The organism is Geodermatophilus sp. SYSU D00691, assembly GCF_054050275.1.
This window is the reverse complement of the sequence record NZ_JBJGYZ010000003.1, coordinates 1-56,386: the sequence shown is the minus strand read 5'-3', so window position 1 is coordinate 56,386 and position 56,386 is coordinate 1. Positions and strand designations below refer to the sequence as shown.

General features: G+C 75.6%; 55 protein-coding genes (1 of these 55 cut by a window edge). 31 read left to right on the top strand and 24 right to left on the bottom strand.

All coding sequences use genetic code 11. From position 1 onward, the window contains the following. Positions 1–114, top strand: partial view of a phosphoserine transaminase gene (serC, locus tag ACI797_RS02925; RefSeq protein ID WP_456857021.1) — the end only. The gene continues 1,002 nt to the left of window position 1, outside the view; the window shows 114 of its 1,116 coding nt (coding positions 1,003–1,116); its start codon lies off the left edge, out of view; its stop codon occupies positions 112–114. A 48-nt stretch (positions 115–162) separates the two neighbouring features. Here the strand turns inward: serC and ACI797_RS02920 are convergent, their stop codons facing one another. Beyond that, complete coding sequence (locus tag ACI797_RS02920) at positions 163–1,629, bottom strand: circularly permuted type 2 ATP-grasp protein (protein ID WP_456857020.1); 1,467 nt, start codon at positions 1,627–1,629, stop codon at positions 163–165. Then, entirely contained in the window at positions 1,626–3,515 is a 1,890-nt protein-coding gene (locus tag ACI797_RS02915) for an alpha/beta fold hydrolase (protein ID WP_456857019.1), read from the bottom strand. Before ACI797_RS02915 ends, ACI797_RS02920 begins: the two co-directional genes overlap by 4 nt. A gap of 262 nt (positions 3,516–3,777) precedes the next feature. Between ACI797_RS02915 and sepH the strand changes: the two genes are divergently transcribed. The 5 genes from sepH (at position 3,778) to ACI797_RS02890 (ending at position 9,649) form a co-directional block, all read left to right on the top strand. Beyond that, entirely contained in the window at positions 3,778–4,668 is an 891-nt protein-coding gene (sepH, locus tag ACI797_RS02910) for a septation protein SepH (protein ID WP_456857018.1), read from the top strand. A gap of 142 nt (positions 4,669–4,810) precedes the next feature. Next, positions 4,811–6,595: an ABC transporter ATP-binding protein gene (locus tag ACI797_RS02905; RefSeq protein WP_456857017.1), complete on the top strand. Its 1,785-nt coding sequence runs from the start codon at positions 4,811–4,813 to the stop codon at positions 6,593–6,595. Continuing rightward, the gene (locus tag ACI797_RS02900) at positions 6,592–8,406 is read left to right on the top strand and encodes an ABC transporter ATP-binding protein (protein ID WP_456857016.1); all 1,815 of its coding nucleotides are present in this window, start codon (positions 6,592–6,594) and stop codon (positions 8,404–8,406) included. The genes ACI797_RS02905 and ACI797_RS02900 overlap by 4 nt, the downstream gene beginning before the upstream one ends. Before the next feature lie 59 nt (positions 8,407–8,465). Then, a complete protein-coding gene (locus ACI797_RS02895; RefSeq protein ID WP_456857015.1) occupies positions 8,466–8,939 on the top strand; it encodes a general stress protein in 474 nt (157 codons plus the stop codon). Positions 8,940–9,121: 182 nt separating this feature from the next. Further along, complete coding sequence (locus tag ACI797_RS02890; RefSeq protein WP_456857014.1) at positions 9,122–9,649, top strand: hypothetical protein; 528 nt, start codon at positions 9,122–9,124, stop codon at positions 9,647–9,649. 57 nt (positions 9,650–9,706) lie between these two features. Here the strand turns inward: ACI797_RS02890 and ACI797_RS02885 are convergent, their stop codons facing one another. Both ACI797_RS02885 and ACI797_RS02880 read right to left on the bottom strand, forming a co-directional pair. After that, on the bottom strand, positions 9,707–10,516 hold the full coding sequence (locus ACI797_RS02885) for an MBL fold metallo-hydrolase (protein WP_456857013.1): 810 nt from the start codon (positions 10,514–10,516) through the stop codon (positions 9,707–9,709). Further along, positions 10,513–11,340 (bottom strand): alpha/beta hydrolase, encoded by an 828-nt coding sequence (locus ACI797_RS02880; RefSeq protein WP_456857012.1) that lies wholly within the window; start codon positions 11,338–11,340, stop codon positions 10,513–10,515. The genes ACI797_RS02885 and ACI797_RS02880 overlap by 4 nt, the downstream gene beginning before the upstream one ends. A gap of 190 nt (positions 11,341–11,530) precedes the next feature. Between ACI797_RS02880 and ACI797_RS02875 the strand changes: the two genes are divergently transcribed. Continuing rightward, entirely contained in the window at positions 11,531–12,484 is a 954-nt protein-coding gene (locus tag ACI797_RS02875) for a helix-turn-helix domain-containing protein (protein ID WP_456541649.1), read from the top strand. 97 nt (positions 12,485–12,581) lie between these two features. On the opposite strand, the gene ACI797_RS02870 is transcribed toward ACI797_RS02875, so the two are convergent. Next, on the bottom strand, positions 12,582–13,382 hold the full coding sequence (locus ACI797_RS02870; RefSeq protein WP_456857011.1) for a TrmH family RNA methyltransferase: 801 nt from the start codon (positions 13,380–13,382) through the stop codon (positions 12,582–12,584). A gap of 114 nt (positions 13,383–13,496) precedes the next feature. Between ACI797_RS02870 and ACI797_RS02865 the strand changes: the two genes are divergently transcribed. The 6 genes from ACI797_RS02865 to ACI797_RS02840 are packed head-to-tail and all read left to right on the top strand — an operon-like array spanning position 13,497 to position 19,738. After that, entirely contained in the window at positions 13,497–14,219 is a 723-nt protein-coding gene (locus tag ACI797_RS02865; RefSeq protein ID WP_456857010.1) for an ABC transporter ATP-binding protein, read from the top strand. After that, entirely contained in the window at positions 14,216–15,013 is a 798-nt protein-coding gene (locus ACI797_RS02860; RefSeq protein WP_456857009.1) for an ABC transporter permease, read from the top strand. The genes ACI797_RS02865 and ACI797_RS02860 overlap by 4 nt, the downstream gene beginning before the upstream one ends. Then, positions 14,929–15,666, top strand: coding sequence for a TetR/AcrR family transcriptional regulator (locus ACI797_RS02855; RefSeq protein WP_456857008.1), 738 nt, complete (start codon positions 14,929–14,931; stop codon positions 15,664–15,666). The genes ACI797_RS02860 and ACI797_RS02855 overlap by 85 nt, the downstream gene beginning before the upstream one ends. Before the next feature lie 12 nt (positions 15,667–15,678). Next, positions 15,679–16,434 carry an ABC transporter ATP-binding protein gene (locus tag ACI797_RS02850; protein ID WP_456857007.1) on the top strand — a complete coding sequence of 252 codons (756 nt, stop codon included), beginning with the start codon at positions 15,679–15,681 and terminating at the stop codon, positions 16,432–16,434. Then, complete coding sequence (locus ACI797_RS02845) at positions 16,431–17,096, top strand: ABC transporter ATP-binding protein (RefSeq protein WP_456857006.1); 666 nt, start codon at positions 16,431–16,433, stop codon at positions 17,094–17,096. The genes ACI797_RS02850 and ACI797_RS02845 overlap by 4 nt, the downstream gene beginning before the upstream one ends. Continuing rightward, positions 17,093–19,738: a hypothetical protein gene (locus tag ACI797_RS02840; RefSeq protein WP_456857005.1), complete on the top strand. Its 2,646-nt coding sequence runs from the start codon at positions 17,093–17,095 to the stop codon at positions 19,736–19,738. Before ACI797_RS02845 ends, ACI797_RS02840 begins: the two co-directional genes overlap by 4 nt. Before the next feature lie 8 nt (positions 19,739–19,746). Here ACI797_RS02840 and ACI797_RS02835 read toward each other — a convergent pair whose 3' ends face one another. After that, entirely contained in the window at positions 19,747–20,556 is an 810-nt protein-coding gene (locus tag ACI797_RS02835; RefSeq protein WP_456857004.1) for a thioesterase family protein, read from the bottom strand. 27 nt (positions 20,557–20,583) lie between these two features. Between ACI797_RS02835 and ACI797_RS02830 the strand changes: the two genes are divergently transcribed. Beyond that, positions 20,584–21,552: an aldo/keto reductase gene (locus ACI797_RS02830; protein WP_456857003.1), complete on the top strand. Its 969-nt coding sequence runs from the start codon at positions 20,584–20,586 to the stop codon at positions 21,550–21,552. Between the two features lie 28 nt (positions 21,553–21,580). Here the strand turns inward: ACI797_RS02830 and thpR are convergent, their stop codons facing one another. Continuing rightward, complete coding sequence (gene thpR, locus ACI797_RS02825; protein ID WP_456857173.1) at positions 21,581–22,144, bottom strand: RNA 2',3'-cyclic phosphodiesterase; 564 nt, start codon at positions 22,142–22,144, stop codon at positions 21,581–21,583. Next, positions 22,141–22,563, bottom strand: coding sequence for a hypothetical protein (locus ACI797_RS02820; protein WP_456857176.1), 423 nt, complete (start codon positions 22,561–22,563; stop codon positions 22,141–22,143). Before ACI797_RS02820 ends, thpR begins: the two co-directional genes overlap by 4 nt. Before the next feature lie 104 nt (positions 22,564–22,667). On the opposite strand from ACI797_RS02820, the gene ACI797_RS02815 reads away from it, so the two are divergent. After that, the gene (locus ACI797_RS02815) at positions 22,668–23,465 is read left to right on the top strand and encodes a VOC family protein (RefSeq protein WP_456857002.1); all 798 of its coding nucleotides are present in this window, start codon (positions 22,668–22,670) and stop codon (positions 23,463–23,465) included. Positions 23,466–23,469: 4 nt separating this feature from the next. Here the strand turns inward: ACI797_RS02815 and ACI797_RS02810 are convergent, their stop codons facing one another. From ACI797_RS02810 to ACI797_RS02800, 3 genes are read right to left on the bottom strand one after another with little or no spacing between them, the layout of a single operon-like run. After that, positions 23,470–24,789, bottom strand: a complete 1,320-nt coding sequence (locus ACI797_RS02810; RefSeq protein ID WP_456857001.1) for an MFS transporter — start codon at positions 24,787–24,789, stop codon at positions 23,470–23,472. A gap of 41 nt (positions 24,790–24,830) precedes the next feature. After that, positions 24,831–25,265: a MarR family winged helix-turn-helix transcriptional regulator gene (locus ACI797_RS02805; RefSeq protein ID WP_456541636.1), complete on the bottom strand. Its 435-nt coding sequence runs from the start codon at positions 25,263–25,265 to the stop codon at positions 24,831–24,833. Between the two features lie 15 nt (positions 25,266–25,280). Then, positions 25,281–26,843: an NCS2 family permease gene (locus tag ACI797_RS02800; RefSeq protein ID WP_456857000.1), complete on the bottom strand. Its 1,563-nt coding sequence runs from the start codon at positions 26,841–26,843 to the stop codon at positions 25,281–25,283. Positions 26,844–26,939: 96 nt separating this feature from the next. Between ACI797_RS02800 and ACI797_RS02795 the strand changes: the two genes are divergently transcribed. After that, the gene (locus ACI797_RS02795) at positions 26,940–27,161 is read left to right on the top strand and encodes a DUF2530 domain-containing protein (RefSeq protein ID WP_456856999.1); all 222 of its coding nucleotides are present in this window, start codon (positions 26,940–26,942) and stop codon (positions 27,159–27,161) included. 60 nt (positions 27,162–27,221) lie between these two features. On the opposite strand, the gene ACI797_RS02790 is transcribed toward ACI797_RS02795, so the two are convergent. Further along, on the bottom strand, positions 27,222–28,016 hold the full coding sequence (locus tag ACI797_RS02790) for a DUF3027 domain-containing protein (RefSeq protein WP_456856998.1): 795 nt from the start codon (positions 28,014–28,016) through the stop codon (positions 27,222–27,224). 105 nt (positions 28,017–28,121) lie between these two features. On the opposite strand from ACI797_RS02790, the gene ACI797_RS02785 reads away from it, so the two are divergent. Together ACI797_RS02785 and ACI797_RS02780 are read left to right on the top strand one after the other, a co-directional pair. Further along, positions 28,122–29,846: an MFS transporter gene (locus ACI797_RS02785; RefSeq protein ID WP_456856997.1), complete on the top strand. Its 1,725-nt coding sequence runs from the start codon at positions 28,122–28,124 to the stop codon at positions 29,844–29,846. After that, positions 29,837–30,325: a DUF2771 family protein gene (locus tag ACI797_RS02780; protein WP_456856996.1), complete on the top strand. Its 489-nt coding sequence runs from the start codon at positions 29,837–29,839 to the stop codon at positions 30,323–30,325. The genes ACI797_RS02785 and ACI797_RS02780 overlap by 10 nt, the downstream gene beginning before the upstream one ends. A 7-nt stretch (positions 30,326–30,332) precedes the next feature. Here the strand turns inward: ACI797_RS02780 and ACI797_RS02775 are convergent, their stop codons facing one another. The 3 genes from ACI797_RS02775 to ACI797_RS02765 all read right to left on the bottom strand — a co-directional run bounded on the left by ACI797_RS02775 (position 30,333) and on the right by ACI797_RS02765 (position 31,960). Next, complete coding sequence (locus tag ACI797_RS02775) at positions 30,333–30,728, bottom strand: cold-shock protein (RefSeq protein ID WP_456541630.1); 396 nt, start codon at positions 30,726–30,728, stop codon at positions 30,333–30,335. A gap of 140 nt (positions 30,729–30,868) precedes the next feature. Then, positions 30,869–31,276: a hypothetical protein gene (locus ACI797_RS02770; RefSeq protein WP_456856995.1), complete on the bottom strand. Its 408-nt coding sequence runs from the start codon at positions 31,274–31,276 to the stop codon at positions 30,869–30,871. A gap of 117 nt (positions 31,277–31,393) precedes the next feature. Beyond that, the gene (locus ACI797_RS02765; RefSeq protein WP_456856994.1) at positions 31,394–31,960 is read right to left on the bottom strand and encodes a hypothetical protein; all 567 of its coding nucleotides are present in this window, start codon (positions 31,958–31,960) and stop codon (positions 31,394–31,396) included. Between the two features lie 74 nt (positions 31,961–32,034). Between ACI797_RS02765 and ACI797_RS02760 the strand changes: the two genes are divergently transcribed. Together ACI797_RS02760 and ACI797_RS02755 are read left to right on the top strand one after the other, a co-directional pair. Then, positions 32,035–32,802 carry an endonuclease/exonuclease/phosphatase family protein gene (locus ACI797_RS02760; RefSeq protein WP_456856993.1) on the top strand — a complete coding sequence of 256 codons (768 nt, stop codon included), beginning with the start codon at positions 32,035–32,037 and terminating at the stop codon, positions 32,800–32,802. Between the two features lie 45 nt (positions 32,803–32,847). Further along, entirely contained in the window at positions 32,848–33,162 is a 315-nt protein-coding gene (locus ACI797_RS02755) for a hypothetical protein (RefSeq protein WP_456856992.1), read from the top strand. 51 nt (positions 33,163–33,213) lie between these two features. Here ACI797_RS02755 and ACI797_RS02750 read toward each other — a convergent pair whose 3' ends face one another. Then, positions 33,214–34,869: an AMP-binding protein gene (locus ACI797_RS02750; protein WP_456856991.1), complete on the bottom strand. Its 1,656-nt coding sequence runs from the start codon at positions 34,867–34,869 to the stop codon at positions 33,214–33,216. Positions 34,870–34,879: 10 nt separating this feature from the next. Then, positions 34,880–35,092: a hypothetical protein gene (locus ACI797_RS02745; RefSeq protein ID WP_456541624.1), complete on the bottom strand. Its 213-nt coding sequence runs from the start codon at positions 35,090–35,092 to the stop codon at positions 34,880–34,882. Between the two features lie 171 nt (positions 35,093–35,263). Here ACI797_RS02745 and ACI797_RS02740 point away from each other — a divergent pair, with 171 nt between their 5' ends. The 5 genes from ACI797_RS02740 to ACI797_RS02720 all read left to right on the top strand — a co-directional run bounded on the left by ACI797_RS02740 (position 35,264) and on the right by ACI797_RS02720 (position 41,899). After that, positions 35,264–37,522 carry a helicase-associated domain-containing protein gene (locus ACI797_RS02740; protein WP_456856990.1) on the top strand — a complete coding sequence of 753 codons (2,259 nt, stop codon included), beginning with the start codon at positions 35,264–35,266 and terminating at the stop codon, positions 37,520–37,522. Between the two features lie 104 nt (positions 37,523–37,626). Next, positions 37,627–38,184: a dihydrofolate reductase family protein gene (locus tag ACI797_RS02735; protein ID WP_456856989.1), complete on the top strand. Its 558-nt coding sequence runs from the start codon at positions 37,627–37,629 to the stop codon at positions 38,182–38,184. A gap of 328 nt (positions 38,185–38,512) precedes the next feature. Then, positions 38,513–39,694 carry an epoxide hydrolase family protein gene (locus tag ACI797_RS02730; RefSeq protein ID WP_456856988.1) on the top strand — a complete coding sequence of 394 codons (1,182 nt, stop codon included), beginning with the start codon at positions 38,513–38,515 and terminating at the stop codon, positions 39,692–39,694. A gap of 58 nt (positions 39,695–39,752) precedes the next feature. Beyond that, positions 39,753–40,121: a nuclear transport factor 2 family protein gene (locus tag ACI797_RS02725; RefSeq protein ID WP_456856987.1), complete on the top strand. Its 369-nt coding sequence runs from the start codon at positions 39,753–39,755 to the stop codon at positions 40,119–40,121. A 104-nt stretch (positions 40,122–40,225) separates the two neighbouring features. Beyond that, a complete protein-coding gene (locus ACI797_RS02720; protein ID WP_456856986.1) occupies positions 40,226–41,899 on the top strand; it encodes a DNA repair helicase XPB in 1,674 nt (557 codons plus the stop codon). 46 nt (positions 41,900–41,945) lie between these two features. On the opposite strand, the gene ACI797_RS02715 is transcribed toward ACI797_RS02720, so the two are convergent. Beyond that, on the bottom strand, positions 41,946–43,142 hold the full coding sequence (locus ACI797_RS02715; RefSeq protein ID WP_456856985.1) for an aminotransferase-like domain-containing protein: 1,197 nt from the start codon (positions 43,140–43,142) through the stop codon (positions 41,946–41,948). A 351-nt stretch (positions 43,143–43,493) separates the two neighbouring features. Between ACI797_RS02715 and ACI797_RS02710 the strand changes: the two genes are divergently transcribed. Then, positions 43,494–45,290: a DEAD/DEAH box helicase gene (locus ACI797_RS02710; RefSeq protein WP_456856984.1), complete on the top strand. Its 1,797-nt coding sequence runs from the start codon at positions 43,494–43,496 to the stop codon at positions 45,288–45,290. 132 nt (positions 45,291–45,422) lie between these two features. On the opposite strand, the gene ACI797_RS02705 is transcribed toward ACI797_RS02710, so the two are convergent. The 3 genes from ACI797_RS02705 to ACI797_RS02695 form a co-directional block, all read right to left on the bottom strand. Beyond that, complete coding sequence (locus ACI797_RS02705; RefSeq protein WP_456856983.1) at positions 45,423–48,407, bottom strand: helix-turn-helix transcriptional regulator; 2,985 nt, start codon at positions 48,405–48,407, stop codon at positions 45,423–45,425. A 62-nt stretch (positions 48,408–48,469) separates the two neighbouring features. Beyond that, complete coding sequence (locus tag ACI797_RS02700) at positions 48,470–48,598, bottom strand: hypothetical protein (protein WP_456541616.1); 129 nt, start codon at positions 48,596–48,598, stop codon at positions 48,470–48,472. 359 nt (positions 48,599–48,957) lie between these two features. Beyond that, on the bottom strand, positions 48,958–50,262 hold the full coding sequence (locus ACI797_RS02695) for an MFS transporter (RefSeq protein ID WP_456856982.1): 1,305 nt from the start codon (positions 50,260–50,262) through the stop codon (positions 48,958–48,960). A gap of 233 nt (positions 50,263–50,495) precedes the next feature. Between ACI797_RS02695 and ACI797_RS02690 the strand changes: the two genes are divergently transcribed. Continuing rightward, positions 50,496–50,729, top strand: coding sequence for a DUF6458 family protein (locus ACI797_RS02690; protein ID WP_456541614.1), 234 nt, complete (start codon positions 50,496–50,498; stop codon positions 50,727–50,729). Positions 50,730–51,012: 283 nt separating this feature from the next. Here ACI797_RS02690 and ACI797_RS02685 read toward each other — a convergent pair whose 3' ends face one another. Continuing rightward, positions 51,013–51,840 (bottom strand): LURP-one-related/scramblase family protein, encoded by an 828-nt coding sequence (locus ACI797_RS02685; RefSeq protein WP_456856981.1) that lies wholly within the window; start codon positions 51,838–51,840, stop codon positions 51,013–51,015. Between the two features lie 60 nt (positions 51,841–51,900). On the opposite strand from ACI797_RS02685, the gene ACI797_RS02680 reads away from it, so the two are divergent. Further along, entirely contained in the window at positions 51,901–53,172 is a 1,272-nt protein-coding gene (locus ACI797_RS02680; protein WP_456856980.1) for an ArgE/DapE family deacylase, read from the top strand. Beyond that, the gene (locus tag ACI797_RS02675) at positions 53,169–53,825 is read left to right on the top strand and encodes an HD domain-containing protein (RefSeq protein ID WP_456856979.1); all 657 of its coding nucleotides are present in this window, start codon (positions 53,169–53,171) and stop codon (positions 53,823–53,825) included. Before ACI797_RS02680 ends, ACI797_RS02675 begins: the two co-directional genes overlap by 4 nt. Here the strand turns inward: ACI797_RS02675 and ACI797_RS02670 are convergent. After that, the gene (locus tag ACI797_RS02670) at positions 53,764–54,042 is read right to left on the bottom strand and encodes a DUF4031 domain-containing protein (protein WP_456856978.1); all 279 of its coding nucleotides are present in this window, start codon (positions 54,040–54,042) and stop codon (positions 53,764–53,766) included. The two genes, ACI797_RS02675 and ACI797_RS02670, sit on opposite strands and share 62 nt — an antisense overlap. Positions 54,043–54,075: 33 nt before the next feature. Between ACI797_RS02670 and ACI797_RS02665 the strand changes: the two genes are divergently transcribed. Then, on the top strand, positions 54,076–55,071 hold the full coding sequence (locus ACI797_RS02665) for a Gfo/Idh/MocA family protein (protein WP_456856977.1): 996 nt from the start codon (positions 54,076–54,078) through the stop codon (positions 55,069–55,071). Between the two features lie 3 nt (positions 55,072–55,074). On the opposite strand, the gene ACI797_RS02660 is transcribed toward ACI797_RS02665, so the two are convergent. Beyond that, the gene (locus ACI797_RS02660) at positions 55,075–55,866 is read right to left on the bottom strand and encodes a DUF72 domain-containing protein (protein WP_456856976.1); all 792 of its coding nucleotides are present in this window, start codon (positions 55,864–55,866) and stop codon (positions 55,075–55,077) included. Here ACI797_RS02660 and ACI797_RS02655 point away from each other — a divergent pair. Further along, entirely contained in the window at positions 55,853–56,266 is a 414-nt protein-coding gene (locus tag ACI797_RS02655; RefSeq protein WP_456856975.1) for a VOC family protein, read from the top strand. The genes ACI797_RS02660 and ACI797_RS02655 overlap by 14 nt on opposite strands. Positions 56,267–56,386: the final 120 nt, after the last annotated feature.

The window sequence follows — 56,386 nt, the reverse complement described above, 5'->3', positions numbered from 1 at the left end:
CCCTACCGCAAGCTCGGCCGCAACCAGCTGCGCGTGGGCATGTTCCCCGCCGTCGACCCCGACGACGTCAGCGCGCTGACCGCCTGCATCGACCACGTCGTCGAGCGCCTCTGAGTGCTTTGTCGCTATCAAGCACGCGTGCTCGATAGCGACAAAGCACGTTCAGGGCAGCAGCCAGGTGTCCTTGGTGCCGGCGCCGCGGGAGAGGTCGGTCACCCGTGAGGTCTCCGACGGCGCCACCCGCGTGAGCGGCGCGGGCAGCACCTGCACGCCCGACCGCCCGGCCACCGAGAACACCCGCAGGTCCACCCGCCGCGGCACCAGGGCGCCGTCGCTCAGCGTGGGCACCGTGGAGAGCTCCACGGGTTCGGCGGCCACGAACCGGTGCGGCGCGGCCGCGACCTCGGCGTGCAGCTGGGCCAGCTCGGCGGCCGTGCACTCCGGCCCGACCACCGGCCGGCCGCCGCCGAAGGGGTCGACCGGGGTGACCACCAGCTCGTGCAGCCGGTCGCGCACCTCGCCCCACTGCCCGCCGTCGGCGAGCACCCACGTGCGCACCGACTCGAGCAGCGGCTCCTCCCCCAGGTAGAAGCGGATCAGCTGCGGCACGGCGGCGAAGGTCGCCGGGTCGTCGGCCAGCCCGTTGCCCGGCACGTTGGCCAGCGCGAGCGTGCCGGTGCGCACGCCCTCGGCCAGCAGCGCCCCGAGCTGCGCGCCGCCGGGCGTGCGGTGCGCCGGCAGCTCGGCGTCGTCGAAGCGCCGGTACAGCACGTCGACCGGCCGCCGGTCGCCGTCGAGGGCCACCTCCACCCCGCCGTCGGTCCGCGGCCACAGGTCGCCGGCGCGCACCAGCGGGGCGCCGAGCGCGTCGGCGAGCAGCCGGTGCTCGAACCAGGCAGGATCGGTCTCCCCCACGGTGAGGACGGCGATCCGCGGCGTCCGCGCGCAGGCCGGCGGCGCGGCGTCGGCCAAGGCCCGGCGCAGCACCGGGACGGCGTCGCGCGGGTCGGTCAGCCCGCCGGGGAGCAGCTCCGGCGCCGCCGCGCGCACGACGTCGCGCTCGGCCAGCGCGTAGCCCAGCCCGGTGGGGACCCGCAGGTTGTCCGCCCGCACCACCCAGCGGCCGTCCTCGGCGCGCAGCACGTCGGTGCCGGCCACCGTGGCGCGCGGCTGACCGGCCCAGGCCAGCCCCACCGCGTCGGGGTCGCGGCCCGGGCTGTGCGCGACCGCCCAGCCGGGCAGCACGCCCGCGCGGACGACCTCCGGCTCGCGGTCGGGGTCGCTGCGCCGGCGGCCCGCCGCGCGGTAGCCGTCGGCGAGGAAGGCGTTGAGCGCCCGGTGCCGCTGCTCGACCCCCGCGGCCAGCCGCGCCCAGGAGGCGGCGTCGACCAGCCGCGGCACCGGGTCGCCGGCCACCGGCGCCACCGTCTGCCGCCCGTCGGCCCACCCGGCGACGACGACGCCGCGGGCCTCCCGCTCGGCGGCCAGCGCCGCCGCGGCGCGGATCAGCCCCGGCGTGCCGAGCCGGTCGAGCACCGGGCCGAGCGCGGCGTAGCCCGGGCGCAGGCCGCCGTCGGGGTCGACCGTCTCGTCACCCGCGGGCGAGGCGTAGCCGCGAAGAGGACTCACAAGTGCGCATCGAACCAGGCCGCGACCCGTTCGCTCAGCTCCACGAGGTGGTCCCGCCCCACGATGGTGTGACCCTCGCCCGGCAGGAGCAGCAGCTCGCTGGGCCCGCCACGGGCCTGCAGGGCCTGGTGCGCCTGCACCGACTCCGCCACCGGCACGTTGGTGTCGCGGTCGCCGTGGCACAGCAGCACCGGCGAGGTGAGCCGGTCCAGGTGCGTCATCGGCGAGATCGCGGCGAGCATGTCGCGGTCGGCGACCGGGTCGCCGTACTCCGTCACCGACGCGGCGGCCATCCACGGCTCGGTGCCGGCGAAGAAGCTGCGCAGGTCGCTCATGCCGGCGAGGGTGGCGCCGGCGGCGAACAGGTCGGGCCAGCGGGTCAGCGCCACCAGGGTGAGGTAGCCGCCGTAGGACCAGCCGTGCGCACCGATCCGCCCGGGCGCGGCGATGCCCGCGGTGACCAGGCCCTCGACGGTGGCGCGCACGTCGTCGAAGGAGGCCTCGCGGGCCGGTCCGTCGTCCGCGCACGCGAACGCCCGCCCGAACCCGCCGGAGCCGCGGACGTTCGGCGCAAAGACGGTGAACCCGGCGGCGACCAGCGACTGCGCGACCGGCGACCAGCCCGGCCGCTCCTGGCCCTCGGGCCCGCCGTGGAAGCTGACGACCGTCCGGTTGGCGCCGGTGACCCCGCGCGGCACGTAGAGCCAGCCGGAGAGCTCGAGGCCGTCGGCGGCGCGGTACCGGTGCAGCACCGGCTCGACGAGCAGGTCGGGGTTGGGCCGCGGCGGCGCCGACGGCAGCGGCCGCGGGGCCGCGGCGCCCGAGAGCGGGACCGTCCACAGCGCCCGCGGGGCGCGCGGGCCGGTCAGCTCGGCCAGCAGGAGCTCGCCGTCGCCGGACAGCGACCACCCGGGCATCACCGGCTCGGGCAGCGGGACCTCGCGGACTAGCGAGCCGTCGGCCAGGTCGTGGAGGCGCAGCTGCGTGACCCCGTCGCAGGTCCAGGAGGCGAGCACCGTGCCGTCGGCGCGGACGGCGTACCCGTCGAGGTCGGCGTCGGGACGGCGCAGGAGCACCCGCCCCTCGCCCGGCACGCCGTCCGCGGACAGCGGGACGACCACGAGACCGGCGCGGTCCTCCCCCGGCACCCCGGGCAGCGACGCGCGGACGAGGACCGAGCGGCCGTCGGGGCCGAACCGGCCGTCCTCCGAGGCGATCCCCCCGGGGGCGTCGAGCGGCAGCACCCGGCGCTGCTCGCCGGTGGCCACGTCGACCAGGACGACGTGCCGGTAGCCGCGCGGGCCGCGGCGGGCCAGCACCCAGCGCTCGTCGGCGGAGACGGAGGTGACGGCGAGGAAGCCGCCGCGGGCCAGCGTGCGGTGCGCGCCGGTCGCCGCGTCGACCAGGACGACGTCGGCGTCCGGCCCGTCCCCGGGGGCGATCGAGCAGACGTAGTGGCCGGGGCGGGTCCAGCCGCCGGCGAAGACGGTGGCGAACGGGTCGGCGCCGGCGACGACGCGGTGGCCGGTGCCGTCGGGGCGCACCACGTGCAGCTCGGCGCAGATGGAGCCGCCGGGGCTGACCAGGTAGGCCAGCCACCCGCCGTCCGGCGACCAGGCGACCGAGACGACCTCCTCGGCCGGCCCCGACAGCACGGCCGGCGGGGTCCCCTGGTCGAGGTGCGCCACCTCCAGCCGCGGCAGGCCCGAGCGGTCGCTGACGTAGGCGACGCGGTCGCCCTCCGGCGACAGGGCGGGGCACCAGGCACCGGCGGTGCCGGCGATCTCGGTGACGGCGAGGCGGACGTCGGTGGGCAGGACCGCGGCAGGGGTCCCGCCCACGGGAGACGCGGTGGTCGTCCGCGGTTCGGTCAGGGGGCTGGCCATCGCACCTCCTCGGCTCGGAGTTCCCGCCCGCAGCGAGCGGGCGAGCGGCAGGATTCCACGTCGGAGGGGTGAACCGGCTCACCCGCGGCGTCGCGCACCTGCCGCCGTCCCAGCGGCCTCACTGTCCCCCGCGCAGGTTTCCGGCAGATGACACGTGCGGCGCTCCGGGCGTGCCTTCCCGGCCGGGTTCCCTCCGCGCGGATAGCCTCGGACCCCAGGTCTCTCTCCGGGGCCGTTCCGCCGCACCCCACAGGAGGTCGTCATGCGCAGACTGCGCGTCGTGGCGCTCTCCGACGACGGCCGCAGCCTCATCCTCACCGCGGAGGCCGGCGACGGCTCCGACGAGCCCGAGCGCTTCGAGCTGCCCATCGACGAGCGCGTGCGCGCCGCCGCCCGCGGCGACGCCCGCCTCGGCGCGATCGAGGACCTCGGCAACACCCTGCCGCCGCGGGTCATCCAGGCCCGCATCCGCGCCGGCGAGACCCCCGAGCAGGTGGCCGAGGCCTCCGGCACGCGGGTCGAGCGGATCATGCGCTTCGCCCACCCGGTGCTGCAGGAGCGCGCGCGGGTGGCCGAGCAGGCCCGCGGCTGCCGCGTGCGCCTCTCCGAGGGGACGACGAACACCTCGCTGGACCCGTTCATGACCGGCCGGCTGCGGCTTATCGGCGGCGACCCGGACGCCCTCCGCTGGGACGCCTACCGCGCCGACGACGGCGGCTGGGTCGTCACCGCCGGCTGGCGGGCCGGCGGCAAGTCGGGCACGACGCTGTGGAGCTACGACATCCCGGCCCGCACGGTCACCCCGCTCGACGCCGCGACGATGGACTTCGCCGAGGGCACCCGCCTGGTCCGCGTCGTCCCGCACGTGCCCGGCGGGTCGGGCCCCGTGCCCACCGTCCGCCCGGTCGCCGTGGTGGCCGAGGACGACGACGAGCCCGTCGCCGAGGCCGAGCCCGAGCCCGACGAGGAGCACGTCCGCGACGTCGCCCCGCCCGCCGGCACCCCCGAGGACGTCGACCCGTTCGCCGAGAACCCCGAGCTGGCCGAGCACGACACCGTCGTCCTGGGCCGCACCGGCGAGGAGCCCGAGGACCCGCGCGCCCGCATCCCGGCGTGGGAGGACATCGTCTTCGGCGTCCGCCGCCACCGCTGACGCCGTCCCACCTCGCCGAGATCCCGTGATCTCGCCACCTCAGCGGCCTCGAAGCGGCGAGATCGCGCGATCTCGGCAGAGGGTGGCGCCGTCGCGAAACTCGTTCGCCAGGGAAATGACCGGCGCCTAGCCTCAGGTGGCCATGCCTGAGACCTCCCCGCCCGGTCGCGCACCCGAGCGGGGGCGGATCTCCGCGCTGCGCCTCCTGCTGCCCTACACCCGGCCCTACCGCGGCCTGGTCGCGCTCACCTTCACCGCCGCGCTGCTGGCCACGCTCGCGCAGCTGACGGTCCCGCTGGTCACCGAGGCCGTCGTCGACGGGCCGCTCGCCCGGGGCGACCGCGCGGGCCTGTGGCCGCTGCTGACCCTGGCGCTGGTCTTCGGCGTCGCCGAGGCGGCGCTGTTCTTCCTCCGCCGCTGGGCGATGGGCAAGAGCTGCCTGCAGATCGAGCGCGACCTGCGGCAGGCCCTCTACGAGCGGCTGCAGCGGCTGCCCGTCGCCTTCCACGACCGGTGGGCGTCGGGCCAGCTGCTCTCCCGCGCGACCAGCGACATGACCACCATCCGGCGCTTCGTCGGCTTCGGCGCGGTCTTCCTCGCCGTCAACCTGATCACCTGCGCCGTCGTCCTGGTCCTGCTGCTGCTCTCCTACTGGCCGCTGGGCCTCGCCGTGCTGCTCACCACCGTCCCGCTCACGCTGGTCGGGCTGCGCTGGGAGAAGCGGTACAACGCCCAGTCGCGGGCGGTGCAGGACCAGCAGGGCGAGCTGGCCACCGACGTCGAGGAGGCCGTCCAGGGCATCCGCGTGGTGAAGTCGCTGGGCCGCAGCGGGCTGGTGTTCGACAGGTACGACGCCAAGGCGCGGGAGCTGCGCCGGCGCCAGCTGGGCAAGGTGCGCACCCTCGCGCTGCTGTGGTGCGTCTTCGAGTTCCACCCGCAGGTGACCCTCGCGCTGATCCTGGTCGGCGGGGCGTTCGCGGTCAGCGGCGGCGCGATGACCGTCGGCGGCCTGGTCGGTTTCGTCGCGCTGTTCACCGTGCTGCTGTGGCCGATCCTGTCGCTGGGCTTCCTCTTCGCGCAGGCGCAGGAGGCGGCCAGCGCGTGCGACCGGGTCGGCGAGCTGCTCGCCGAGCCGTTCGGGATCGCCGACCGGCCCGGCGTGCGGCCGGCCGCCGTCGGCACCCCGGCCCGCCTGCGGTTCGAGCGCGTCGGGTTCACCTACCCGGGCTCCCGCGAGCCGGTCCTGGACGGCGTCGACCTCGACCTCGCGCCCGGCGAGACCGTCGCGCTGGTCGGGGCCACCGGGTCGGGCAAGACGACGCTCACCGCGCTGGTCCCCCGGCTGCACGACGTCACCGCCGGCCGCGTCACGGTGGACGGCGTCGACGTCCGCGACCTGCCGCTCGACCAGCTGCGCAGCGTCGTGGCCACCGCGTTCGAGGACGCCACGCTGTTCTCGATGAGCGTCCGCGAGAACGTCGCCCTCGGCCGCCCGGACGCCGGGGACGCCGACGTCGACGAGGCGCTGCGCGTGGCCCAGGCGGGCTTCGTGCACGACCTGCCGTGGGGGCTGGACACGCGGATCGGCGAGCAGGGGCTGTCGCTCTCCGGCGGCCAGCGGCAGCGGCTGGCGCTGGCCCGGGCGGTGCTCGGCCGGCCGTCGGTGCTGGTGCTGGACGACCCGCTGTCGGCCCTCGACGTGCACACCGAGGCGCTGGTCGAGGCGGCGCTGCGCGAGGTCCTCGGGAGGACGACGGCGCTCGTCGTCGCCCACCGCGCCTCGACGGTGCTGCTCGCCGACCGGGTGGCGCTGCTGCAGGACGGGCGGATCGCCGCCGTCGGCACCCACTCCGAGCTGCTGGCCGAGGTGCCCGCCTACCGCGACCTGCTGGCCCAGGACAGCGAGCTGGCCGAGGCCCTGCCGTGAGCGCCGCCCAGGACTGGCGGGGCGTCGCCGCCGAGGACCGCGACGACCTGACCGCCGACGCCGGCGTCTTCCTGCGCGCCCGCTCGCGGCGGCTGCTCGGCGAGCTGGCGCGCCCGCACCGGCGGTCGCTGTGGGGCCTCCTGGTCACCATCACCGCGCAGAACCTCGCCTGGCTGGCCGGGCCGTTCCTCATCGGCGTCGGCATCGACGTCGCCGTCCCGGCGCTGGTCGACGGGGATCCGGGCCCGCTGGCGCTCCTCGCCGGCGCGATGGTGGCCGCGGCGGTGCTCGACGCCGCCCTGCGGTTCCTGTTCATCACCTGGTCCGGCCGGGTCGGCCAGTCGGTGCTGCTCGAGCTGCGCCGGCGGGTGTTCCGGCACGTGCAGCGGCTGCCGCTGGCGTTCCACGAGCGCTACACCTCGGGCCGGACGATCAGCCGGCTCACCAGCGACGTCGAGGCGCTGGAGGAGCTGCTCGACGAGGGCCTGGACAACCTGCTCTCGGCGATCTTCAGCCTGGTCGCCATCGGCGTCGTCCTGGTCGTCCTCGACCCGCCGCTCGGCCTGGTCGTGCTGCTCGGCTTCGTGCCGCTCTACTGGGTGGTGCGCTGGTTCCAGCGGCACTCGACGGCGGCCTACCGGCGCACCCGCGAGACGATCGCCGCGCTGATCGTGCAGTTCACCGAGACGTTCGGCGGCATCCGCGCGGTCCAGGCGTTCCGACGGGAGCCGCGCAACGACCGGCTGCACGCGCAGCTCAACGAGGACAACCGGCTGGGGCTGGACCGCGCGTTCTGGCTGCTGGCCGTCTTCGTGCCCGCGGTGACGCTGATCGGCAACCTGGTCACCGTCGCCGTCCTGGGCTACGGCTCGTTCCGGGTGCTCGACGGCGACCTCGCCGTCGGCACGCTGGTGAGCTTCCTGCTCTACCTGCGCCGGTTCTTCGACCCGCTGCAGGACGTCGCGATGTTCTACAACGCCTACCAGTCGGCGACCGCGGCGCTGGAGAAGCTCAGCGGGGTGCTGGAGGAGGAGCCGACCGTCCCGGAGCCGGCGGCCCCGGTCGCGCTGCCCGAACCGCACGGCGAGCTGGTGCTGGACGGCGTCGCGTTCGGCTACACGGAGCGGACCGTGCTGCCGCGCCTGGACCTGCGCGTCCCCGCCGGCCAGACGCTCGCGCTGGTCGGCGCCACCGGCGCGGGCAAGTCGACGCTGGCCCGGCTGGCCGCACGGTTCTACGACCCGGTCGAGGGCGAGGTGCGGCTCGACGGCGTCCCGCTGCGCCGGCTCTCCGACGCCGACCTGCGCCGCGCCGTCGTGATGGTGACCCAGGAGAGCTTCCTGTTCTCCGGGTCGGTGCGCGACAACATCGCGTTCGGCCGGCCGGGGGCGACGCAGGCCGAGACCGAGGCCGCCGCGCGGGCGATCGGCGCACACGCGTTCATCGCGGCGCTGCCCGAGGGCTACGACACCGACGTGAGCAAGCGCGGCGGGCGGCTGTCGGCCGGGCAGCGGCAGCTGGTCGGATTCGCCCGCGCCTTCCTCGCCGACCCGGCGCTGCTCATCCTCGACGAGGCGACCAGCTCCCTGGACGTGCCGAGCGAGCGGCTGGTCCAGCACGCGCTGCGCACCCTGCTGGCCGACCGGACGGCGCTGATCATCGCCCACCGCCTGTCGACGGTGGAGATCGCCGACCGGGTGCTGGTCATGGAGGGCGGGCGGATCGTCGAGGACGGCTCCCCCGCCGAGCTGGTCGAGGGCGTGGGCCGGTTCGCCGACCTGCACCGCGCCTGGGCCGACAGCCTGGTGTGAGAGGGCCACACTGGCGGGTAGGCGGGAACGCCGTCCGGAGCGAGGGAGTTGGAGCGGGCATGTCAGCGTCGGTGTCGATGCCGCTGGGCGGCGTCCAGGTCGGGTCCTACGACAGCTACGAGCAGGCGCAGGCCGCGGTCGACTACCTCTCCGACGAGAAGTTCGCCGTCGAGAACGTCACGATCATCGGCTCCGACCTGCGCATGGTCGAGCGGGTGACCGGCCGGCTGTCGTGGGGCCGTGCGATCGGCGCCGGTGCCGCCGGCGGTGCCTGGTGGGGTCTGTTCGTCGGTCTGCTGCTGGGGATCTTCGCCTCCGACGGCACCCAGTGGATCGGCTCGGTGATCGGCGGCCTGCTCATCGGTCTGGCCTTCGGCGCCGCGTTCGGCGCCATGGGGTACGCGGCCACGCGGGGACGGCGCGACTTCACGAGCACCAGCCAGATCGTGGCCAGCCGCTACGACGTCATGTGCAACCCGGCGCACGCCGAGGAGGCGCGCGCCATGCTGGCCCGCTTCTCGCTGCGCGGCTGACGCCCGTCACCCACCCGCTCCCCGGGGACACGGAGGGTGCCGACCGGCCGTAGTGCCCGGCCGGTGTGGCATCCCCGGTGACCGGGCGCGCCGGTCCGGGCGGTGCCCTGCGGCAGGCTCTTCCCGCTCAGCCATCCGGACGCCGTCCGTGATGCCGCATCGTCGCACGGGGGATCGTGATGATGATCCGGCGCCTGCTGATCGCGCTGACCGGCGCCGCCACCTGGCTCGCGATGGGGGCCCTGCCCGCCGCGGCAGCACCGCCCGAGCGTGTCCTCACCGAGATCTACGACCCGTCGGTCACCGTCGTCGACGAGTTCCTCAGCGAAGCCTGCGGCGTCGAGGTGCGGAGCACCGCCAAGGGCCACTTCCGACTCACGCTCCACTTCGACAGGGCCGGCGAGATCACCCGCGTCGTGGCGCATCCCAGCTTCTCGAACGTGCTGAGCAGCGACTACGGGTCGCTGACGACGGCCGACCGGGGCATGGACCGGTTCACGCTCAACCCTGACGGCACGGTCACGATCTTCGGAACCGGCATCCATCTGAAGGTCAAGGGCGGTGCGTACGCGATCGGGTTGTGGGTGCTCACGATCGATGAGAGCACCGGGGAGCAGGTCTCGGCCGAGTACCACGGCCGGTTCGACCTGCTCGAGCCGCAGATCCTCGACTACGTCTGCGGCGAACTCGCGCCTGACCTCCCTGCGTGAGCCCGCCCGTCGCTCCGGTGGCCGGGCCGTCACCTCCGCGGGTGGCGGCGGACCCGGTCAGGGGTCCAGCTCGGTCCGCTCCCCGATCGGCAGCCAGCGGAAGCGGGACCGGACCTCCGCAGGGGCGCCGGCGAGGTCGCGCTGCACGCCGTGGCGGCCCTGCGTGAAGTGGCTCCACCCCTCGTAGTGCACCGGGACGACGGTGCGCGCCCCGGTGAGCCGGCAGACCTCGACCGCCTCCCGGCCGGTCATCGAGTACCGCAGCGGCCCGGTGACCGGGAAGCGCACCCGGCCCAGGTGGACCACGGCGGTGTCGACCCGCAGCCGGTCGGCGACCTGGCGCAGGCCGTCGAACAGCACGGTGTCGCCGGAGATCCACAGCACCCCGTCGTCGCCGTTCCCGTCGTCGAGCCGCAGCGCGAAGCCGACGACGTCCCCCACGACCGGGCGGGACAGCGGCGGGCCGTGCCGCGCCGGGGTGGCCGTCACCTCGAGCGGCGGACGCCCCTCGACCTCCAGCGTCGTCGACGCCCACGGGCGCAGGCCGCGCGCCCCGCCGCCGAGCCGCGCGGCCCCCGGCGCCGTGGTGACGACGACCGGGACCGACGGCAGCAGGGCGCGGCCGGCGTCGTCGAGGTTGTCCGCGTGGTGGTCGTGGGTGAGCAGCACCGCGTCGACGGGCAGCAGCTCCTCGGGCGGCAGCGCCGGCCCGGTCACCTTGCGGGAGCTGCTGCCCCAGCCGAACGAGTACCGCCGTCCCGGCCGGTCGAAGGTCGGGTCGGTCAGCAGCCGCCAGCCGCCGTACTCGACGAGCAGGGTCGGCCCGCCGACGTGGGTCAGGCTCAGACCCACCCGGGTCCGGGTCACGACGCCCCGGCCACCTGCGGCCGCGTCCCGGTCGCGTGCGCGAGCGCCCACTCGAGCACCTCGTCGGCGATCGTCTGCCAGCCCTCCTGGGCCGGCAGCAGGTGCGCGTAGCCGGGGTACTCGCGGACCTCGGTGACCGTGCTGCCGTGGTAGTGCTTGGCGTTCGACCGCTGCACCGACGGCGGCATGATGTGGTCCTCGCCGCCGGAGACGAACAGCAGCGGCGGCCGCGCGTCGTTGCCGTAGTCGACGTGGGCGTCCTGCGGGCCCGGCATGAGGTTGGCCAGCACCGAGTTCCACAGGATCCGGCCCGAGGCCGGGATGTGGTAGCGCTCGTACAGCCGGCGGGAGCCCTCCTCGTCCCAGGTGTTGCAGAAGGCGTAGTGCCACTGCTCCTCGGTGAGCCCTACGGCGCGGTGCCGGTTGGCCGGGTTCTTCAGCACCGCCCAGGTCGAGCGGATCTGCGACAGCGGCGTCACCTTCACGCCCTCGGTCGGCGCCGAGTTGAGCACCACCCCGACGGCGCCGTGCCCGCGGTCGAGCAGCAGCTGGGTGATGGTGCCGCCGGCCGAGTGCCCGATCAGGACGGGCGGCTTCTCCAGGGCGCCGATGACGCCTTCCATGTGCTCGACGATCTGCGGCAGCGTGACCTCGGCGATCGGGGTGGGGTCGGCGTTGAGCGCCTCCACCTCGACCTCGAAGCCCGGGTAGGTGGGGGTGAGCACGCGGAAGCCGCGGCTCTCGTAGTGGGTCTTCCAGTCCTCCCAGCTGCGGGGGGTCACCCAGAACCCGTGGATGAGGACGATCGTGTCGGGGGCGGTCACGGCTGCGCTCCTCTCGGCGGCGGATGCGCGGCAGCCTGGCAGCGGGCTCCGGCCGCCGATGGCCTGTGCGTGCACGCCTCTGGTCCCTCCGTGCACGACCCGCGCGCCGTCCCGACCTGGACCTTCCGCCCGGCCGGACGGCGCTGACAGGCTCGGCCGCGCCACGGGGACGGCCGGTGAGGGACCGCTGATGCTGCTGCTCGACACCTCCGACGTGCCGCGCCGCGACCGCGCCGACGCCTTCGCCGGGGCGATGCAGGAGCTCGCCTCCGCCTGCCGGGTCGAGCACCGCGACCCGCAGGACGAGATGCGCATCCGGATGCAGCTGTGGCAGTACGGCGCCTCGGCGCTGCTGGCCACCGACGCGACACGCTTCCGCCTCGTCCGCTCGGCCCGGCACGTGCGGATGGACGGCGCACCGGTCGTGGGCCTGTCCTTCCAGGCGCGCGGGCACGGCGAGTTCGCGCAGCACGGGCACGAGCAGCTGGTCCGCGACGACGACCTGATGCTCGTCGACATGGCCTCGCCGTACTCCTTCGGCTGCGCGATCGGCGGCGGTGCGCGGGTCTTCCTCGTCCCCGGCGAGGTGCTGGGCCTGCCCGAGGACGTCGTCCGGGCCGCGGCGCCGCGGCTGCGCGCCAGCCCGCTGCACGACCTCGTCCGCCGCCACCTCGAGGAGGTGGCCGCCGCGGCCGACCGCCTCTCCGCCGACCCCGGCGCGGCCGCCCTGGGGACGGCGACGGTGGAGCTGGTGCGGGCGCTGATCGTCTCGGCCGCCGGCGACGGCCGGCGGCTGGCCGCGGTCCGCCACGACTCGCTGCTGGCCCGGGTGCGCGCCTACGTCCGGCAGCGGCTGCACGACCCGGGCCTCACCGTCGAGGCGATCGCGGGCGCGCACAACGTGTCGGTCCGCCGGCTCTACCGCACCTGGGCCGAGGCCGGGCTCAGCCTCGAGCAGTGGATCATCGACCAGCGGCTGGAGGCGGCGCGGACGGCGCTGGTCTCACCGGCGGGGCTGCACCGGACGATCGCCGCCACGGCGCGGGCCTGCGGGTTCAGCGACCCCAGCCACTTCACCCGGCGGTTCCGGCGGGCCTACGGCGTCACCCCGCGCGAGTGGCAGCGGATGGCGACGGAGGACTGAGCGGTCCTCCGGCCGAGATGGCACTCCGTGCACGGGACACGCGCGGACACGCCGGGGCGGCGTGCACCGATTGCGCTCTCGGCGTCAGGCGAGCACCTCAGCGCAGCCGGTCGAAGGCGACCGCGGCCGCGGCGGCCACCCCGAGGGAGTCGACGCCGTGCCGCATCGGGATGCGCGCGCGGACCCGCGCCGCCCGCTGGGCCTCCGCGGTGAGCCCCGGACCCTCCGCGCCGAGCAGCACCGCCGTGCGCGGGTGCTCGCGCGGGTCGAGCGCGGTCAGGTCGACGGCGTCCGCCGCCGGGGTGAGCGCGACGGTCAGGTAGCCGGCGCCGTGCAGCCGCTCCAGCCCGCCGGGCCAGTCGGGCAGCACGGCGAACGGCAGCGCGAGCACATGGCCCATGGACACCCGGACGGAGCGGCGGTAGAGCGGGTCGGCGCAGCGCGGGTCGAGCAGCAGCCCGTCGATCCCCAGGGCGACCGCCGACCGGGCGATCGAGCCCAGGTTCTCGGCGTCGTTGAGCGCCTCGAGCACGGCCAGCCGGCGCGGCGCCGCCGGGTCCGGCCCCGCCAGCAGCGCCCCCAGGTCGGCGGGGGGACGACGGTCGGCCGAGGCCAGCACGCCGCGGGTCAGCCGGAACCCGATGACGTCGCTGAGCAGCCACTTGTCCGCCTCGTAGGCGGGCACGTCGTCGGGCAGGCCGAGCTCGGCCACCCGGCCGGCCACACCGAAGACCGCGCGCACGCGGTACGGCGAGGCGAGCAGCCGCTGCACCGCCGGCACGCCCTCGACGATGACCGGCCCGGTCCCCCGCTGCGTGCCGGGCCGGCGGTCGCCGGCGACCAGGTCGCGGAAGTCGGCGACCCGCGGGTCGCCGGGGTCGGTGATCCGGGTCGGCACGCCGCTGATCCTCCGGCACGCCCGGGCGGCAGGGACCAAGGACTCCGTTGACGCCCGGGGAGAAACTCATCTAGCGTTGAGTTCATCAGCCGTTGAATTCTGCCGGAGGCGTCCATGGACAGCGCCGTCACCGTCACCGACCTCGTCGTCGACCGCGGGGGCCGCCCCGTGCTGAAGGGGCTCTCGTTCGCCGTCCCCACCGGGCAGGTGACCGGGCTGCTCGGCCCGAGCGGCAGCGGCAAGACGACCCTCATGCGCGCCCTCGTCGGCGTGCAGCGCATCCGCGCCGGCGAGGTGACCGTCCTCGGCGAGCCGGCCGGCTCGGCCGGGCTGCGCACCCGCGTCGGCTACGTCACCCAGTCGCCGAGCGTGTACCCCGACCTCACGGTGCGGGAGAACGTCCGCTACTTCGCCGCCCTCTACGGCATGGGCGCCCGCGAGGCCGACGCGGCCGTCCGCGACGTCGGGCTGACCGACGCGGCCGGCCAGCTCGTCCGCGACCTCTCCGGCGGCCAGATGGGCCGCGCCTCGCTGGCCTGCGCGCTCGTCGCCGCCCCCGAGCTGCTGGTGCTCGACGAGCCCACGGTGGGGCTCGACCCCGTGCTGCGGGTCGAGCTGTGGGACCAGTTCCACGCCCTCGCCGCGGTCGGGACGACGCTGGTCGTCTCGAGCCACGTCATGGACGAGGCCGGCCGCTGCGACCGGCTGCTGCTGCTGCGCGACGGCGAGCTGCTCGCCGACGCCACGCCGGCCCGGCTGCGCGCCGAGTCCGGCACCGACGACCTCGAAAAGGCCTTCCTGACCCTCGTGCGCAACCGCCTGGAGGTGGCGGCGTGAGCACCACCCTGACCCGCTCCGAGGTCCACCCGTCGCCGTTCTCCCCGCGGCTGACCGGCGTGACCGCCGCCCGCGTGCTGCGCCAGCTGCGGCACGACCACCGCACCATCGCCATGATGCTGGTGCTGCCCAGCCTGCTGCTCGGCCTGCTCTACCTGCTGTGGAAGGACGTGCCGGCGCTGCCGGGGCAGCCGGGGATCTTCGACCGGGTCGGCCTGACGATGCTCGGGATCTTCCCGTTCGTCGTGATGTTCCTGGTCACCAGCATCGCGATGCTGCGCGAGCGCACCAGCGGCACGCTCGAACGGCTGCTCACCACGCCGCTCGCCCGGCTCGACCTGCTGCTGGGCTACGGCGCGGCGTTCGGCCTGGCGGCGGCCCTGCAGGCGGCGGTCACGGTCACCGTGGCCACCACGCTGTACGACCTCGACGTCGCCGGCTCGCTGTGGCTGGTCGGGCTCATCGCCGTCGTCGACGCGGTGCTCGGCGTCGCGCTCGGACTGCTGGCCAGCGCCTTCGCGCGCAGCGAGTTCCAGGCGGTGCAGTTCATGCCGATCGTCGTCCTCCCGCAGTTCTTCCTCTGCGGCCTGCTCGTCCCGCGCGCGCAGATGGCCGGGTGGCTGCAGGCCATCAGCGACGTCCTCCCGCTCACCTACGCGGTCGAGGCCTTGCAGGAGGTGGGACGCTCGGCCACGGAGACCGGCACGATGTGGCGGGACGTCCTGATCGTCGCCGGGGCCGCGCTCGTCGCGCTGGCCCTCGCGGCGGCCACCCTGCGGAGGAGGACCAGCTGAGCGCACCGCAGCGCCGCCCGCTCCGGCCCACCGGCCGCCGCCCGGGCAACTCCGGCACGCGGGAGGCGGTCCTGGCCGCCGCCCGCGCGCTGTTCGCGGAGAAGGGCTTCGACGGCGCCACGATCCGCGGCATCGCCGCCGTCGCGGGCGTGGACCCCGCGCTGGTCCACCACTACTTCGGCGGCAAGGACAAGCTCTTCCTCGCCGCGGTCGAGGCGCCGGCCGATCCCGACGAGCTGCTCCCCGAGGTGCTCGCCGGCGGCCGCGAGGAGCTGGGCCGCAACCTCCTCACGATGTTCCTCCGGGTCTGGGACGGCCCCGCCCGCGCCGGCGGGCTGGCCCTGGTCCGGTCGGCCGTGGGCAGCGAGTGGACCGCCCGGCTGCTGCGCGAGTTCCTCGTCGCCCGGGTGCTGCGCCGCGTCGTCGGCACCCTGGGTTACTCCCCCGCCGAGCGCGACGCCCGCGGCGCCCTGGTGGGGTCGCAGCTGATCGGCCTGGTCATGACCCGGTACGTGCTCAAGCTCGAGCCGATCGCGTCGGCGTCGCGGGAGTCCCTGGTCGAGGCCTACGCGCCCACGCTGCAGCGCTACCTCACCGGCGACGTCGCCCTCCCGGGGGTGGGTCAGGGGCCTTCTGCGCCCAAAGCCCCCTAAGCTCCCGCCTCGATGAGTGGGCAGGAGGGGTTCCGGTTCACCGAGGACCCGTTGGCCGACCCCGTCTTCCGCACCGCGGACGCGACGGCGCCCGACGGTCCCGCGGCCGTGTGCCGCGACGTCGTGAAGACCTACCGGACGGCGACGGAGTCGGTGACGGCCCTGGACGGCGTGACGCTGGCGATCCCGCGGGCGCGGGTGACGGTGGTGGTCGGGCCGTCGGGGTCGGGCAAGTCGTCGCTGCTGCGGCTGCTGGCGTGCGTGGACCGGCCCGACTCCGGCGAGGTGCGGGTGGCCGGGCAGCGGGTCGACGCGCTGCGCACGCGGGCCCGCCGCAAGCTGCGGCAGCGCCAGGTCTCCTACCTCTTCCAGCGGCCGGGCGAGAACCTGCTGCCCTACCTCGACGCCGCCGGCCAGGTGCGGCTGGCCGCCCAGCTGCGCGGCGCGCGGGTGGGCGACGCCGACGTGCACGCGCTGCTCGACCGCCTCGGCCTGGGCGCCCGCGCCGACCACCGGCCGGCCCAGCTCTCCGGCGGCGAGCAGCAGCGGCTGGCGGTCGCCTGCGGCGTCGTGGGCGACCCCGCGCTCGTGGTGGCCGACGAGCCGACCGCCGAGCTGGACACCGCGGCCGCCGAGCGGGTGCTGGTCGCGATGGAGGAGCTCTCGGCGTCGGGGGTCGGGTTCGTCATCTCCTCGCACGACCCGCGCGTGATGGCCATCGCCGACGGCTTCGTCCGCCTCGACCACGGCCGGGTGGTGGCCGCGTGACCGGGTTCCGGGGCGTGGCGCTGCGCAAGAGCTTCCACCGGGGCAGCGAGTCGGTGCACGCGCTCGACGGCGTCGACCTGGGCGTGGCCGGCGGCGAGCTGGTGGCGCTGGTCGGCCCGTCCGGGTCGGGCAAGAGCACGCTGCTGGCCCTTCTGTGCGGCTGGGAGAACGCCGACTCGGGCACCCTGACCTACGGTGGCGCGCTGGCCGACCGGCCGCCGGTGACGCTGGGCTGGCCGGAGCTGGCGCTGGTGCCGCAGGCGCTGGGCCTGGTGCCCGACCTGTCGCTGGCCGACAACGTCCTCCTGCCCGCGCGGCTGCGCGGCGGGACGGCCGACGCAACTGAGCGGGCCGGGCAGCTGCTGGCCGACTTCGGCATCGCCCACCTGGCCGACCGCTACCCGCACCAGGCGTCGCTCGGCGAGCAGCAGCGGGTCGCGGTCGCCCGGGCGCTGCTGCTGCGCCCCGCCGTCCTGCTCGCCGACGAACCCACCGCCCACCAGGACCGCGGGCACGCCGACGCCCTGCTCGACGCGCTCACCGCCCAGGCCCGCGACGGCTCGGCGGTGCTCGTCGCCACCCACGACGAGATCGCGTGGGCCCGCGCCGACCGGGTGCTGTCGATGCGCGACGGCCGGCTCACCGAGGGGGCGCCGGCATGAGCCGCCCGCCCCTGTGGCGGCTGCCCCCGTGGTCGCGCGCGCCGTGGCTCGGGCTGCGGTCCCCCGCCGCCGTCGTCGCCGTCCTGGTGACGACGGCGATCCTGGCCTGCGCGGTCGCCTCCGCGCCGCTGTTCCTCTCCTCCGCCCGCTCGGCCGCGCTGCAGGAGCAGCTGGCCCCGCAGTGCGCCGAGGCCTCCTGGCCGCAGATCGGCGCGGCCGTCGGCTTCGGCGAGCCGGCCGACGCCGCCGGCGTCGCCGAGTTCGTCGACAGCTACCGCCGGGCCTGGGCCGACCTCGGCCACTCCAGCGAGCGGGTGCTCCTGGTGACGCGGGCGGTCGGCTCGGCGGGCAACTTCCAGAACGGGATGATCGTCCGCGACCCCGCCGGCGAGCGGCTGACGCAGCCGGCGAACGTCATGTGGCGGCCCGACATCACCCAGCACGTCGAGGCCGTCGAGGCCTCCGACGCCCGCGGGGTGTGGCTGCCCGCCTCCTACGCCGAGGCCGCCCGGGCCTCGGTGGGCGACACCATCACCATGGGCAGCCTCGCGGTGCCGGTCGCGGGCATCTACACCGACCTGTTCGAGACCGACCCCGGCGCCTACTGGTGCGACTACGGCGAGCTGTACCTCAACCTCACCTCGGCCAACGTGCCGCCGCCGGCGCTGGTGCTCACCAGCGACGAGGAGACCTTCGACCAGCTGGCCGCGGCCGCGGGCGCGGTGGTCGTGCGCGAGCAGGTGCCGGTGGACGCCGAGACGCTGTCGACGGCGGACGCGCGGCGGTGGATCGGGCGGCAGGACCGCGCGCAGGCGGCCACGCCCTCCGCCGACCTCGAGAACTCGGAGGTCAACCAGGAGCTGCCCGAGGCCCTCGCCCGCGCCGAGACGATCGAGCGCGGGCTGCAGGGCCCGGTGCTGCCGGTCGCGGTGGCCGGCGGGCTGCTGGCGCTGGTGCTGGTCGCGTCGGCGGGCAGCTTCTGGGCCGACCGCCGGGCCGACGAGGTGCGCCTGCTCGCCGCCCGCGGCGTCGGACCCGGTCCGCTGGCGGGCAAGGCGGCGCTGGAGCTGGGCTTGCCCGCGCTCGCCGGCGCGGTGCTCGGCTGGGGGGTCTCCCGGCTGCTCATCGCCGGCCTCGGCCCGGCCGACGAGCTCGACCCCGCGGCGACCACGACCGCGCTCTGGGCCGGCGTCGCGGCGTTCGTCGTCGGCCTGGCGTGCGCCGCCGTCGTCGCCGGGCTGCACGCCCGCGGCACCGCCGAGCGCCCGCTGGGGGCCGCGCCGCGCTGGCCGGCGGCCGTGCCGTGGGAGCTGGCGCTGCTGGCCGCCGCCGGCTGGTGCTGGGTACTGCTGGAGGGCCGCGACGCCATCGTCGCCGACGGCGGCGTCGCGCAGGTCAACGGCCTGCTGGTGGCGTTCCCGCTGCTCGGCCTCGCCGGCGCCGCCGTGCTGCTGACGCGGGTGCTCACCCGGCTGCTGCCCGCGCTGCGCCGGTTCGCCGCCCGCCGCTCCCCGGCCGTCTACCTGGCCGTGAACCGGCTGGCCGCGGCCCGGCTGGCCACCGCCACGCTGCTGGTCGCGGTCACCCTGCCGGTCGCCGTCCTCGGCTACACCGCCACGCTGACCTCCAGCTCCCAGGCGACACTGGACGCGAAGGTCGGCGTGCAGATCGGCGCGGAGCGCTCCGTCGTCACCGTCACCCGGCTGCCGCGCGACGGTGCCACGTCGGCCGTGGGCACGGTGGTCGACCGGTACAACGGCACCGCCGCGACGCCCGACGGCGAACGGGTCGAGGTCCAGGTGCTCGCGGTCGACCCGGCCACGTTCGCCCGTTCCGCCTTCTGGGAGGACAGCTTCGCCGACGCGTCGCTGGACGACCTGGTGGCGGCGTTGTCCGGGCCGGAGGTCGACAGCCGCGTGCCGGTGGTCGCCGCCGGTCTGCCCGAGGGGGACGCCGGCCTGCGGATCGGCACCAGCGAGGTGCCCGCCGAGGTGGTGGACACCGCCCGCGTCCTGCCGGGGCGGCGGGCGGCGGTGCCGCTGCTGCTCGTCTCCGCCGAGCGGCTGCCCGAGATCCCGCGCGCGGCGGGCGCCGACCGCGTCTCGGAGCTGTGGACCGACGCGCCGCGCGCCGAGGCCGTCGACGCCGCGATAGCGGGAGGAGCCATCAGCCCGCGGGTGGTCGAGCCGGACGACGTCTTCACCACCGCCAACTTCCTCGGCATCACGTGGACGTTCGGCTACCTGTCGGCGCTGGCCGTCTTCGTCGGGGTGATCGCCGTCGGCGGGCTGCTGCTCTACCTGGAGGCGCGCAGCCGCACCCGGGTCTCGGGCTACGTGATGGCCCGCCGGCTGGGGCTGTCCAAGGCCGCGCACCTGCGCTCGCTGGTCGTCGAGCTGGGCGGCGTCGCCGTGGCCGGCCTGGTGCTGGGCGCGGCGCTCGCGGCGGTCGCGGTGGCCGTGGTCTACCGGCGGCTCGACGTCGACCTGCTCCGCCCGCCGACGCCGCTGCTCGACGTCCCGTGGCTGGCGGTGGGTCTCACCGGGCTGGCCGCGGTGGTCGTCGCCGTCCTGGCCGCGCTGTACGCCCAGCGGGCCGCCGACCGCGCCGACCCGGCCAGCGTCCTCCGCGAGGACGCCTGAGCGACGCCTCAGCGCGGGGCGCGGGCGAGCTGGCGGCTCTGCGCGACCAGCCGGCCGGTGGAGTCCCAGATGCGGTAGTCCTCGTCGAGCCAGCCGCCGGCGATCTCCGACGCCCGCGCCTCGGCCAGGCACCACCCCGGCGCCGGCAGGGCGCGCACCAGCACCTGCAGCTGCACCGTGGGCGCCCAGCCGTACCGCCCGATCCCCCAGGTGGTGGGCGGCAGGACGTCGGCGAACAGCACCAGCGAGAACGGGTCGGGCTCGCTGCCGTCGGCCAGCCGCACCCACGCCCGCATGAGCGGCTCCCCCGAGGGCCGGCCGTGCGCCCAGCCCGCGGTGGCCGGGTCCAGCCGGGTGAGCACCCGCTGGCGCAGGCCCACCTCGAGCGTCGGCCGGCCGGCGATGGTCATGAAGGCGTCGTGCGGCAGGCACTCCTCGGCCGGCGGGACGTCCGGCGGCGCGTCGGCGTGGTCGGGCTCGTCGTCGCCGAGGGTCGCCGTCGTCGCCTGGACGGCGAGGGTCGGCCCGTCGGCGGTGGCCAGGACGACGGTGGAGTGCGCCAGCGTGCGCCCGGCCGGACCCGGGGTGACCGTGAGCGACGCCGGCCCGGGGCCGGTGGCGCGCAGGTAGCTGGCCGCCAGCGCCACCGGGTGCGGGTGCGGGCTGTCGAGCACCGCCGCCCGCGCCGCCGTCGCCAGCAGGTAGCCGCCGTTGAGGATGCCGCCGCCCACGTCCCAGCCCGGGTCGAGCTGCGCCACCAGGCCGCCGCCCTCGGCGCGGGTCACGGTCGTGGCGGCGTCGAAGTCGCTCTGCGGCACGTCGACCAGGGTGCCAGGGTGGGCGGCATGCGTTACACGCACCTGGGCCGCAGCGGCCTCTCGGTCTCCCGGCTGTGCCTGGGCACCATGAACTTCGGCTGGCAGACCGCCGAGGAGGACAGCCACGCGATCATGGACCGGGCCCTGCAGGAGGGGATCAACTTCTTCGACACGGCCAACGTCTACGGCTTCTCCGAGGGCAAGGGCCGCACCGAGGAGGTGCTCGGCACCTGGTTCGCCCAGGGCGGCGAGCGCCGGGAGAAGACCGTGCTGGCCACCAAGGTGTACGGCTCGATGAGCGACTGGCCGAACGACACCTTCCTGTCCGCCCGCAACATCACCCGCGCCTGCGAGGCGTCGCTGCGCCGGCTGCAGACCGACTGGATCGACCTCTACCAGTTCCACCACGTCGACCTGCGCACGCCGTGGGAGGAGATCTGGCAGGCCTGCGAGACGCTCGTCGCCCAGGGCAAGGTGCTCTACGTCGGCTCGTCCAACCACGCCGGCTGGCAGCTCGCCGCGGCCAACGAGGCCGCCGCCCGCCGGCACTTCCAGGGCCTGGTCAGCGAGCAGTCCATCTACAACCTGCTCACCCGGCAGATCGAGCTCGAGGTGATCCCGGCCGCCCAGCACTACGGGGTGGGCATCATCCCGTGGAGCCCCCTGCACGGCGGCCTGCTCGCCGGGGCGCTGGAGAAGTCGGAGGGCCAGCGCCGCCACGAGGGCCGGGCCAAGCAGGACCTGGAGGAGAACCGAGCCGCGCTCGAGCAGTACGAGCAGCTCTGCCGGGAGCTCGGCGAGAGCCCGGCCGACGTCGGCCTGGCCTGGTTGCTGCACCAGCCGGCGGTGACCGCGCCGATCGTCGGCCCGCGCACGATGGCGCACCTGGAGGGCTCGCTGCACGCCCTCGACGTCGTCCTGGACGACGACGCGCTCGCCCGGCTCGACGAGATCTTCCCCGGCTACAAGCCCGCCCCCGTGGACTACGCCTGGTGACTTCCGCTTTCGGCGCCGAAAGCGGGGGTCAGCCCACCGGCCAGGTGGCGACGGTCTCGTAGCGGGGTGCGGGGCCGAGGTGGCTGCGCAGCAGGAGCACCTCGGTCACCGGCCACACCGGCCCCTCGTACCCGGCCAGCCGGTCGGTCAGCGAGCCGTCGGCCGGCCGGCCCGGCCGCCAGCGGCCGAGGGTCAGGTGGGGCTTGTAGGGCCGCTCCTCGACCGCCAGCCGCAGCGACCGGGCCACACCGGCCAGCCGTCCGGCCAGCGCGGTCAGCGCCGGGACATCGCCGTCCAGCCCGGCCCAGGCCACCTGCGGACGGCGGCGCGTGCCGAACCGCCCGCCCCCGGCCAGCCGCAGCGTCATCGCCGGCGCGCAGGCGACCGCGCCCCCCGCCGCCTCGACCAGCGCGGGCACCGTGCCGGCCGGCACGTCGCCCAGGAACAGCAGGGTGAGGTGCCAGCGCTCCGGCGCCGTCCACCGCGGCTCCCCCGGCGCGCCGCGCAACGGCTCGAGGGCGGCCACGAGGTGGGCGCGCGCCTCCGGGGAGGGGTCGACGGCGAAGAAGAGCCGGGGGTCGCCGGAGGTCAGCCCCGCACCACCAGACCGGCACCCTCCAGGGCGGCCAGCAGGCGCAGCCGCTCGATGTCGCGGGCCATGCCGACCGGGGTGTCCGGCAGCGTGTGCGGCACCTCCAGCGCCTCGGCCGCCTCGGTCAGCACCGCGTCGTAGGCCGACCAGAGCGCGCGCCAGCGCACCAGGGGCGCGCCGGCCGGCACGAGGGCGAGCTGCCGCGAGAGGCGGCGCAGGTCGGCCGCGACCACCTGCAGCGGACGGCGCGTCGGCTCCGGCGTCCGCTGCGCCCGGTTGCCGCGGACCACGTACCGACGACGACGGCGCGCGGGGCGCTCCCGGCGGCCGCGGAAGACGTAGCGGTCGAGCAGCGGGAGTTCGAACCAGAACAGCACGAGGAGCGCGACGACCCCGAGGGGCAGGAGGACGGCGGACACGGTCGCTCCCCGGTACGGCTCGAGAGACTAGGGGGACACGGTACTCCGCCCGCCCCCGGCGCGGGGGTGGACAGCGGCGGCCGCGGAGCGCTGGGATGCGCCGCATGAGCACCCGCACCAGCCCGTGGCCGGCCGGCATGCCGTGCTGGGCCGACCTCACCGTGCCCGACGTCCCGGCCGCGACCGCGTTCTACGGCGCCGTCCTCGGGTGGTCGTTCGACGAACCGTCCGCGGAGTTCGGCGGGTACGTGATCGGCCGGGTCGGGAGCGCCGCCGCTGCGGGTGTCGGACCGCAGCAGCAGCCCGGGGTCCCGCCCGCCTGGACGCTGTACCTGGCCAGCGACGACGTCGACGCGACCGCCGCCGCGATCACCGCCGCCGGCGGCACGCTGCTGCTCCCGCCGGGCGACGTCGGACCGCTGGGGCGGCTGTGCGTCGCGGCCGACCCCTCCGGCGCGGTCTTCGGCGTGTGGCAGCACGGGACGCACATCGGCGCCGGCGTCGTGAACGAGCCCGGCGCGCTGAGCTGGGACGACCTGCGCTCCACCAACCCTGCCGCGGCGATCGCCTTCTACGCCACCGTCTTCGGCTGGACGACGCAGCCGCTGGAGATGGCCGGCCCGGACTACGCCCTGTTCCACCGGCCGGGCGACCCGGCGCCGATGGGCGGCATCGGCGGCATGATGGGCGCTCCCGAGGGGACGCCGTCGCACTGGCTGGTGTACTTCGGCGTCGCCGACGCCGACGCCGCGGTCGCCACGGCGGAGCGGGCCGGCGGCGCCGTCCTGGCCCGGCCCTTCGACACGCCCTACGGGCGGATGGCGGCGCTCGCCGACCCCGCCGGCGCCGTCTTCTGGATCGCGCAGACCGACGCCGCGCAGATGCCCGACCGGGGCGAGTGAGCGCTCAGCCGCCGGCGGCGGCCTCCTCCGCGGCCCGCAGCGGCGGGGACGGCACGGCCGCGGCACCCCGCGGCGGGCTGACGTGCAGCTGCAGGCGCGGCGGGGCGACGTGCGCCTCCAGCCGGACCCGCCGGCCGCGGGCGAGGTACAGGCCGGCCGCGGCGCCCGCCACGGCGACGATGACCCCGCCGACGACCAGGCCCCACGGGGCGCCCAGGTGCTCGGCGATCCAGCCGATCAGCGGCGCCCCGACCGGGGTGCCGCCCATGAAGCACATGAAGTACAGAGCCATGACGCGGCCGCGCATCGCCGGGTCGGCGCCCAGCTGCACGTAGCTGTTCGCCGCCACGCTGAACACCAGCGCCGAGGCACCGGTGGGCACCAGCAGGGCGGCGAACGACGCGTAGGTCGGCATCAGGCCCGAGACGACGGTGAGCAGGCCGAAGACGATCGAGGAGACCACCAGGAACCGCTGCCGCGGGCGGGTGCTGCGCCGGGTGGACAGCAGCGCCCCCGACAGCGACCCGACGGCGAACGCGGTGGACAGCAGGCCGAAGTCCTGCGCGCCGAGCCCGAACTGCTCGCGGGCCATGAGCGCGATGGTGACCTGGTAGTTGAAGCCGAAGGTGCCGACGACGAACACCAGGGCCATGGCCAGCACGAGGTCGCGGTGCGCCGCGGTGTAGCGCAGTCCCTCCCGCAGCTGCCCCTCCGCACGCCCGGTCGGCGTGCTGCGGCGCAGCTCCCCGCCGCGCATGACCACCAGGGCGGCGATGGTGAACGCGAAGCTCGCCGCGTTGACGAAGAACGCCGGCGCGGTGTCGCCGCCGGACGCGCCGATGAGCACGCCGGCCACCGCCGGGCCGACGAGCCGGGCGCCGTTGAAGATCGTGGAGTTGAGGCTGACCGCGTTGGGCAGCAGCTCCGGGCCCACCATCTCGGACACGAACGCCTGGCGGACGGGTGCGTCGATCGCCGAGACGGCACCGAGCAGCAGGGCCAGGACGAAGACGTGCCACAGCGCGATGCCGTCGGTGGCAACCAGCAGGCCGAGCGCGAGCGCCAACACGCCCATGAGGGCCTGCGTCACCAGCAGCACCCGGCGCTTGTCGTAGCGGTCGCCGAGCACCCCGCCGTACATGCTCAGGAGCAGCGAGGGGCCGAACTGGAGGGCGGTGATCAGGCCGAGCGCGATGCCGCTGTCGCCGGAGAGCTGCAGGACCAGCCAGTCCTGGCCGATGCGCTGCATCCAGGTGCCGGTGTTGCTGACCAGGTTCGCCGAGGCGAACAGCCGGTAGTTGCGGACCCGGAGGGAGCGGAACATCCCGGTCCCCCGCCCGCGCGGTCGGTCAGCGCTCGTCTACCTCACCCACTGGCCAGCTTGTCCATGATCACCGCGGCCTCGCGCAGCACGTCCCGCTCCTCGGCGGTCAGCTGCTGCAGCTGCCCGGACAGCCACGCCTCGCGGGCCCGCGCCTCGCTCGCGAGCAGCTCGTCGGCTGCCGGGGTGAGCCCGATGACGACCTGGCGGCCGTCCGTGGGGTGCGGCGTCCGGGTGACCAGGCCCATACCCTCCAGCGCCACGACGACACGGGTCATGGACGGCGGCTGCACGCGCTCGTGGGCGGCGAGCTCGCCCGGGCTCATCGGCCCGTGCCGCTTGAGGGTGGAGAGCGCGGCCAGGTGGGTGAGCGTGACCGACGTGTCGACGCGCTGGTTGCGCAACCGCCGGGAGAACCGCATGACGGCCAGCCGCAGGTCGTGGGCGAGCGCTGCGGTGTCCAGCGTCGTCCGACTCACGGTCTTTAGCCTAACTCAGGAAAGTCCGACGAGCTGCTGCAGCGGTTCGAGGGCGAAGTAGATCAGGAACAACGCCGCGATGACCCACATCAGCGGGTGCACGTCGCGCCGCCGGCCGACGGCGACGCGCAGCAGCACGAAGCTGATGACGCCGGCACCGATGCCGTTGGTGATCGAGTAGGTGAACGGCATCAGGGCGATGGTGAGGAACGCCGGGATGACCAGGGAGAGGTCGTCCCAGACCAGGTGCCGCAGCTGGCTGATCATCAGCGCGCCGACGATCACCAGCGCCGGTGCCGCGGCCTCCGAAGGCACGACCTGCACCAGCGGGGTGAAGAACATCGCGACGAGGAACAGCACGCCGGTCGCCACGCTGGCCAGCCCGGTGCGGGCGCCGTCGGCGACGCCCGAGGCGCTCTCGATGTAGGTCGTGTTCGACGAGACGCTGCCCGCACCACCGGCGGCGGCGGCCAGGGAGTCGACCAGCAGCACCGGCTGCGACCTGGGCAGGTTGCGGTCGTCGTCGAGCAGCCCACCCTCGGCGCCGACGGCGGTGACCGTGCCGACGGTGTCGAAGAAGTCGGCGATCATGAGTGAGAAGACGATGAGCAGGGCGGCCAGGACGCCGATGCGCTCGAACCCGCCGAAGAGCGAGAAGTTGCCCAGCAGCGACAGGTCGGGGCTGCTCACGACGTCGTCGGGGAGTTCCGGCACCTGGAGGGCCCAGCCGCGCGGGTTCGTGCCGTCGGGGTTGCGGGCACCGATGTCCGCGACCGCCTCGATGACGATCGCCAGGATCGTGGTGACGACGATGCCGATGAGCAGCGCGCCCTTGACCCGGCGGACGACGAGCACCGCCATCAGCAGCAGGCCGACGACGAAGGTGAGCAGCGGCCAGCCGGCGAGCTGACCGCCGACGCCGAAGCTGATCAGCGGGGCGCCGGGCCGGATCACGCCGGCGTCGGCGAGGCCGATGATCGTCAGGAAGAAGCCGATGCCGACGGCGATCGCCGTCTTCAGCTGCGCCGGGATCGCCTCGAAGACCGCCCGGCGGAACCCGGTGAGCACGAGCACCGTGATGAGCAGGCCCTCGAGGACGACCAGGCCCATGATCTCCGGCCAGGACAGCTGGAACGACGCGAAGACGGCGACGACCGCGTTGATCCCGAGGCCGGCGGCCACCGCGAACGGGTAGCGGCCGACGACGCCCATCAGGATCGTCATGACCGCCGCGATCAGGGCCGTGACCGCGGCGATCGACGCGAACGGCAGCACGGTGCCGCTGACGTCGGCGCCGGGCTCGCCGTCCAGCCCGGGGATGCTGGTCAGGATGATCGGGTTGAGGATCACGATGTAGGCCATCGTGAAGAAGGTGGTCACGCCGCCGCGGAGCTCGCGGCCCACCGTGGAGCGGCGCGCGCTGACCTCGAAGTAGCGGTCGAGCCCGTTCTTCGGCTTGGCCCGCGGTCCCTCGCTGCGCCGCGGCGCCCTCGCCGTTCCGGCGACGACGTCCGCGGGGGTGCCCTCGTCGGCGTTGGAGGCGCTGGCACCCCGGGTCGGGCGGGACTTCTCGGCCATGGACGTACTCCTGGAGGCTGGGGGCGAGCGGCGACAGCGTGCCACACGGGCCGTCCCCTGCCGCGCACGCCGGCCCGGAGGGCCTAGGGTGCGCCCGTGTCCGGTCCCCAGAAGCAGGCCCCGCCGCCACTGCGCGTCGACACGGTCCGCGTGGTGTTCGCCGGGACGGCGCTGTGGGCGCTGGCGCTCGTCGTGCTCCTGCTGCTCGGCGACCGGGTGGACCGCATGTGGACCTGGACCTGCGTCGCCGGCATCGGCCTGGCCTTCGTCGGCCTCGGCATCATGCGCTGGCAGGGCCAGTGGGGGCGCAGGGACTGAGCGCTCGGCGCAGCTGGGGGACGGCACCCGGCCGCGGTGTCGGCCGGGAGACCGACGGTGTCACAGCACGTCGAAGTCGGCGGTGTCGTAGCGGGCGCTGGTGACGACCTCGGTCACGTCGACCGGGACGAGCGTGGCCTGGCTGTGCGCGCCGCAGCCGTAGTCGACGGTGACGACGCGGCCGTCGGCCGGCGCGTAGGCGTTGCCGCAGGCGCCGAGCCGGCCGCGCAGGGAGCCCGCGAGCGGGAGCCAGAAGCCGCAGGTGCCGCACGGTCCGGGCGCGTGCCGCGCCATCGGTGACCGCGGCCCGAAGTCGCCAGCCGCCCAGCGCGACGCCGCCTCGCTGCGGCCCTCGGCGGACATGACCCGCTCCCGCCCCAGCCCGAGCTCGGCCGCCACCGCCTGGGCCTCGGGGTCGGCGGCGGCGTCGTCCTCCACGGCGTAGGCGGGCACGAGGCGCGGGTCGTCCTCGGTGGAGGGCAGCACGTCGCCGACGGAGAGGTCGCCGGGGCGCAGCCGCTCGTGCCACGGCACCCACGCCGGGGCGAGCAGGGCGGAGTCGCCGGGCAGCAGCACGACCTCGTCGACGGTCACCTCGGGCGAGCCGGGGACCCGGGCGAGGGTGACCGCCCAGTGCCACCCGGCGTAGCCGGGCAGCCGGCTGGCGAAGGAGTGGGTGACGACCTCGCCCAGCAGCTCGGGGTCGCCGGGGTCGGGCGTCTCCCGGACGGCGCCGAGGTGCTCCCCCACCAGCTGCGGGTCGCCAGCGGTCTCGGCGGCCACGCTGCGGGCGCGCTCGACCGCGGTCAGCAGCACGTCCTCGGGGGAGGCGTCGGGCGGGAAGGAGTCGGGCACGCAGCCATTGTCCCTGACGCGCCCCGGGGAGCGTCGTCCGACGCCTCGGCCGGTCGCGGTGGGGGATCACCGCCCGGGCCCGGCTTCGTGGGGCACGATGGGAACGTGCCCTCGAACCGCCCCTCCGGCCCGCGTCGGCGCGGCGGCCTGCGCCGACGCGAGGGCGAGCCGGTGGAGCGGATGGACACCACGCCGCTGCCGCTGCCCCAGTGGGCCACCCAGCCGGGGCCACCCGCCGGCTGGGCGGGCGACGGGTCCGTCCCGGCCGGTCCCCCGCCCGGTCCCCCCGGCTACGGGTACCCGCCCCCGGGCTACACGGCCGGCCCGCCCCCGGGCTACACGGCCGGCCCGCCCCCGGGCTACACGGCGGGCCCGCCTCCGGCACACGTCGCCGGACCGCCGCCGGACGCGTACGCGGCCGGCGGGTTCGGGGGCGCTCCCCCGCCGTCGCCGACGGTGCCCGACGCCGCGCTCCCGCCGCCGCCCCGCGCGACGGTCACCCGCGTCGCCGCCGCCCGCACCAGGGAGCTGACCGGCGCGGCCGTGCGCCGGGTGCAGGCGGCCAGCCGGGCCGACGGCGCCGCGGAGAGCGGGCTCACCCAGCTGCTGTGGGTCAACGCCGTGCACATGGCCGGCGACGCGATGATCGCCGTCTCGCTGGCCGGCACCCTGTTCTTCGCGGCGACCACCGACGCGCAGCGCGGCAACGTCGCGCTCTACCTGCTGGTGACGATGGCGCCCTTCGCCGTCCTGGCCCCGGTCATCGGCCCGGTGCTCGACCGGCTGCAGACCGGGCGCCGGTGGGCGATCGCGGCGAGCGCGCTGGGCCGCGCGCTGCTGGCGCTGGTCATGGCCCGGCACTTCGACGACTTCTGGCTCTACCCGGCGGCGCTCGGCGTCCTCGTGCTGTCCAAGGCGCACAACGTGCTGCGCGCGGCCGTGGTCCCCCGCGTGCTGCCGGCGCAGATGTCGCTCACCTCGGCCAACGCCCGCCAGTCGGTGTTCGGGCTGGTCACGGCCGGTGTCTTCGGCGGCATCGCGGCCGGCCTCGCGCACCTGTTCGGGTTCGAGATCGAGCTGTGGGTCACCGCGGTCGTCTTCGCGGTGGGCGGCGTGCTCGCCTTCCGGCTGCCCAAGCACGTCGACGTCCCCATCGGCGAGCAGCAGGCCGACGTCCTCACCACCGGCCCGGTCACCCCCGGCCGGCGCAAGCGCCCGGTCAGCCCGCACGTCGTGCTCGGGCTGCGCGCCAACGCGGCGCTGCGGTTCCTCGGCGGGTTCCTCACGATCTTCTCGGCGTTCCTCGTCCAGGGCACCGTCGACGGCGGCTGGCCGGCGACGCTGGCCCTCGGCGGGATCGCCGCGGCGGCCGGCGCGGGCAGCGTCCTGGGCACCGGCATCGGCTCGCGGCTGCACGCCGTCGACCCCGACCGGCTGGTGCTCGTCTCCGCCGGCATCGCCGCCGCGGTCACCGCGGTCGCCGCCTTCTTCTTCACCCTGCCGATGGCCGCCCTCGTCGCCGGGGTCGCCGCGGTGACCAACGCCCTCGGCAAGGTCGCGCTCGACGCGATCATCCAGCGCGAGGTGCCCGAGTCGCTGCGCGCGTCGGCCTTCGCCCGCTCCGAGACCTGGCTGCAGCTGTCCTGGGTGTTCGGCGGGGCGATCGGCATCGCGCTCCCGCCGATCGGCTGGCTCGGCTTCACCGTCGCGGCGGCCCTGCTGGTGATCGCGGTCGGGCTGCTGCTGTGGACCCTGCAGCGGGGCCGCTCGGCGCGGCAGCCGGTGTCACCCGAGGCCGCCACCACGCCCCTGGGCGAGCAGTGGAGCTGAGGCGCACCACGGCGGCCGGCACCCTGCTCCTCGCACTGCTCGCCGGCTGCGGGACCGACGAGGCCGCGGCGCCGCCCGGCGTCAGCGTGGCCGTCGGCGGCCAGGAGGTCGACCTGCGGCCCACCCAGTACTGCCAGGACGGCGACGGCCAGCGCTACGGCGACGTCGTCCCGCCGATCATCGAGGTCGCCCCCGACGCCCGGATCACCCTCACCGTGCCCGACGACGTCGCCGAGCAGGGCTGGGCCGTGCAGGTCTTCGACGAGCAGCTCCAGGAGAAGCTCGGCGAGGTGGCCGTCGACGAGGGCGAGGCCGTCTTCGACGAGATCACCAGCTCCGACGTCGTCCCCGCCGCGTTCTACCTGGTGGTCGTCGAGGACAAGGGCGGGCCGTGCGGGGCGTTCTCGGGCGCCTGGCCGGTCGGCTTCATCCGCGCCGGCGGCGAGGCGGCCGGCAGCACCAGCGCCCCCGCCGGCTGACCGGGGCTCAGGACTCCAGGTCGGTCGCGACCGCCCGCAGCACCGCCGCGACCTTGCGCGACTCGGCGCGGTCGGGGTGGCGGCCCCGGCGCAGGCTGTTCGAGACGTCGTCGAGGAGCTTGATCAGGTCCTCGATGATCGGCACCAGCTCGTCCGGCTTCTTGCGGGACGCCGCCGCGTGCGTCGCGGCGACCGACGGCAGCGGGTCGAGGACGCGCACCTGCAGCGCCTGGTCGCCCCGCCGTCCGGCGACGATGCCGAACTCCACCCGCTGGCCGGGCTTCAGCTCGGTGGTGCCCGTCGGCAGGGCGTCCTTGTGCACGAAGACGTCCGGCCCGTCCTCACGGGAGAGGAAGCCGAACCCCTTGTCGGGGTTGAACCACTTGACTCTTCCGGTGGGCACGGTGGGATCCCTCGGTCACTCGCTGGCGGTCCGGCCCGGGGGGCCGGCGGACGGCGCTCCTCGGCCGCAGCCCCCAGGTTAGTCGCCGCGTCCGTGCGCCCGGCCGCCGCGCCCGCCGCGTCCCCGTCGCGGGTCGCGCGCTAGGACCACCGGGCCTGGTCGACCGCCGCCTGCTCGCGGTCGGCCGCGGCCGCGAGGCGGTCGCGGTGCGCGGCGGCCCGGTCCTCGGCCGCCGCCCGCCGGTCGCGCTCGGCGGCTGCGCGGTCGGCGGCGTCGGCGGCCCGGTCGGCGAGAGCCCGCCGGTGGTCGTCGTCCGCCTGCTCCCGCAGGGTCGCCCGCACCTCCCGGTCGATGGCCGCCTGCTCGGTCTCGGCGTCCGGGTCGACCGGCGCCTGCTCCGCCGCGGACGCGCTGTCCCGTGCCCGGCGGAGGCGTTCCGCGGCGACGTCGTGGCGCAGCTCGGCGTCCTGGTCGCGCTGCTCGGCCTCGCGGTCCCGCCGCTCCGCCGCCTGGTCGCGCACCCAGCCGGCCTGGTGGTCGATCGGCACCGTGCCCCCGTTCGAGTCCCCGGCCGCGCAGGGGCTGCGGCACGGGGCAGCCCCTCCGGGCCGTGTGCTCGAACCGTCAGGGCCTGACCGGCGTCCGGACGCCGGCTGCGGCGAACGCTACTCCGCGTCGCCGGGCTCGATGACCCCCAGCCGCTCCAGCAGGACGAGGAAGACGACGGCGAAGTCGTTCTCGGTGACCTTGCGGCGGACGGCGTCCCAGTCGACCTGCTCGCGCATGGCGCGGGCGACCGGGATGATCCGGCCGAAGTCGCAGTAGTGCTCGTCGAGCGCCATCAGCTTGGTGGTGAGGATGTCGGTGGCCGCGAGCACCGGCATGTGCACCGACAGCACGGACAGCTCCTCGGCCCGGTCGATGAGGTCGGTCTCGACCGGGTGGCCGCACGTGCGCCAGAGGACGTCGACGAAGGCGTGCTCGCCGACCACCTTGGTGAGCCAGTCCTCCGCCGGCGGGACGACGTTCAGACCGGCGTCGGCCAGCGCCTTGGCCGCGCGCTCGGAGTCGACCTCGGGCACGAGGAAGTCGGCGTCGTGGTCGGGCTCGGGGGCGCCGCGCACCCAGGCGGCGTATCCGCCGCACAGCGCGAAGGGGACGCCCTCCTGCTTGAGCGCGACGGCCGTTCGCTTGAGAAGGTCGCGGATCTCGTCCCGCTCCGATGGCTCCACGGCAGACCTGCTACCCGCTCTCCCCCACTGCACGCACCGTGTTCCCCGACGCCGATCCGGGGAACTGCCGAGTCGTGCGCATCGCGACCTTCAACATCCTGCACGGGCGCTCGCTGGAGGACGGGCAGGTCGACTGCGACCGCCTCGCCGACGCGGTCAAGACCCTCGACGCCGACGTGCTCGGCCTCCAGGAGGTCGACCGCGACCAGCCGCGCTCGCTGAACGCCGACCTCACCGCGGTCGCGGCCGAGGCGATGGGCGCCGTCGACTCGCAGTTCGTGGCCGCCCTGTCGGGCACCCCGGGCGGCATCTGGACCGCCGCGACCGGCGACGAGCAGCCGGGGTCGGCGAGCTACGGCATCGCCCTGCTCTCCCGGCTGCCGGTGGTGTCGTGGCGGGTGGTGCGGCTGCCGGCGCTGCGCGCCCGCGTGCCCATGTGGTTCAAGGGACGGCGCCGCCCGATCATGGTCAGCGACGAGCCCCGGGTGGCGGTCGCCGCCGTCCTGGAGGGGCCGCGGGGGCAGCTCACGGTGGCCAACACCCACCTGTCGTTCATGCCGGGCTGGAACGCGCTGCAGCTGCGCCGCCTGGTGCGGTCGCTGGAGGGCACCCGCGAGCCGCTGGTCGTGATCGGCGACCTCAACATGGAGCAGCGGCAGGCCGCGGCGGTCAGCGGGATGCGCCCGATCGCGACGGCGGACACCTTCCCGGCGGACGGTCCGCGCCGCCAGCTCGACCACGTCCTGGTGCGCGGACCGGGGCGGGCGGCCGGCCCCGCCACCGCGCTGCGGCTGCCGCTGTCGGACCACCGTGCGCTGGTCGTGGACGTCGACGCCGGGTAACAGGCACCGGTCGCGCCGCCCGGCCGCGGGGTGGATCATGACCGCATGGCCCGATGGTTCAGCCTGGCAGCCGCCGCGGTCCGCCTCATCGGCGGTGTCATCGGGGCGGTGATCCTCGTGCACGCCGTGTTCGTGCTGTTCGGGGCGAACCCGGCCAACACGCTGGTGCAGTTCACGACGGACTGGCGGGACAACTTCGGCTGGTTCACCAAGGACCTGTTCACCACGACCGACCCGAAGTTCGGCGAGGCGATCAACGACGCGCTGGCCGCGCTGATCTACGTGGTCCTGGGCAACCTGGTCTCGAAGCTGATCGTCCGGCTGGCCCCCGCGCAGAAGCCCGCCAAGTCGTCGTCCTGACGTGCTTCACCGCGATCAAGCACGGGTGCTTGATCGCGATGAAGCACGGGTTCAGGCGTTCCTGACCGCGGCCGCCGACTGCAGGCCGAGCTCCTCGACCGACACCTGCCGCATCTCGACCTTGCGGATCTTGCCGGTGACCGTCATCGGGAACTCCTCGACGATCTTGACGTAGCGCGGGATCTTGTAGTGGGCCAGCTTGCCGCTGCAGAACTCGCGCAGGCCCTCGGCGGTGAGCGGCTCGGCCCCCGGGCGCAGCCGCACCCAGGCCATGAGCTCCTCGCCGTAGCGCTCGTCGGGGACGCCGATCACCTGGGCGTCGACGACGTCGGGGTGGGTGTAGAGGAACTCCTCGATCTCCCGCGGGTACACGTTCTCCCCGCCGCGGATGACCATGTCCTTGATCCGGCCGACGATGTTCAGGTAGCCCTCGGCGTCCATGGTCGCCAGGTCGCCGGTGTGCATCCAGCGGGCGGCGTCGACGACCTCGGCGGTCTTCTCCGGCTCGTTCCAGTAGCCGAGCATCACCGAGTAGCCGCGGGTGCAGAACTCCCCCGGCGTCCCCCGCGGCACGGTCAGCCCGGTCTCGGGGTCGACGACCTTCACCTCGAGGTGCGGGTGCACCCGCCCGACGGTGGAGGTGCGCCGGTCGAGGTCGTCGTCGGCGCCGGTCTGCGTCGAGACCGGCGAGGTCTCGGTCATCCCGTAGCAGATGGTCACCTCGGCCATGCCCATCTCGTCGACCACCCGCTTCATCACCTCGACCGGGCACGGCGAGCCGGCCATGATCCCGGTCCGCAGGCTGGAGAGGTCGTAGTCGGCGAAGTCCGGCAGCCCGAGCTCGGCGATGAACATGGTGGGGACGCCGTACAGCGAGGTGCACCGCTCGTCCTGGACGGCCTGCAGGGTGAGCGCGGGGTCGAAGCCGGGCGCGGGGATGACCATCGTGGCGCCGTGGCTGGTGGCGCCCAGGTTGCCCATGCCCATGCCGAAGCAGTGGTAGTAGGGCACCGGGATGCACACCCGGTCGGCCTCGGTGTAGCCGCAGCCCTCGCCCACGAAGAAGCCGTTGTTGAGCAGGTTGTGGTGGGTGAGCGTGGCGCCCTTGGGGAAGCCCGTCGTCCCCGACGTGTACTGGATGTTGATCGGGTCGTCGGCCGACAGCTGCTCCTCGCGGCGGGCCAGCAGCGACCGGTCGGCGGCCCGGCCGGTCGCCATGAGCCGCTCCCACTCCGGGTCGCCGAGGAAGACGACCTCGCGCAGGTCGGGGGTGTCGCCACGGACCTCGGCCACCATCGCGCGGTAGTCGCTGGTCTTGAACGACGGCGCGCTGACCAGCACCGAGATGCCGGCCTGCGCGAGCACGTAGGCCAGCTCGTGCGTGCGGTAGGCCGGGTTGATGTTGACCAGGATCGCCCCGAGCTTGGCGGTGCCGTACTGGACGAACACCCACTCGGCGCAGTTGGGCGCCCAGATGCCGACCCGGTCGCCCTTGCCCACGCCGAGCGCGTCCAGGCCGAGGGCGCACGCGTCGACGTCGGCGACCAGCTCGGGATAGGTCCAGCGCCGGCCGGTGGCGCACTCCACCAGCGCTTCGTGGTCGCCCACCCGCGCTGCCGTCCGGTCGAGGTTGGCCCCGATGGTGTCCCCGAGCAGGGGGACCGTGGAGGTCCCGCTCGAGTAGGACGGCAACGCGGGTGCGGTCATGGCTTCTCCCCTATTCCCCTGCCATCAGCCCGGCGCGGTTGGGCTTGTCGGTCGGGTGCGCGTAGCGGAGGGCGCTCGGCGGCAGCGGGAAGCTGTGGTCCTCGCCGAAGGGCGACAGCGGGCCGGCCGACTCGGCCGTGAACTCGCTGACGGGCGGACCACCGTCGGCGGTGTGCTCCCAGGTGGGCTCCACCAGCTCGGGGTTGCGGGCCTTCCTCGCCACGTTCTCCTCCATGTGTCCGGCGCCCCTCGGGCGGTGCGCGCTCGGGCACATCTTCCCGCGCAGCGCACCACAACCGCAGGAGGGACCGGTAGCCCCCTGCAACGTCCGTGTAACGCTGCCCGCTCCCGAGCGCCGGATCCCGGCTTGCGACGGCGACGTAGCGTGGAGCGGATGTCCACGGAAGGCCCCGCCACGCTCGCCGCGTGGCTGCGCACCCGCAGCGACGACCAGCTCGCGGCCCTGCTCGCGGCCCGGCCCGACGTCGCCCGCCCCGCGCCCAGCGACGTCGTGGCCCTGGCCAGCCGCCTCGCCGTCCCGGTGTCGGTCGACCGCGCGCTCGACGAGCTGGACGCCGCCACCCTGCAGGTGCTCGACGTCGTCCTGCTGGCCCCGACCGACGGCGTGCGCGCCGGCGAGCTGCCCGCCCGGCTGCCCGAGGTCCCCGACGACGTGCTCGGGTCCGGCGTCCGCGCGCTCACCGACCGTGCCCTGCTGTGGGGGGACGACGTCCTGCGCGCCCCCGAGCCGGTGCGCCGGGCCGTCCGGTACCCGGCGGGCCTGGGCCGGCCGGCGGCCGACATCCGGCTGACGCTGCCCGCGGACCTGCCGGAGGTGCTGGCCGGGCTGCCGGCCGAGGAGCTGGCCGTGCTCGAGCGGCTGGCCGGCGACCGCCCCGTGGGCCACCTGCCCGACACCCCGGGCGACGGCCAGGTCACCCCGGCCCGGCGGCTGCTGCAGAAGGGCCTGCTGGCGCGGATCGACGCGCTCAACGTCGAGCTGCCGCGGGAGATCGGCCTGGCCCTGCGCGGGGCGCGGCCGTACGGGCCGCCGCGGCTGCGGCCCGAGCCCGCGGCCACGACCCGCGACGTCGCCGTCGTCGACCGGCAGGCCGCGGGTGCGGCGCTGGAGACGATCGGCCGGATCGGCGAGCTGCTGACCGCCCTGGAGGAGGAGCCGGCCGGGCTGCTGCGCAGCGGCGGCATCGGCGTGCGCGACCAGAAGCGGCTGGCCCGGGTGCTCAAGGTGGGCGAGCCCGACGCGGGGTGGCTGCTGGAGCTGGCGCACGCGGCCGGGCTGCTCGACGTCGGCGGCCCGCACCGCGACGAGTGGCTGCCCACCCGCGCCTACGACCTCTGGCGCGACCTGGACCTGCCGGCCCGCTGGGCGGCGCTGGCCGCCGGCTGGCTGACCAGCATCCGGCTGCCGTCGCTGGCGGGCCAGCGCGACGTCGCCGGCAAGGCGGTCAACGCCCTCTCCCCCGACCTCGTCCGGCACACGGCGCCGGCGATCCGCCGGCCGGCCCTGGCGGTGCTCGCGGAGTACCCGCCGGGCGCCGGGCTGGCGCCCGACGAGCTCGTGCAGCTGCTGCGCTGGCGCACGCCGCGCCGGGCCGACCGGCTGGCGCCGGTCACCGACATGCTCGCCGAGGCCGCGCGGCTCGGCGTCGTCGTCGGCGGGGTGCTCTCCACCGCCGGCCGCGGACTGCTCGCCGACGGGGAGGACGGCGCCGCCGACGGCATGCGCGGCCTGCTGCCCGACCCGGTCGACCACGTGCTCGCCCAGCCCGACCTCTCGCTGGTCGCCCCCGGGCCGCTGGTGGCCGACCTCGCCGACACGCTGGCGGTCGTCGCCGACGTCGAGTCCTCGGGCGGCGCGACGGTGTTCCGGGTGTCGGAGGCCAGCGTCCGCCGGGCCCTGGACGCCGGGTGGTCGGCCACCGACCTGCACGGCTTCTTCGCCCGCGCGTCGCGGACCCCGGTCCCCCAGGCGCTGGACTACCTCGTCGACGACGTCGCGCGGCAGCACGGCAAGCTCCGGGTGGGCGCGATCGAGTGCTACGTCCGCTCCGACGACACCGGGCTGCTCTCCCAGGTGCTCAACGACCGCCGGACCGCGAACGCGGAGCTGCGGCGGCTGGCGCCCGGGGTGCTGATCAGCCCGCTGCCGGCCGAGGAGGTGCTCGCCGTCCTGCGCGACGCCGGGTACGCCCCGGCCGGGGAGTCACCCGGCGGCGCGGTGCTCACCCGGCCGCCGGGCCGGCCCCGCGCGGCCGGTCGGCGCAGCGGGTCGGAGGCGGCCGTCGCCGGCCGTCCGCTGACGCCGGCCGAGCTGGCGACGGTGGTGCGGGAGATCCGCGCCGGCGACGCGGCGCTGTCGGCCCGCCGGACCGAGGCGGTGCGCCAGGTGCCGGGCGTGACCACCGCCGGGACGCTGGAGCTGCTCTCCCGCGCCGTGCGCGAGGGGGTGCCGGTGTGGCTCGGCTACGTCGACGCCCAGGGCTCGGGCAGCCAGCGGGTCGTGCGCCCGGTCTCGCTGGCCGGCGGCTTCCTCCAGGGCTTCGACGAGCGCCGCGGCGAGGCGCGCACCTTCGCCGTCCACCGGATCACGTCGGTCGCCCTGGTCGACGACGACGGGGACGACGCGCCCTAGGGTGCCCCCACCGATGAGAAGCGGCGTCCGGCATCGTCTCCCCCACGACAGATGCACCCCCGGCGCCGGAGGCGGCGCCGGGACGACGAGCTGAGGAGCACGCCTTGGGCGCCATCAAGGTCCACGAGTTCACCACCGTCGACGGCGTGGTCGACGTCCCGATGTGGACGATCGACTACGGGTTCCCCGACGACCTGTCCGCCTCCATCGGTGCGCTGACCGGCTCGGCGACGGGCATCCTCCTCGGCCGCACCACCTTCGAGATGTTCGCGCCGGCGTGGTCCACCCGGACCGTCGAGGACGACCCGGGCGCCCCGTTCTTCAACGACACCACCAAGTACGTCGTCTCCTCGACCCTCTCCGACGCCGAGGCGGTGTGGTCGAACTCGACCGTGGTGGGCGGCTACGACGCCGACCGCATCCGCGCCCTCAAGGGAGAGGTGGACGGGGCCCTGTACGTCAGCGGCAGTGCCACCCTCGTGCGGGCGCTGATCGCCGACGGGCTGGTCGACGAGCTCCACCTGTACGTCTACCCGGTGGCGGTGGGGACGGGCATCCGCCTGTTCCCCGACGGCAGCCCGAAGACCCCGCTGTCGCTCCTCGACGCCGAGCGGCTGAGCAACGGGGTGGCCCACCTGACCTACGGCCCCGCCGCCGGCTGATCGAGCGGGTCCGGCCACTGCGGGGGCCGGTGGTAGCCGACCGCCGGCCCCCGCACCGGCACCCACCGGAACCCCGGGCACGGGCACGGGGAGGCGCAGCGCCCACCGCCCGGCCCGTGCTCGGGGAACCCGTGCCCGCAGCCCGGCTGCCGGCACCGCACGACCGCGTCGATGACTGCGTCGTCCATGGCTCGTCCCCCGTCGGGTCGTGAAGCCGCTGACGATGGCCCAGGACCGGGCGGTCCGCATCTCGGGGGTGGACGCCGTGCCCCTCGGCTGTCACCGGTCGGTGGTCTGCTCGGGCCACCACCGCGCAAGGAGGCCGCCCGTGCCCGACCACTCCACGCCGTTCGTCGTCCGGGTCCCCGAACCGGACCTCGCGGAACTCCGTCGGCGGTTGCGCGCGACCCGGTGGCCGGAGCGCGAGGTCGTCGACGACTGGTCGCAGGGCGTCCCGCTGGCCTGGCTGCAGGAGCTGTGCACGTACTGGTGCGAGCAGTACGACTGGCGGAGGCTGGAGACGGGGCTCGCCGAGGTACCGCAGTTCCGCACCGAGGTGGACGGGCTGGGCGTCCACCACGTGCACGTCCGCTCCCCGCACCCGGGGGCGCTGCCGCTGGTGCTCACCCACGGCTGGCCCGGCTCGTTCCTCGAGTTCCTCGACCTGATCGGGCCGCTCACCGATCCCGTGGCGCACGGCGGGGAGGCGGCCGACGCGTTCCACGTCGTCGTCCCGTCACTGCCCGGCTACGGCTTCAGCGACAAGCCCGCCGGAGCCGGCTGGGACGTCGAGCGGATCGCCCGGGCGTGGGCGGTCCTGATGCGGAGCCTGGGGTACGCGCGCTACGGCGCCGCCGGCAGCGACTGGGGCACCAGCGTCAGCAGCGCGCTGGCCGAGGTCGACCCGGAGCACGTCGCCGGCATCCACCTGGTGCCACCGCTGGCCGCGCCGGACCCGGCCACGGCCGACGACCTCACCGACGCCGAGCGGAGGGCCCTGGCCGACGCGGACCGACGAGCGCGCACCGGTTCCGCCTACTCCGAGGTGCACCGCACCGCGCCGCAGACCATCGGCTACGCGCTGGCCGACTCCCCGGTCGCGCTGTGCGCGTGGATCGCCGAGAAGTACCGGTCGTGGGCCGATCCCCGCACACCGGTCGACCGCGACCGCCTGCTCGACACCGTCTCCCTCTACTGGCTCACCGGGACCGGGGCGTCGTCGGCACGGCTGTACTGGCACAGCATCGACCAGGTGACCCGGCGGCTCACCGAGACCGGCGTCGACGTCGTGACCGCGCCGACCGGCTGCTCGGTCTTCCCCGCGGAGGTGCCGCGCCCGTCCCGGAGGTGGGCCGAGCGCCGCTACCCCGGCATCCGGTTCTGGGAGGAGCACGACCGCGGCGGGCACTTCCCTGCCCTCGAGGTCCCGGACCTCCTGGTCGGCGACCTGCGCGCCTTCTTCCGGCTCGTCCGCCGGGCGTCGCCGCCGGCTGACACGATCGGGCGGTGACGACGGACCGCGGGACGCCCCCGCACGAGCACATCGACGGGACCACCGGAGCAGGGCCATGACCGATCCCTTCGCTGCCTTCCGGGCGGCCGTGGAGTCCGACGACGTCGACGCGGCCGTGGCGCTGTTCGCCGACGACGTCGTCTTCCACTCGCCGGTGGTGCACCGGTCCTACGTCGGGCGGGAGCCGCTGCGCGCCGTCCTCCGGGCGGTCACCACCGTCTTCGAGGACTTCCGGTACACCGCGTCCTACGGCGGGGACGACGGGCACGTCCTGCGGTTCGCCGCCCGGGTCGGCGACCGGGACCTGGAGGGCGTCGACCTCCTGCGGGCCGCCGACGGGGTCCTCACCGAGCTCACGGTCATGGTGCGGCCGTACTCCGCGGCGACCGCCCTGCGCGAGCGCATGGCGGCCCTCCTGCGGTAGCCCGGTCCCGTTCTCGGGGGCGGAAGGGGTCGTCCCCGTCCGGCGTTACCTTGGGGAGTCCGGTTCCCCCGGCGCCCTCCCGTGTCCTCCAGAGAGGTTCCCGCGTGACCGACGGTCCGCTCATCGTCCAGTCCGACAAGACGCTGCTGCTCGAGGTCGACCACCCGCTGGCCCGCGAGTGCCGGGCGGCGATCGCGCCGTTCGCCGAGCTGGAGCGCTCCCCCGAGCACGTGCACACCTACCGGGTGACGCCGCTGGCGCTGTGGAACGCGCGCGCCGCCGGTCACGACGCCGAGCAGGTGGTCGACGCGCTGGTGCGCTACTCGCGCTACCCGGTGCCGCACGCTCTGCTGGTCGACGTCGCCGACACGATGGACCGGTTCGGCCGACTGACGCTGCAGAACAACCCGGTGCACGGGCTGGTGCTGACCACCACCGACCGCGCGGTGCTCGAGGAGGTCGTCCGCTCCAAGCGGGTGGCGCCGATGATCGGGCAGCGCATCGACGACGACACGGTCGTCGTCCACCCCTCCGAGCGCGGGCGGCTCAAGCAGGCGCTGCTCAAGGTCGGCTGGCCGGCCGAGGACCTCGCCGGCTACGTCGACGGCCAGGCCCACCCCATCGAGCTGGCCGAGGACGGCTGGCACCTGCGCGACTACCAGCGGGAGGCCGTCGAGGGCTTCTGGTCCGGCGGGTCCGGCGTCGTCGTCCTCCCCTGCGGTGCGGGCAAGACGCTGGTCGGCGCCGCGGCGATGGCCGAAGCCAAGGCGACCACTCTGATCCTGGTGACCAACACGGTCGCCGGGCGGCAGTGGAAGCGCGAGCTGATCGCCCGCACCTCGCTGACCGAGGAGGAGATCGGCGAGTACTCGGGCGAGCGCAAGGAGATCCGCCCGGTCACCATCGCCACCTACCAGGTGATGACCACCCGCCGGAAGGGCGAGTACCGGCACCTGGACCTGTTCGACGCGCAGGACTGGGGCCTGATCGTCTACGACGAGGTGCACCTGCTGCCCGCCCCCATCTTCCGGCTCACCGCCGACCTGCAGTCGCGCCGCCGGCTGGGCCTGACCGCGACCCTGGTGCGCGAGGACGGCCGGGAGGACGACGTCTTCTCGCTCATCGGCCCCAAGCGCTACGACGCGCCCTGGAAGGACATCGAGTCGCAGGGCTACATCGCCCCGGCCGAGTGCGTCGAGGTGCGGGTCAGCCTGGACGACGACGAGCGGATGACCTACGCCGTCGCCGAGCCCGAGGAGCGCTACCGGATCGCGGCCACGGCGTCGTCGAAGATGCCGGTGATCCGCCGGATCCTCGAGCGGCACCCCGAGGAGCAGAAGCTCGTCATCGGCGCCTACCTCGACCAGCTCGAGGAGCTCGGCACGACGCTCGACGCCCCGGTGATCCAGGGGTCGACCACCAACCGCGAGCGGGAGAAGCTGTTCGACCAGTTCCGCAACGGCGAGGTCAAGACCCTCGTGGTCTCCAAGGTCGCGAACTTCTCGATCGACCTGCCCGAGGCGGCGGTGGCGGTCCAGGTGTCCGGCACCTTCGGCTCGCGGCAGGAGGAGGCGCAGCGGCTCGGCCGGGTGCTGCGGCCCAAGGCCGACGGCCGGCAGGCGCACTTCTACACCGTGGTCAGCCGCGACACCCTCGACAGCGAGTACGCCGCGCACCGGCAGCGGTTCCTCGCCGAGCAGGGCTACGCGTACACGATCGTCGACGCCGCCGACCTGGCCGGTCTCGGCGAGGTGAACGGTCCCGACTGGGTGGAGTGACCGTGCGGCGTGCCACGGCGCGGTCCTCGCGCCCGTGGCGCTCCGCTCAGCGCAGCGCCCGGCCCAGCCGTGCCATCCCCTCGGTGACCACCTCGGGGGTGTTCGTGGTGAACGACAGCCGCAGGGTCGCGCGGTCCGGGGCGCCCGCGTAGAAGGGGGCGCCGGGCACGAACGCGACCTCGTGCGCCAGCGCCTCGGGCAGCAGCGCGGCGGTGTCGACGCCGCCGGGCAGCCGCACCCAGGTGAACATGCCGCCGTCGGGGTCGCTCCAGGTGCTGCCCGGGGGCAGCGTGGACGGCAGCGCGCCCACCATCGCGTCGCGCCGCTCGCGGTAGGCCGCGGACAGCCGCCGCACGTGCGCGTCGAGGTCGGTCGACGCCAGCCACGCCGCGGCGGCCGCCTGGTCGATGGTCGAGGTGTGCAGGTCGGCGGCCTGCTTGGCGACCGTCAGCGCCGGCAGCAGCTCCGCCGGCGCGCGCAGCCAGCCCAGCCGCAGGCCGGGCGCGGCGACCTTGCTGAAGCTGCCGAGGTGCAGCACCCGCCCCTCGGCGCCGGGGAAGCTCGCCAGCGCCGGCACCGGGGCGCCGCGGTAGCGCAGCTCGCCGTACGGGTCGTCCTCGACCACCCAGAACCCGCGCCGCTCGGCGAGCGCCGCGACGGCCGCCCGCCGCTCGGCCGGCAGCGTGCGCCCGGACGGGTTGGCGAAGGTCGGCACGAGGTAGAGCAGCGCCGGCCGCTCCCGGACGACGACGTCCTCCAGCGCCTCCGGCACCAGCCCGTCGGCGTCCGACGCCACCGGGACGACGCGCGCCCCGGCCAGGCCGAAGCACTGCAGCGCGGCCAGGTAGGTCGGCTCCTCGACCGCGACGACGGCGCCCGGGTCGAGCAGCGCCGTCGTCACCAGGGTGAGCGCCTGCTGCGAGCCGGTGGTGACCAGCAGGTCCCGCGCCGACGTGGGCAGGCCGCGGGCGGTCATCCGCGCCGCGACGAGCTCGCGCAGCGCCGGGTCGCCCTCGGTCGGGGCGTACTGCAGCGCCCGGCGCGCGGCCGGTGAGGTGAGCACCCGGTCGAACGCGGCGCGCAGGCCGTCGAGGTCGAACAGCTCGGGCGCCGGCAGGCCGCCGGCGAAGGAGATGACCTCAGGCCGCTCGAGCAGCGCCAGCAGGTCGCGGACGGGCGAGCTGGCGACGCCGCTGAGGCGGCGGGCGAGGGCGGGACGGACGGGGTCGGCGAGGGACGTCACGGCGGGCTCCGGGCGGCGGTCCGGCGGGGGACGGCGCGGCGGTGGCGGCGGGGTGTGCCGCGGCGCCCGGCGCCGGGGAGGCTGCCTGGTCGAGGAGCCACCCGGGAGCCTACGGCGGGTGCCCGCCGCGGCCGAGCGGATCCACCGGGACGGGTGGGGACCACGGGACCGCCGGGGCGTGACGGGCCGGTCCGGCCCGCACGTGGGAATGCCCACACCGCGGGCGGGTCCTGCGCAGAATGCGCAGGTCAGAGGCGCGTCGCCCCGCCGCTATACGTCGCGGCGAGGCAGGCACGCAAGCGACGACCGGTTGGGCGTGTCTCCTCCCGGCCCCGCAGAATGGCTCCCGACATGGGGAGTGCAGCGCGAGCGGAGGCCTACGGCCCGCAGACCACCAGCCGTCCGCTCCGGGCCTGGCAGCAGGCCGCCCTGGACCAGTACGAGGAGCAGTCGCCCAAGGACTTCCTCGTCACCGCGACCCCCGGCGCCGGCAAGACCACCTTCGCGCTGACGCTGGCCGCGCGGCTGCTGTCCCGGCGCGAGGTGGCCCGGGTGGTCGTGGTCTGCCCGACCGACCACCTGCGGCTGCAGTGGGCCGAGGCCGCCGACCGCATGGGCATCGTCCTCGACCCCAACCTGACCAACGCCGTCGGCCCGGTGCGCGCCGGCACCCAGGGCTACGTGACCACGTACGCGCAGGTGGCCGGCAAGCCGATGCTGCACGCCGCCCGGGCCACGGCCGTCAAGACGCTGGTGGTCCTCGACGAGGTCCACCACGCCGGTGACGGCCTCTCCTGGGGCGAGGCGGTCGAGGAGGCCTTCGGCCGGTCCGCGCGCCGCCTCTGCCTGACCGGGACGCCGTTCCGCACCAAGCCCGACGAGCGCATCCCCTTCGTGCGCTACGAGGAGGACACCTTCGAGGGCGACGACGGCGAGAACGGCGTCGGCCTGGTCAGCCGCGCCGACTACACCTACGGCTACAAGGAGGCGCTGGCCGACGACGTCGTCCGCCCGGTCGTCTTCGCCGCCTACACCGGCACCTCGCGCTGGCGGAACTCCGCCGGCGAGGTGGTCGCCGCCTCGCTGTCGGAGGCGGGCACCCGCTCGGTGGAGATGGCCGCCTGGCGCACCGCGCTGGACCCCAAGGGCCAGTGGGTACCGCACGTCATCGCGGCGATGGACGACCGGATCACGCACCTGCGCGAGCACGGCGGGATGCCCGACGCCGCCGGGCTGATCCTGGCCAGCGACCAGGACGACGCCCGCGCCTACGCCAAGATCGTCCGGCGGGTCACCGGCAAGGCGCCGGAGGTGATCCTCTCCGACGACCCCAAGGCGTCGAAGAAGATCGAGCGCTTCGCCACCGGCTCGGCCCGGATCGCCGTCTGCGTGCGGATGATCTCCGAGGGCGTGGACGTGCCGCGGGCCGCCGTCCTGGCCTGGATGACCTCCTACCGCACGCCGCTGTTCTTCGCCCAGGCCGTCGGCCGCGTGGTCCGCTCGCGGGCGGCGCACGAGACGGCGACGGTCTTCCTGCCCGCCGTCCGCCCGCTGCTCACGCTGGCCGCCTCCATGGAGGAGCAGCGCAACCACGTCATGCCGCCGCCGCGCCAGCAGCCCGAGGAGGAGCTGGAGGCGCTAGACCTGCCGCCGCGCGAGCCCAAGGAGGGCGGCGCCAAGGAGTGGGAGGCGCTGGAGGCCGACGCCCGGTTCGCGCACGTGCTGCACAGCGGGACGGCGCACACCGGCGACGGCCGCCCGGCCGCGGTGCCGCTGGGCGACGAGGAGGAGGAGTTCCTCGGCATCCCCGGGCTGCTCTCGCCCGAGCAGATGGCGTCGCTGCTGGCCAAGCGGGACGACGAGCTGCGCGAGCGGGTCGAGGCCGCCCGGCGGATCGCCGACGACGACGACCACTTCATGCTCGTCGAGGACCACCCCGACGAGGACGACGCCGGCCGCTCGTGGCGCGACGCCGCCGAGCTGCGCCGGGAGATCAACCGGCTCGTCAGCCGCGTGTCGGCGAAGACGTCGAAGCCGCACGCCGTCGTGCACACCGAGCTGCGCAAGCACGTCCCCGGCCCGCCGTCGGCGTCGGCCTCGGTCGACGTCCTCCGCGCCCGCCGGGAACGCCTCCGCACGATGCTCTGACATCGCCGTCCTACCGGACGGCACCGCGGCCACGTGCCGTCCCCCTGCTGCGCTGAGCCCCCTCCGCCCCTCCTCGGGGACCCTCCGGGCCCCGCTCGTCGGGTCGCCCCGCAGGGCGCCCCACTGCTGCGATCAGCTCGTCGGCAGCAGTCCGCGCTGGGCGGCGAGGGCGACGGCCTCGGTGCGGCTGCCGGCGTCGAGCTTGGCCAGGATGTTGCTGACGTGCACGCTCGCCGTCTTCTCGCTGATGAACAGGGCCTGGCCGATCTGCCGGTTGGTGCGGCCCTGCGCCAGCAGCCCGAGCACCTCCAGCTCCCGCGGCGTGAACACCGCGGACGGGTCGACCACGCGTCCGGCGCCGGCGAGCTCCAGCCGGGCCCGGCGGGCCAGCGCCTCGACCGCCGCCCGCAGCGGTGCCGCGTCCAGCCGCACCGCGACCTCGTGCGCCGCCTCCAGCTCGGCGCCCGCCGCCTCGCGGTCGTCGACCCCCAGCAGCGCCTCGGCCAGCCGCCAGCGCGAGCGCGCCTGCTCGTAGACGTTGCCGTAGCCGAACGCGTCGACGGCGGCCCGCCACAGCTCCGGCGCGGCCCGCCCCTCGAGGCGCGCCCCCTCGGCCTCGACCCGCGCCAGCCAGGCCGCCGCCTCGACGCCGTGCTCGCCGAAGGCCTCCCGGTAGTCGGCCACGGCGTCGCGGGCCAGCCGCAGCAGCCCCTCCCCCGCGGCCACCCAGCGCTTCTCGGTGGTCCCGTCGCCGACCAGGCGGGCGGCCGCGGCGGCGTCGCCGACCGGCGCCAGCGCACCGGCGACCATCCGCAGCACGGCGAGCCGGTCGACCTCCCACAGCTCAGCCAGCCGCCGGGCGGCGTGCTCGGCGCGCGTCACCGCCGTCTCCGGGTCGCCGGCCCACGCCGCGAGGTCGATCTCGGCGTTCGCGGTGGACAGCAGGAGCAGCACGTGCGCGTCGAGGCGGGCGGTCAGGCCGCGCGCCCACGCCAGCCGGTCGCGCGCCGCCGGCAGCCCGCGGCCGACCTCGACCAGCAGCGCGGCGGCCCGCACGTGGGCCACCATCTCGGGCACCCGCGCCAGCTCGTCGGCCAGCCGCAGGCTGCCGTCCCAGTCGCCGGTGACGTACCGGGCGTGCACCTCCAGGTGCCGCAGCTCCGCGGCGTAGAACGCCCACTCGACGCCCAGCTCGGCCGCCCGCCGGATGCCCCGGCCGGTCCACGCGAGGGTCTCCTCGACGTCGCCGACCTCCCACGCGACGATCGCGAGGTTGAAGTACACCCGCATCTCCACGTCGGCGTCGCCCGACCGGCGGGCGCGGCCCAGCGCCTCCTCCAGCCGGGTGCGCACCGCCGCGCGGTCGCCGTCGCCGTGCGCCCGGGCGAGGGTCACCGCGGTGTCGGACCACGCGCTGTCGATCCCCAGCTCGGCCGCGGCCGCCAGCGCCTCCTCCGCCGCCGCCTGGCCCTCGTCGATCCGGCCGATGCCGAAGGCGACCCGGGCGTGCGTGGCCGCCGCCCACGTGCGCACCGCCGACCGCGGCTCGGCCGGCACCAGCGCCATCGCCGCGGCGCTCTCGCGCAGGGCCGCGTTCTGGTCCTCGATGCGGGCCAGCACCTGCGCCAGCGTGTAGTGCACCCGCGCCCGGGCGGCCGGCTCGCCGGCGGGGCCGAGGACGTCCAGCGCCGAGCGCAGCAGCCCGACGGCCCGCACCAGCTCGCCACCGGCCCGCGCGGCCGACGCGGCGTCGAAGAGCAGCTCCGCGTGCGCGCGGCCGCACCGCTCGGCGGCGTCGGGGACGGCGGACCACAGCGCCAGCGCCGCCTCGAGGTGCTGCAGCTGCTCGGCCGGGGCACCGAGTCGGCGGGCCTGCTCGGCGGCGTCGAGCGAGGCGGAGAACGCGCCCGGCAGGTCGTTGCTCTCCCGCGCGTGGTGGGCGCGCTCGGCGGCGGTGCCCGCGGCGGGGTCGGCCGCGAGGTAGGCGGCCACCGCCGCGTGCAGCCGGACCCGCTCGCCGGGCAGCAGGTCGGCGAGGACCGCCTCGCGCAGCAAGGCGTGGCGGAAGCGGTAGCGCCCGTCGTCGGAGACGACGAGCAGGTGGCGGTGCACGGCCTCGGCGAGGGCCTGGTCGAGCTCGGCGTCGGCCAGCCCGCTCACCGCGGCGACCAGCTCGTGGCGCACCCGCCGGCCGGCGACGGCGGCGACCCGCAGCACCTGCTGGGCGGCGGGCGTGAGCGCCTCCACGCGGGTGAGCAGCACGTCGGTGAGCCCCAGCGGCAGCGTCTCGCCCTGCAGCCCGGCGGCCAGCAGCTCCTCGGCGTAGAAGGCGTTGCCCTCGGCCCGGGCGACGACGTCGTCGAGCGTCTGCTCCGGCACACCCCCGGCCGACGCGGCCAGCCCGCGGACCAGCTCGGCCACCGCCGGGGCGGGCAGCGGCTCCAGCTCGATCCGCTCGACGCCGGGCAGGCGGACCAGCTCGGCGAGCAGCGGCCGCAGGGGGTGCCGGCGGTGCAGGTCGTCGGAGCGGTAGGAGGCCACGACGAGGACCGGCTCGTCGGCCAGGCGGGCCAGCAGGTAGCGCAGCAGGTCGCGGCTGGAGCGGTCGGCCCAGTGCACGTCCTCCAGGACGACGAGCAGCGGCTCGGCGGCGGCCAGCTCGGCGAGCAGGGCGGCGACCGACTCGAACAGCTGCAGCCGGCCGTCGTCCGGCGGCGGACGCAGCGCCCGGTGCGCCATCGACCCGAGGTCGGTGGGGTCGCTGACCGGGGCGTCCGCGGCGCTGTCGAACCGGCCGGCCAGCAGCCCGGCCAGCGCCGGGTGGCGGGCCGCGGCCGCGGCGCCGCGCTCGGCGGCGACCGGCCGCAGCAGGTCGACGAAGGGCAGGTAGGGCAGGCCGACGTCGCCGAGGTCGACGCAGTGCCCCACGAGCACCCGGACCCCCCGCTCGGCGGCGCCGGCGGCCAGCTCGTCGAGCAGGCGGGTCTTGCCGACCCCGGCGTCACCGGCGACGAGCAGCGCGGAGCCGCGCCCGTCGACGGCGCGGTCGACGTGCGCGAGCAGGTGGGCGAGCTCCTCGGCCCGGCCCACCAGCGGTCCGTCGTCCCAGCGCGGCACGCCGACGATCGTGGCACGAGACCCCGACAGGACGGACCCGGCGGCCACCGGAGGCGCGGTGGTCAGAGCGCCGGGCGGCGGCGGGCCAGCCAGCGCCGGTTGCTCCGGCGGCTGCGGTGCGCGGCCGCCTGCAGCTGCTCCCGCCGGTAGGCCAGCTCGGCCTCGAGCGCCGGGTTGCTGTAGTTCGACATCGTCTTCTCCTCTTTCGTCTCGGACGAGGAGGAGATTCGTGCTGAGGGGCGCCTCCCGGCATCGGTCGTCCGGGCAGGATCGGGCTCCGGGAGCGCCTAAGGGGTCCCTGAGGGGGCCTCAGGGACCCCTTAGGGCGCCGGCGGTGAGCCCGGTCCTCGTCCCCGCGGGGTGACGCCGTGTGCGGGCACCCGGGAGCAGGCTGGCGGTCACGGGCAGGTGCGGCGGACGGCGTCGTGCTCGTCCACGACCGGGAGGGGTGACCGTGAACGGCTGGCTCATGTGGGGCTTGATCCTCCCGTTGCTGCTGGTCGTGGCCGGGATCGTCACCATCCGGCGCCGCAACCGGCCCTGACCGGCCTCAGCGCAGCTCGGTGCCCTTGGTCTCGCGGAGCGTGAGGATGACCGCGAAGGCGACGGCAGCGGCGATCGCGACGTACCAGAAGAACCACAGCGGGTGGCCCGCCTCCGACAGCGCGGTGATGACCAGCGGCGCCGTCCCGCCGAAGACCGCGACCGTGAGGTTGTACCAGGCACCGATGCCGGTGGCCCGCAGCTCCGTCGGGAACAGCTCGCTCATGATCGCAGGGGCGATCGAGGCCATGAGGGCGTAGAGCCCCAGGCCGACGCAGAAGACGACGACGAGCGAGAACAGGTTGTCCCGCACCAGGAACGACAGCGGGACGATGAGCAGCGCCATCGCGCCGGACCAGATCAGCAGCTGGGGCTTGCGCCCGAAGCGGTCCGACAGCGCGCCGAACGGGTAGCACAGCGCGACGAACAGGGCCGTGCCGAGGGAGAGGGCGAGGAAGACGTCGCTCTCGTCGGCGTCGCGGAAGGTGATCGCGAACGGCGTCAGGGCGCTGAAGAACGTGTAGTACGACAGCGTCGAGAGCAGGGTGAAGGCGCAGAGCTGGACCACCGCGCGCGGGTGGTGGCGGATGGTCTGGAGCAGCGGGTGCTTGGTGGCACGGGCCTTCTCCGCGTTCTCCTCGAACTGCTCGGTCTCCACCAGGGAGCGGCGCAGCCACATGCCGATCAGGCCGAGCAGGCCGCCGATGAAGAACGCGATCCGCCAGCCGTAGCTCTCCAGCTGGTTCTCGTCGAGGACGTTGGTGAGCAGCACCCCGAGCAGCGACGCGGCCAGCAGCGCCGACCCGGTGGAGACGTAGAAGAAGGACGAGTACCGACCGCGGTGGTCGGGCGGCGCGATCTCGCCCAGGTAGGCCGAGGCGTTGGAGACCTCGCCACCCAGCGACATCCCCTGCGCGACCCGGGCGAGGAGCAGCAGGATCGGGGCGAGCCAGCCCACCTGCTCGTAGGTGGGCAGCAGCGCGATCACCATCGAGCCGCCGGCCATCAGCAGGATGGTCAGCAGCATCCCGGCCTTGCGGCCGCGCAGGTCGGCGAAGCGGCCGAGCAGGAGCCCGCCCAGCGGTCGGAAGAAGAAGGCGAGCGCGTAGGTCGACGTCGCGCCGATCAGCGCGAGCGCCTCGTTGTCCGCCGGGAAGAACTGGCCGGCGAAGAAGACGACGAAGGTGGCGTAGACCGTCCAGTCGAACCACTCGACGGCGTTGCCGATGCTGGCCGAGACCAGCGTCTTCACCGGCAACCGGTGGCGCTCGGTACCGGTGGTGGAGGGGGCCGAGTGCTGCGTGCTGGCCATCGTCTCCGGCCTTCCGTGACGGCGGTGCTGGCCCGGTTTCGGTAGCCGGTCAGGACCCGTTCCACACCTGTTCACGCGGAACGGTCCGGTACCGCCCGGGGAGCACCCGATCGGGTGGGCATGGTCGCCCGACACGCCGGGTAAGCGCAGCGACGGCCCCACGGTGGGGCTGCGGCCTCGCTGGGCGGTCCGTCCGTCCACTCGGGGGTGCGGCCGCGGAGAAGGGAGCAACCGTGCGACTCGGAACAGCGATCGTCCTGCTCGCGCTCGGTGCGATCCTCACCTTCGCGATCGAGGTGCAGGTGAGCGGGGTCAACCTGGACGTCGTCGGCTGGATCCTCATGGCCGTCGGCGCGCTCGGCATCGTGCTCGAGCTGGCCGTCTGGGGCCCGCGCCGCCGGGTCACCCGGACCGACGCCTACGGCACACCCGGTCAGAGCACCACGGTGCGAGAAGAGCGGTACTGACCGCAGCAACGACGAACGGCCCCCGTCCACTCCGGACGGGGGCCGTCGCACGTCGGGTCCGGACCGGGTGCTGGCCGCCTCGCGGCGAGTTGCACAACGTGGCTCCAGGCCCCCGACCGAGGTCGGGGCGGTAGTCCACGGAGGCGGTAACCAATTGGCACCCGGGGGCACAGATCACCCGGCCCGGACTCCTCCGACCATACCCCTGGTGAGGGGATGGAGCGGCCCGGCTGCAGGGACCCGCGGCGCGCGGAGCGTGCCGCGGGGGGCAGCCGGGTCCTTGTCAATTGAATCCTCGGTCGTCCTGCTTGAGGGCGGTGTCGACCGTCAGCGCCGAGGCGATGACCAGGCTGGCCAGCGGCTCGGGCAGCCGGAAGTGCACGTGGACGACGTAGTTGTCGGCCGTCGTGAACAGCGTCCGGGCCAGCCCCTCCCACGTCTTCGTGATCCGCGCGACCTCGGTGCCGCCGGCGTCGGTGACCGAGAAGTTCCACGCCCGCCAGTTCTCCGCCTGGATGCCGCCGACGACCTGGCCACCGACCACGAAGTCGAAGCGGATCTTGCCGAAGACGTTGCCCTGCACGATCTCGCCGACCGGCGTGCCGTCGGGGCGCTGCACGATGATCCGGGACTTCACCAGCTTGGCCGGCCGGGTGAGCACCAGCCGCACCCCGCCGGAGTCGCGCACCTCCAGGCGGTGGGTAAGGAACTGGTCGAGGTTCGACACGAACCGCAGCGCCTTCTTGGCCGCGCTCTGCCCCACCTGCACGACCGCGCCGATCTGCTGGCCCTGGCCGTCGTACACCGCGTACTCGTTGGTGAGCTCGATGAGCTTGGTCCGCTGGCTGACCACGAGCACCGACTGCTCGTACAGCGAGGGCCCGGCGACGGTCTGCTGTGGCGCCGGCGCGTGCTGCTGCGGGACCTGCTGGTGGCCCTGGTGCTGGACCGGGGGCGGCGGGGCCTGCTGCTGGACCGGCGGTGGCGGGGGCGGCGGCGGGGCGGGCGGCGCCTGGACGTGGTCGGTCCAGCCCTGGCCGTTCCACCAGCGGGTGCCCCCGCTGCCGGCAGGGTCCGGGTACCAGCCCGGCGGAGGTGGCGGCTGCGTCACGGCGGCCAAGGTAGCCCGCCGACCCGGGTCGCCGCCGTACCCGTGCCAGACTCGGCCGTCGTGGCGGACCTGACGACGGCCGAGACCGCGGTGCTCGACGCCGTCGACGAGGCGTGGCTGGTCGAGCGCCTGCGTGCGCTGGTCGCCGTCCCCTCGATCGGCGGCACCGCCGCCGAGAGCGAGGTCCAGCACCTGCTCGGCGACGAGCTCGAGCGGCTCGGCTGCGACGTCGACCGGTGGCGGATCGACCTCGACGAGGCCGCCCGCGCGCCGGACGCCCCGGGCCAGGAGGTGGTCCGCACCGAGGCGTGGGGGGTCGTCGGCACGCTGCCCGGTGCGACGGAGGGCTCCCCCGCCCTGGTCCTGGCCGGGCACACCGACGTCGTCCCGCCGGGCGACCGCGACCTCTGGCCGGCCGACCCGTTCGACCCGAGGGTCGCCGACGGCGCGGTGCACGGCCGCGGCGCCTGCGACATGAAGGCCGGCGTCGTCGCCTGCCTCGGCGCGCTGGCCGCGGTCCGCGCGGCGGGGACCCGCCTGGTGCGGCCGGTCGCCGTGCACGGCGTCGTCGGGGAGGAGGACGGCGGGCTCGGCGCGTGGGCGGCGCTGCGCCGGGGGCACCGCGGCGACGTCTGCGTCGTCCCCGAGCCGACCGCGGGCGCCGTCGTCACGGCGTGCGCCGGGGCGCTGACCTTCCGGCTGGAGGTGACCGGCCGGGCGGCCCACGCCGCCTGCCGCGACGAGGGCGTCAGCGCCGTGGAGCTGTTCGCCGAGCTGCACGCCGACCTGCGGGCCTTCGAGGCGGAGCGGCAGCGGGGCGCCGACCCGCGGTTCGCCGGCGCGCGGTTCCCCTACGGGCTCTCCGTCGGCACCCTGCGGGCCGGCGACTGGGCCAGCTCGGTGCCCGACCGGCTGGTCGCCGAGGGCCGCTACGGCGTCGCGGTCGGCGAGCCGGTCGACGACGCCCGCCGGCTGTTCGAGGAGCGGGTGGCGGGCTTCTGCGCCGGGCACCCGTGGCTGTCCGCGCACCCGGTGCGGGTGACCTGGACCGGGGGCAGCTTCGCCAGCGGGCAGCTGCCGCCCGGGCACCGGCTGCGCGACGACGTGGGCCGGGCGGTCGTCGACGCGGGCGGGGCGCCGCCGGCCGAGCGGGCGCTCGCGGCGGGCACCGACCTGCGGCTCTACGCCGCGGCCGGGATCCCCACGCTGCACTACGGACCGGGCGACCTGCGGCTGGCGCACGGGCCGGCCGAGCGGGTCGCGGTGGCCGAGCTGGTCACCGCCGCCCGCGCCCTCGCGCTGCTGGTGGTGCGCACGGCGGGTGTCCGGTGAGCGTCACCTTCGAGGCCTGGGCCGCGCTGGCCGGCGACTCACCCACCTCCCGCACCGAGTGGGCCGCCCTCGTCGCGGCCTGGAGCGAGCCGCACCGCCGCTACCACGACCTCGCGCACCTGGCCGCCGTCCTCGGCATCGTCGGCGAGCTGGCGGAGGCGGCCGACGACCCCGACGCCGTCCGGCTGGCCGCCTGGTACCACGACGTCGTCTACGACCCGACCCGGCGCGACAACGAGGCGGTCAGCGCCGAGCGGGCCCGGGCCGGGCTGCGCGGCCTGGTCGACGAGGCCCGCGTCGAGGAGGTGGCCCGGCTGGTGCTGCTCACCGCCGGGCACGACCCCGAGCCGGGCGACGCCGACGGCGCCGTGCTCTGCGACGCCGACCTCGCCGTCCTGGCCAGCCCCCCGGAGGCCTACGCGGCGTACGCGTCGGCCATCCGCGAGGAGTACGCGCACCTGCCCGACGCCGTGTTCGCCGCCGGCCGCATCGCCGTCCTGGAGCAGCTGCTGGCCCTGCCCGAGCTCTACCGGCTGCCGCAGGTGGCCGAGCAGCTGACCGGGCGCGCGCGGGCCAACCTGACGGCGGAGATCAGCCTGCTGAGGTCGCGCGCGGCTTCGGCCGCCGCAGACCCGCCGCCCGCAGCCGGCTGAGCAGCTCCCGCGCGCCCACGGGCTGCGCGCCCGCCTCGACCGCGACGTCGTACAGGTCCTCGGGGACGTCGTAGTGGTCGCCCTGGAAGGCGCGGCGCGGGATGCCGAGCTCGGCGGCGACGAAGTCGTGCAGCTCCTCGTAGGAGACGTCGCTGACCAGGTGCGACCACTTGCGCCCCCGCCACGGCCACACGGGGGTGTCGATCAGCACCGTCACGGCTGCAGTCTGCCGCCCGCTAGCGTCAGCTGCGTGACGGAGGAGATCCGCTGGGGCGTCGTCGGGCCGGGCCGCATCGCCGAGAAGCTGGTCGGCGACTTCGCGGTCGTCGAGGGGGCCCGGGCGGTGGCGGTCGCGTCCCGCTCGCAGGCGCGGGCGGAGGACTTCGCCGCCCGGCACGGCATCGAGCGGGCGCACGGCTCGTACGCGGCGATCCTCGCCGACCCCGACGTCGACGTCCTGTACCTGGCCACCCCGCACCCGCAGCACCACGCGGTCGCGCTCGGCGCCGTGCGCGCCGGCAAGGCGCTGCTGGTGGAGAAGGCGTTCACCGCGACGCTGGCCGGCGCGCAGGAGGTGGTCGACGCCGCCCGGGAGAGCGGCGTCTTCGTCATGGAGGCGATGTGGACCCGCTTCCAGCCGGTGGTGGTGCGGCTGCGCGAGCTGGTGGCCGACGGCGCCATCGGCGAGGTCCGCTCGGTGCAGGCCGACCTGGGCGTGCTGCGCGAGTACGAGCCGAGCGACCGGCTGTTCGACCTGGCCCTCGGCGGCGGCGCGCTGCTCGACCTCGGCGTCTACGTGGTCAGCTTCGCCCAGATGCTCCTCGGCGCCCCCGACTCGGTGACCGCGACGGGGTCGCTGTTCGACTCGGGGGCCGACGCCGAGGCGTCGCTGCTCCTCGGCTGGGACGACGGCCGCAGCGCCACGCTGACGACGTCGCTGCGCTGCGGGCTGCCCGGTCAGGCGCGCGTCTTCGGGACGGCGGGCTGGATCGACGTCCTGCCGCGCTTCCACCACCCCGACACGATCGTGCTGCACCGCAACGGCTCGGAGCCCGAGCACATCGCCCGGCCGCACCGCGGCGGCGGCTACGCGCACGAGCTCGACGAGGTCGGCGCCTGCCTGCGGGCCGGGGCCACGGAGAGCGGGGTCATGCCGCTGTCGGACACCCTGGCCGTGCAGGCCGTGCTGGAGGAGGCCGCCCGGCAGCTGGGCGTGCGGCACGAGGAGGACCCGGCGGCGCTGTGACGCTCAGGCGGCGGCCCAGGCCAGCCCGGACGCCTGCTCGGGCGTGGGGACCCGGGTCGTCGTCCGCCCGGTGCGGTGGACCGCCGCGGCGAAGGCGACGGCGTCGATGACGGCCGCGCCGCCGGGGTCGTTGTTGAAGTAGACGAGCACGTCCTCGTCGTCGCTCCAGGTGGCGGCGAGCCGCTCGGCCCACAGCTGCAGGGTCTGCGGGGTGTAGCGCGGCCACGGCTCGGCGGTGCCGGTGTGCAGGCGCAGGTACGCCCAGTCGGTGGTGCGCCACAGCGGGGCGATCGGCCGCTCCTCGCGGTCGGCCCAGCACAGCGCCGCGCCGTAGCGCTCCAGCAGCGCCCGGACCTCGTCGGTCCACCAGGAGTCGTGCCGCGGCTCCACCGCCACCCGCACGCCGGCCGGGAACCGGGACAGGCACTCGCGCAGCAGGTCGGCGTCGGCCCGCAGGGTGGGTGGCAGCTGCAGCAGGACCACGTCGAGCTTGGCGCCGAGCCCGGCCGCGCGCTCCATCAGCCGCGCCACCGGCTCCTCCGGGTCCCGCAGCCGCTTGATGTGCGTGAGGAAGCGGCTGGCCTTGACCGCCCACCGGAAGTCGGGCGGGGTGCGTTCCCGCCACTTCACGAACGTCTCGTGCTCGGGCAGGCGGTAGAAGGCGTTGTTGCTCTCGACCGTGGCGAAGTGCTCGACGTAGTGCTCCAGCCACAGCCGCTGGGCCAGCCGCTGCGGGTAGAAGCGGCCGCGCCAGTCGCGGTACTGCCACCCCGACGTCCCGATGAGCACCGCCACGACCGTGATCGTCGCCCGGATGCGGCCGGTCCGCTCGCCGTGGTCAGCTCAGCGGGTGACCGCCCGCATCACGGACATCTGCGTCGACGCCCGCGACCACCGGGCGCTGGCCGACTGGTGGTGCGCCGCCCTCGGGTACGTGCGCCGGGACGCCGACGGTCCGCCGTCCGACCCCGTGGCGGTCGAGGACCCGACCGGGCGCGGGCCGCTGCTGTGGTTCAACCAGGTGCCGGATCCGAAGACGGTCAAGAACCGCGTGCACTTCGACGTGGACGGCGACACCGACGAACTGCTCGCCGCGGGGGCAACGCTGCTGCGCCGCCGCGACGACGACGTCCACTGGGACGTGCTCGCCGACCCCGAGGGCAACGAGTTCTGCGTCTTCGCGCCGGAGGACTGACGCCCTCTGCCCGCTCTCCACCCGCCCCGCGGCCGGGGGGCGGGGGGGGGGGGGGGGGGGGGGGGGGGGGGGGGGGCGGGGGGGGCGGCCCGGGGGGGGGGGGGGCCGGGGGCGGGCCCC

Excerpts from the sequence above, each read along its gene's own strand:
- sepH (WP_456857018.1), top strand. The coding sequence starts at position 3,778 with ATGCGCAGACTGCGCGTCGTGGCGCTCTCCGACGACGGCCGCAGCCTC.
- ACI797_RS02915 (WP_456857019.1), bottom strand. The coding sequence starts at position 3,515 with ATGGCCAGCCCCCTGACCGAACCGCGGACGACCACCGCGTCTCCCGTG.
- ACI797_RS02840 (WP_456857005.1), top strand. The coding sequence starts at position 17,093 with ATGAGCCGCCCGCCCCTGTGGCGGCTGCCCCCGTGGTCGCGCGCGCCG.
- ACI797_RS02700 (WP_456541616.1), bottom strand. The coding sequence starts at position 48,598 with ATGTCGAACTACAGCAACCCGGCGCTCGAGGCCGAGCTGGCCTACCGG.
- ACI797_RS02830 (WP_456857003.1), top strand. The coding sequence starts at position 20,584 with ATGCGTTACACGCACCTGGGCCGCAGCGGCCTCTCGGTCTCCCGGCTG.
- ACI797_RS02755 (WP_456856992.1), top strand. The coding sequence starts at position 32,848 with ATGGCCCGATGGTTCAGCCTGGCAGCCGCCGCGGTCCGCCTCATCGGC.
- ACI797_RS02695 (WP_456856982.1), bottom strand. The coding sequence starts at position 50,262 with ATGGCCAGCACGCAGCACTCGGCCCCCTCCACCACCGGTACCGAGCGC.
- ACI797_RS02905 (WP_456857017.1), top strand. The coding sequence starts at position 4,811 with ATGCCTGAGACCTCCCCGCCCGGTCGCGCACCCGAGCGGGGGCGGATC.
- ACI797_RS02850 (WP_456857007.1), top strand. The coding sequence starts at position 15,679 with ATGAGTGGGCAGGAGGGGTTCCGGTTCACCGAGGACCCGTTGGCCGAC.
- ACI797_RS02800 (WP_456857000.1), bottom strand. The coding sequence starts at position 26,843 with ATGGCCGAGAAGTCCCGCCCGACCCGGGGTGCCAGCGCCTCCAACGCC.
- ACI797_RS02740 (WP_456856990.1), top strand. The coding sequence starts at position 35,264 with ATGTCCACGGAAGGCCCCGCCACGCTCGCCGCGTGGCTGCGCACCCGC.
- ACI797_RS02890 (WP_456857014.1), top strand. The coding sequence starts at position 9,122 with ATGATCCGGCGCCTGCTGATCGCGCTGACCGGCGCCGCCACCTGGCTC.
- ACI797_RS02815 (WP_456857002.1), top strand. The coding sequence starts at position 22,668 with ATGAGCACCCGCACCAGCCCGTGGCCGGCCGGCATGCCGTGCTGGGCC.
- ACI797_RS02865 (WP_456857010.1), top strand. The coding sequence starts at position 13,497 with ATGGACAGCGCCGTCACCGTCACCGACCTCGTCGTCGACCGCGGGGGC.
- ACI797_RS02750 (WP_456856991.1), bottom strand. The coding sequence starts at position 34,869 with ATGACCGCACCCGCGTTGCCGTCCTACTCGAGCGGGACCTCCACGGTC.
- ACI797_RS02725 (WP_456856987.1), top strand. The coding sequence starts at position 39,753 with ATGACCGATCCCTTCGCTGCCTTCCGGGCGGCCGTGGAGTCCGACGAC.
- ACI797_RS02810 (WP_456857001.1), bottom strand. The coding sequence starts at position 24,789 with ATGTTCCGCTCCCTCCGGGTCCGCAACTACCGGCTGTTCGCCTCGGCG.
- ACI797_RS02655 (WP_456856975.1), top strand. The coding sequence starts at position 55,853 with ATGAGCACCGCCACGACCGTGATCGTCGCCCGGATGCGGCCGGTCCGC.
- ACI797_RS02875 (WP_456541649.1), top strand. The coding sequence starts at position 11,531 with ATGCTGCTGCTCGACACCTCCGACGTGCCGCGCCGCGACCGCGCCGAC.
- ACI797_RS02710 (WP_456856984.1), top strand. The coding sequence starts at position 43,494 with ATGGGGAGTGCAGCGCGAGCGGAGGCCTACGGCCCGCAGACCACCAGC.
- ACI797_RS02895 (WP_456857015.1), top strand. The coding sequence starts at position 8,466 with ATGTCAGCGTCGGTGTCGATGCCGCTGGGCGGCGTCCAGGTCGGGTCC.